General features: G+C 61.0%; 59 protein-coding genes, 2 tRNA genes and 1 other RNA gene (1 of these 62 cut by a window edge). 20 read left to right on the top strand and 42 right to left on the bottom strand.

The features are described 5' to 3' along the window. The 3 genes from D0550_RS29820 to D0550_RS29810 all read right to left on the bottom strand — a co-directional run. On the bottom strand, positions 1-233 hold the start of the coding sequence (locus tag D0550_RS29820) for a TonB-dependent receptor (RefSeq protein WP_161966126.1). 2338 nt of this gene lie to the left of the window's left edge; the window shows 233 of its 2571 coding nt (coding positions 1-233); its start codon is at positions 231-233; its stop codon lies off the left edge, out of view. A gap of 95 nt (positions 234-328) precedes the next feature. After that, a complete protein-coding gene (locus tag D0550_RS29815; protein ID WP_116812839.1) occupies positions 329-1363 on the bottom strand; it encodes a FecR family protein in 1035 nt (344 codons plus the stop codon). Further along, complete coding sequence (locus D0550_RS29810) at positions 1350-1886, bottom strand: RNA polymerase sigma factor (protein WP_116812838.1); 537 nt, start codon at positions 1884-1886, stop codon at positions 1350-1352. The genes D0550_RS29815 and D0550_RS29810 overlap by 14 nt, the downstream gene beginning before the upstream one ends. A 147-nt stretch (positions 1887-2033) precedes the next feature. Between D0550_RS29810 and D0550_RS29805 the strand changes: the two genes are divergently transcribed. Both D0550_RS29805 and D0550_RS29800 read left to right on the top strand, forming a co-directional pair. Continuing rightward, positions 2034-2720, top strand: coding sequence for a DUF3313 family protein (locus tag D0550_RS29805; RefSeq protein ID WP_116812837.1), 687 nt, complete (start codon positions 2034-2036; stop codon positions 2718-2720). 13 nt (positions 2721-2733) lie between these two features. Then, positions 2734-3543 carry a hypothetical protein gene (locus tag D0550_RS29800; RefSeq protein WP_116812836.1) on the top strand — a complete coding sequence of 270 codons (810 nt, stop codon included), beginning with the start codon at positions 2734-2736 and terminating at the stop codon, positions 3541-3543. On the opposite strand, the gene D0550_RS37345 is transcribed toward D0550_RS29800, so the two are convergent. After that, a complete protein-coding gene (locus D0550_RS37345) occupies positions 3488-5113 on the bottom strand; it encodes a phospholipase D-like domain-containing protein (RefSeq protein WP_153067415.1) in 1626 nt (541 codons plus the stop codon). The genes D0550_RS29800 and D0550_RS37345 overlap by 56 nt on opposite strands. Here D0550_RS37345 and D0550_RS29790 point away from each other — a divergent pair. The 4 genes from D0550_RS29790 to D0550_RS29780 all read left to right on the top strand — a co-directional run bounded on the left by D0550_RS29790 (position 5103) and on the right by D0550_RS29780 (position 6961). Continuing rightward, entirely contained in the window at positions 5103-5990 is an 888-nt protein-coding gene (locus tag D0550_RS29790) for a helix-turn-helix domain-containing protein (protein WP_116812834.1), read from the top strand. The two genes, D0550_RS37345 and D0550_RS29790, sit on opposite strands and share 11 nt — an antisense overlap. Positions 5991-5998: 8 nt before the next feature. Next, positions 5999-6133, top strand: a complete 135-nt coding sequence (locus D0550_RS36580; RefSeq protein ID WP_275129301.1) for a hypothetical protein — start codon at positions 5999-6001, stop codon at positions 6131-6133. Between the two features lie 125 nt (positions 6134-6258). Beyond that, complete coding sequence (locus tag D0550_RS29785; RefSeq protein WP_116812833.1) at positions 6259-6555, top strand: type II toxin-antitoxin system MqsR family toxin; 297 nt, start codon at positions 6259-6261, stop codon at positions 6553-6555. Positions 6556-6559: 4 nt separating this feature from the next. Continuing rightward, positions 6560-6961 (top strand): type II toxin-antitoxin system MqsA family antitoxin, encoded by a 402-nt coding sequence (locus D0550_RS29780; RefSeq protein WP_116812832.1) that lies wholly within the window; start codon positions 6560-6562, stop codon positions 6959-6961. Positions 6962-7173: 212 nt separating this feature from the next. Here D0550_RS29780 and D0550_RS29770 read toward each other — a convergent pair. The 21 genes from D0550_RS29770 to ftsH form a co-directional block, all read right to left on the bottom strand. Beyond that, a tRNA-Met gene (locus D0550_RS29770) sits at positions 7174-7250 on the bottom strand. Between the two features lie 144 nt (positions 7251-7394). Continuing rightward, positions 7395-8837 carry an NADH-quinone oxidoreductase subunit NuoN gene (gene nuoN, locus D0550_RS29765; RefSeq protein WP_116812830.1) on the bottom strand — a complete coding sequence of 481 codons (1443 nt, stop codon included), beginning with the start codon at positions 8835-8837 and terminating at the stop codon, positions 7395-7397. A gap of 19 nt (positions 8838-8856) precedes the next feature. Next, a complete protein-coding gene (locus tag D0550_RS29760) occupies positions 8857-10392 on the bottom strand; it encodes an NADH-quinone oxidoreductase subunit M (protein ID WP_116812829.1) in 1536 nt (511 codons plus the stop codon). An 18-nt stretch (positions 10393-10410) separates the two neighbouring features. Beyond that, a complete protein-coding gene (gene nuoL / locus D0550_RS29755; protein WP_116812828.1) occupies positions 10411-12510 on the bottom strand; it encodes an NADH-quinone oxidoreductase subunit L in 2100 nt (699 codons plus the stop codon). Between the two features lie 18 nt (positions 12511-12528). Then, positions 12529-12834, bottom strand: a complete 306-nt coding sequence (gene nuoK / locus D0550_RS29750; protein WP_116812827.1) for an NADH-quinone oxidoreductase subunit NuoK — start codon at positions 12832-12834, stop codon at positions 12529-12531. Further along, positions 12831-13454 carry an NADH-quinone oxidoreductase subunit J gene (locus tag D0550_RS29745; RefSeq protein WP_116812826.1) on the bottom strand — a complete coding sequence of 208 codons (624 nt, stop codon included), beginning with the start codon at positions 13452-13454 and terminating at the stop codon, positions 12831-12833. Before D0550_RS29745 ends, nuoK begins: the two co-directional genes overlap by 4 nt. A 2-nt stretch (positions 13455-13456) precedes the next feature. Next, positions 13457-13948, bottom strand: a complete 492-nt coding sequence (gene nuoI / locus D0550_RS29740; RefSeq protein ID WP_116812825.1) for an NADH-quinone oxidoreductase subunit NuoI — start codon at positions 13946-13948, stop codon at positions 13457-13459. 21 nt (positions 13949-13969) lie between these two features. Beyond that, a complete protein-coding gene (gene nuoH, locus D0550_RS29735; RefSeq protein WP_116812850.1) occupies positions 13970-14989 on the bottom strand; it encodes an NADH-quinone oxidoreductase subunit NuoH in 1020 nt (339 codons plus the stop codon). 38 nt (positions 14990-15027) lie between these two features. Next, positions 15028-17208 (bottom strand): NADH-quinone oxidoreductase subunit NuoG, encoded by a 2181-nt coding sequence (gene nuoG / locus D0550_RS29730; RefSeq protein ID WP_116812824.1) that lies wholly within the window; start codon positions 17206-17208, stop codon positions 15028-15030. A gap of 11 nt (positions 17209-17219) precedes the next feature. Continuing rightward, complete coding sequence (gene nuoF, locus D0550_RS29725) at positions 17220-18554, bottom strand: NADH-quinone oxidoreductase subunit NuoF (RefSeq protein ID WP_116812823.1); 1335 nt, start codon at positions 18552-18554, stop codon at positions 17220-17222. 34 nt (positions 18555-18588) lie between these two features. Beyond that, positions 18589-19176, bottom strand: coding sequence for an NADH-quinone oxidoreductase subunit NuoE (gene nuoE, locus D0550_RS29720; protein WP_116812822.1), 588 nt, complete (start codon positions 19174-19176; stop codon positions 18589-18591). Further along, positions 19173-20426 carry an NADH-quinone oxidoreductase subunit D gene (locus D0550_RS29715; protein ID WP_116812821.1) on the bottom strand — a complete coding sequence of 418 codons (1254 nt, stop codon included), beginning with the start codon at positions 20424-20426 and terminating at the stop codon, positions 19173-19175. Before D0550_RS29715 ends, nuoE begins: the two co-directional genes overlap by 4 nt. A 2-nt stretch (positions 20427-20428) precedes the next feature. After that, positions 20429-21142 carry an NADH-quinone oxidoreductase subunit C gene (locus D0550_RS29710; RefSeq protein WP_116812820.1) on the bottom strand — a complete coding sequence of 238 codons (714 nt, stop codon included), beginning with the start codon at positions 21140-21142 and terminating at the stop codon, positions 20429-20431. Positions 21143-21169: 27 nt separating this feature from the next. Further along, positions 21170-21673 (bottom strand): NuoB/complex I 20 kDa subunit family protein, encoded by a 504-nt coding sequence (locus tag D0550_RS29705; RefSeq protein ID WP_116812819.1) that lies wholly within the window; start codon positions 21671-21673, stop codon positions 21170-21172. Then, positions 21664-22020: an NADH-quinone oxidoreductase subunit A gene (locus D0550_RS29700; protein WP_116812849.1), complete on the bottom strand. Its 357-nt coding sequence runs from the start codon at positions 22018-22020 to the stop codon at positions 21664-21666. The genes D0550_RS29705 and D0550_RS29700 overlap by 10 nt, the downstream gene beginning before the upstream one ends. Positions 22021-22366: 346 nt before the next feature. Continuing rightward, positions 22367-22451, bottom strand: a tRNA-Leu gene (locus D0550_RS29695). Positions 22452-22507: 56 nt separating this feature from the next. Continuing rightward, entirely contained in the window at positions 22508-22909 is a 402-nt protein-coding gene (secG, locus tag D0550_RS29690) for a preprotein translocase subunit SecG (RefSeq protein WP_116812818.1), read from the bottom strand. 34 nt (positions 22910-22943) lie between these two features. Continuing rightward, entirely contained in the window at positions 22944-23702 is a 759-nt protein-coding gene (gene tpiA / locus D0550_RS29685; protein WP_116812817.1) for a triose-phosphate isomerase, read from the bottom strand. A 104-nt stretch (positions 23703-23806) separates the two neighbouring features. Further along, positions 23807-25156 (bottom strand): phosphoglucosamine mutase, encoded by a 1350-nt coding sequence (gene glmM, locus D0550_RS29680; RefSeq protein ID WP_116812816.1) that lies wholly within the window; start codon positions 25154-25156, stop codon positions 23807-23809. An 18-nt stretch (positions 25157-25174) separates the two neighbouring features. Further along, positions 25175-26044: a dihydropteroate synthase gene (folP, locus tag D0550_RS29675; protein ID WP_116812815.1), complete on the bottom strand. Its 870-nt coding sequence runs from the start codon at positions 26042-26044 to the stop codon at positions 25175-25177. A 72-nt stretch (positions 26045-26116) separates the two neighbouring features. Continuing rightward, the gene (gene ftsH, locus D0550_RS29670; RefSeq protein ID WP_116812814.1) at positions 26117-28051 is read right to left on the bottom strand and encodes an ATP-dependent zinc metalloprotease FtsH; all 1935 of its coding nucleotides are present in this window, start codon (positions 28049-28051) and stop codon (positions 26117-26119) included. A gap of 494 nt (positions 28052-28545) precedes the next feature. Between ftsH and yhbY the strand changes: the two genes are divergently transcribed. After that, positions 28546-28857 (top strand): ribosome assembly RNA-binding protein YhbY, encoded by a 312-nt coding sequence (yhbY, locus tag D0550_RS29665; RefSeq protein WP_116812813.1) that lies wholly within the window; start codon positions 28546-28548, stop codon positions 28855-28857. Here yhbY and D0550_RS29660 read toward each other — a convergent pair. The 9 genes from D0550_RS29660 to hrcA all read right to left on the bottom strand — a co-directional run bounded on the left by D0550_RS29660 (position 28854) and on the right by hrcA (position 40367). Next, positions 28854-29303, bottom strand: a complete 450-nt coding sequence (locus D0550_RS29660) for a DUF4149 domain-containing protein (protein ID WP_161966125.1) — start codon at positions 29301-29303, stop codon at positions 28854-28856. The genes yhbY and D0550_RS29660 overlap by 4 nt on opposite strands. Next, positions 29296-29772 (bottom strand): transcription elongation factor GreA, encoded by a 477-nt coding sequence (gene greA, locus D0550_RS29655; RefSeq protein WP_116812811.1) that lies wholly within the window; start codon positions 29770-29772, stop codon positions 29296-29298. Before greA ends, D0550_RS29660 begins: the two co-directional genes overlap by 8 nt. Then, positions 29769-33038 (bottom strand): carbamoyl-phosphate synthase large subunit, encoded by a 3270-nt coding sequence (gene carB / locus D0550_RS29650; RefSeq protein ID WP_116812810.1) that lies wholly within the window; start codon positions 33036-33038, stop codon positions 29769-29771. The genes greA and carB overlap by 4 nt, the downstream gene beginning before the upstream one ends. 13 nt (positions 33039-33051) lie before the next feature. Further along, positions 33052-34257, bottom strand: coding sequence for a glutamine-hydrolyzing carbamoyl-phosphate synthase small subunit (carA, locus tag D0550_RS29645; RefSeq protein ID WP_116812809.1), 1206 nt, complete (start codon positions 34255-34257; stop codon positions 33052-33054). A gap of 218 nt (positions 34258-34475) precedes the next feature. Beyond that, the gene (gene dapB / locus D0550_RS29640; protein ID WP_116812808.1) at positions 34476-35288 is read right to left on the bottom strand and encodes a 4-hydroxy-tetrahydrodipicolinate reductase; all 813 of its coding nucleotides are present in this window, start codon (positions 35286-35288) and stop codon (positions 34476-34478) included. 8 nt (positions 35289-35296) lie between these two features. Continuing rightward, positions 35297-36427, bottom strand: coding sequence for a molecular chaperone DnaJ (gene dnaJ / locus D0550_RS29635; protein WP_116812807.1), 1131 nt, complete (start codon positions 36425-36427; stop codon positions 35297-35299). Between the two features lie 132 nt (positions 36428-36559). Continuing rightward, on the bottom strand, positions 36560-38485 hold the full coding sequence (dnaK, locus tag D0550_RS29630; protein WP_116812806.1) for a molecular chaperone DnaK: 1926 nt from the start codon (positions 38483-38485) through the stop codon (positions 36560-36562). A 146-nt stretch (positions 38486-38631) separates the two neighbouring features. Beyond that, complete coding sequence (gene grpE, locus D0550_RS29625) at positions 38632-39150, bottom strand: nucleotide exchange factor GrpE (RefSeq protein WP_116812805.1); 519 nt, start codon at positions 39148-39150, stop codon at positions 38632-38634. A gap of 158 nt (positions 39151-39308) precedes the next feature. Then, on the bottom strand, positions 39309-40367 hold the full coding sequence (gene hrcA, locus D0550_RS29620; protein ID WP_116812804.1) for a heat-inducible transcriptional repressor HrcA: 1059 nt from the start codon (positions 40365-40367) through the stop codon (positions 39309-39311). A 263-nt stretch (positions 40368-40630) separates the two neighbouring features. Between hrcA and D0550_RS29615 the strand changes: the two genes are divergently transcribed. Continuing rightward, positions 40631-41545, top strand: a complete 915-nt coding sequence (locus tag D0550_RS29615) for an NAD(+) kinase (protein ID WP_153067414.1) — start codon at positions 40631-40633, stop codon at positions 41543-41545. A gap of 16 nt (positions 41546-41561) precedes the next feature. Then, positions 41562-43328, top strand: coding sequence for a DNA repair protein RecN (recN, locus tag D0550_RS29610; protein ID WP_116812802.1), 1767 nt, complete (start codon positions 41562-41564; stop codon positions 43326-43328). Between the two features lie 13 nt (positions 43329-43341). On the opposite strand, the gene fur is transcribed toward recN, so the two are convergent. Next, positions 43342-43779, bottom strand: a complete 438-nt coding sequence (fur, locus tag D0550_RS29605) for a ferric iron uptake transcriptional regulator (protein WP_116812801.1) — start codon at positions 43777-43779, stop codon at positions 43342-43344. A gap of 111 nt (positions 43780-43890) precedes the next feature. Between fur and D0550_RS29600 the strand changes: the two genes are divergently transcribed. Continuing rightward, the gene (locus D0550_RS29600) at positions 43891-44289 is read left to right on the top strand and encodes an outer membrane protein assembly factor BamE (RefSeq protein ID WP_116812800.1); all 399 of its coding nucleotides are present in this window, start codon (positions 43891-43893) and stop codon (positions 44287-44289) included. 1 nt (position 44290) lies between these two features. Here the strand turns inward: D0550_RS29600 and D0550_RS29595 are convergent, their stop codons facing one another. Then, positions 44291-44602, bottom strand: coding sequence for an RnfH family protein (locus tag D0550_RS29595; RefSeq protein WP_116812799.1), 312 nt, complete (start codon positions 44600-44602; stop codon positions 44291-44293). Further along, the gene (locus tag D0550_RS29590) at positions 44589-45026 is read right to left on the bottom strand and encodes a type II toxin-antitoxin system RatA family toxin (protein ID WP_116812798.1); all 438 of its coding nucleotides are present in this window, start codon (positions 45024-45026) and stop codon (positions 44589-44591) included. Before D0550_RS29590 ends, D0550_RS29595 begins: the two co-directional genes overlap by 14 nt. 29 nt (positions 45027-45055) lie before the next feature. On the opposite strand from D0550_RS29590, the gene smpB reads away from it, so the two are divergent. From smpB to D0550_RS29560, 6 genes are all read left to right on the top strand, one after another. Then, positions 45056-45532, top strand: coding sequence for an SsrA-binding protein SmpB (gene smpB, locus D0550_RS29585; protein ID WP_116812797.1), 477 nt, complete (start codon positions 45056-45058; stop codon positions 45530-45532). Positions 45533-45627: 95 nt separating this feature from the next. After that, positions 45628-45979, top strand: a transfer-messenger RNA (tmRNA) gene (gene ssrA / locus D0550_RS29580). 172 nt (positions 45980-46151) lie between these two features. Then, the gene (locus D0550_RS29575; protein ID WP_116812796.1) at positions 46152-47372 is read left to right on the top strand and encodes a tyrosine-type recombinase/integrase; all 1221 of its coding nucleotides are present in this window, start codon (positions 46152-46154) and stop codon (positions 47370-47372) included. Positions 47373-47499: 127 nt separating this feature from the next. Beyond that, on the top strand, positions 47500-47889 hold the full coding sequence (locus tag D0550_RS29570) for a hypothetical protein (RefSeq protein WP_161966124.1): 390 nt from the start codon (positions 47500-47502) through the stop codon (positions 47887-47889). Then, positions 47886-48245 (top strand): type II toxin-antitoxin system ParD family antitoxin, encoded by a 360-nt coding sequence (locus D0550_RS29565; protein ID WP_206606621.1) that lies wholly within the window; start codon positions 47886-47888, stop codon positions 48243-48245. Before D0550_RS29570 ends, D0550_RS29565 begins: the two co-directional genes overlap by 4 nt. Then, complete coding sequence (locus tag D0550_RS29560; protein ID WP_161966123.1) at positions 48238-48537, top strand: type II toxin-antitoxin system RelE/ParE family toxin; 300 nt, start codon at positions 48238-48240, stop codon at positions 48535-48537. The genes D0550_RS29565 and D0550_RS29560 overlap by 8 nt, the downstream gene beginning before the upstream one ends. A 112-nt stretch (positions 48538-48649) precedes the next feature. On the opposite strand, the gene D0550_RS36575 is transcribed toward D0550_RS29560, so the two are convergent. Then, positions 48650-48883 (bottom strand): AbrB/MazE/SpoVT family DNA-binding domain-containing protein, encoded by a 234-nt coding sequence (locus tag D0550_RS36575; protein WP_116812792.1) that lies wholly within the window; start codon positions 48881-48883, stop codon positions 48650-48652. A gap of 73 nt (positions 48884-48956) precedes the next feature. Then, a complete protein-coding gene (locus D0550_RS29550; RefSeq protein WP_116812791.1) occupies positions 48957-50072 on the bottom strand; it encodes a DUF3800 domain-containing protein in 1116 nt (371 codons plus the stop codon). Positions 50073-50455: 383 nt separating this feature from the next. On the opposite strand from D0550_RS29550, the gene D0550_RS29545 reads away from it, so the two are divergent. From D0550_RS29545 to D0550_RS29530, 4 genes are all read left to right on the top strand, one after another. Further along, positions 50456-52084, top strand: coding sequence for an ATP-dependent nuclease (locus D0550_RS29545; RefSeq protein WP_206606620.1), 1629 nt, complete (start codon positions 50456-50458; stop codon positions 52082-52084). Continuing rightward, positions 52077-53141 (top strand): UvrD-helicase domain-containing protein, encoded by a 1065-nt coding sequence (locus D0550_RS29540; protein ID WP_116812790.1) that lies wholly within the window; start codon positions 52077-52079, stop codon positions 53139-53141. Before D0550_RS29545 ends, D0550_RS29540 begins: the two co-directional genes overlap by 8 nt. 101 nt (positions 53142-53242) lie before the next feature. Continuing rightward, positions 53243-53902: a competence protein CoiA gene (locus tag D0550_RS29535; RefSeq protein ID WP_116812789.1), complete on the top strand. Its 660-nt coding sequence runs from the start codon at positions 53243-53245 to the stop codon at positions 53900-53902. 175 nt (positions 53903-54077) lie between these two features. Next, the gene (locus D0550_RS29530; protein ID WP_116812788.1) at positions 54078-54284 is read left to right on the top strand and encodes an AlpA family transcriptional regulator; all 207 of its coding nucleotides are present in this window, start codon (positions 54078-54080) and stop codon (positions 54282-54284) included. On the opposite strand, the gene D0550_RS29525 is transcribed toward D0550_RS29530, so the two are convergent. From D0550_RS29525 to D0550_RS35725, 3 genes are all read right to left on the bottom strand, one after another. Then, on the bottom strand, positions 54281-55180 hold the full coding sequence (locus tag D0550_RS29525) for an integrase domain-containing protein (protein ID WP_116812787.1): 900 nt from the start codon (positions 55178-55180) through the stop codon (positions 54281-54283). The two genes, D0550_RS29530 and D0550_RS29525, sit on opposite strands and share 4 nt — an antisense overlap. Positions 55181-56007: 827 nt before the next feature. Next, on the bottom strand, positions 56008-56238 hold the full coding sequence (locus D0550_RS35730; RefSeq protein WP_206606619.1) for a hypothetical protein: 231 nt from the start codon (positions 56236-56238) through the stop codon (positions 56008-56010). Positions 56239-56349: 111 nt separating this feature from the next. Next, positions 56350-56599: ORF6N domain-containing protein (locus tag D0550_RS35725; RefSeq protein WP_206606618.1), on the bottom strand; the 250-nt coding region annotated here is incomplete at its 5' end.

Raw genomic sequence — 56599 nt, 5'->3', positions numbered from 1 at the left:
TGCTCGGCAGAGTAATTGCCGTTGAGCGGGCCGACCATCGCGTCGCCCTTCACGGCGTCGCTGAAACGAACGATCTGCAATCCGGTCTGTTGCGCAAGATCCTTGAGGGCGACGTCCAGTGTTTGCCGCGGGATATGCAGGTTGTGCCGAAGAATGGCGGCGTTGGATTCAGCCGCGACCGAAACACTCACGATCCCGACACAGGCAAGCATCGATGTCACGCCGAGCCGCATAATCTTTCTCCCCGCCCCTGTTAAGCATGAATATGTGGGCAGGCAGAAGACTGGGTGAGCGCTCGATTCCTCCCCCCGGGGCGCGCTCCAAAACTTCATCGAGCGTTCGAGCCGATGACGATCCTTGCATCGCTCCGGGTGATACTGATGTCGCTGCCGCTCTCACGAATGAAAGCAAGCAGGGTTTCCGAGTCCGTGGCCTCGAAGACACCACTGACCTTGCGAGCGGCAAGCTCCGCATCGGTGATGCTCAGCTGCACTCGGTTGTAGCGATTGAATTCGCGGACCACGTCGGCCAGCGTGTCGTTCTCGAACACGAGCTGACCTTGCGCCCACGCCAGCGCGCGCGTGGTGTCAACGACTCGGACCGGAGCCACGGCACCGGAGTCCTGCACGGTGACTTGTTGTCCGGCGGTCAGGAATATCTCACCCCCCGAGGCCTGCGCTTTAGGCGAGTCGATGACCGCCACTTTGCCTTCGGCAACCGTGACGACGACGCCTCGCGATCCGCTTTCCACACCGAAGGCTGTGCCGACGGCACGCACCGATGTTTGCTCGGCGCTGACCAGGAATGGACGCTGCGGATTCTTGGCAACGCGAAACAGGGCGCGTCCGTGTTCGAGCTCAACCCGGCGCAACTGGTCCTCGAACTTCACGCGCAAGCGCGTCTCCGGCTCGAGTTGCACGACCGTGCCGTCCTCCAGCATCACCTGTCGCCGCTCGGCTTGCTTCGACTCGATCACATCGCCGCGCAGTCCAAGCGCGAACCACGCGACCAGAATTGCAATCAGGCAGCTGCTTGCGGCAATCGCCCAGGTGCCGACTCGCGAGCGAGCTTTGACACTGACGTTCGTCGGCTCGGGGAATTCCATGTCGCGCAGAGGCACGACGTTGTCGGGCTGCTCGGCGCCATCGACCTCCACTTCACCCCACAGCTTGAAGCGTTCGAGCGAATCGTGGACCTGCGCGACGCGGAGAAACTCCGCGACGTGCAGCGGCGACTCCCGCAGCCATTCGGTGAACAGCTCGCGGTCGGACTGAGACACTTCCGTCGGCTTCTGAATGCTCAGCCGATTCCACCACTGGGTTGCCTCGTGTGTGGCGCGGGCGCGCCGGTCATTCGTGTCCATACTGGAGCGCTCTGGTCAATTCGTCATTGAGCTCGCGTCGCAATTTGCCGTAGCTCTTTTCGAAGTCACGCCGCACGATCCGAAAGGAAACATTGAGCCGGGCAGCGATCTGCGCCTGGCTCAGGCCCTCCTCGAAATAAAGTTTCAAAATAGCTCGCTCGCGAGGTGACAGCGTATTGAGGGCGCGCAGGATCTCCCGTTGCGCGGCCTCGGAATCCAACGCCTGCTCCGGACTGTCCTCGGCAGGCAGCGTAGCCAACCAGTGCGGCTCGTGCTGCAACCGATTGCTGGACCGGATGCTCCACTCCGCGGCCACGTTCGACGCCATCTTGAACAGGTACGCCTGTGGATGTTCGACGATCTGGGCGGCGTCATAGCGCAGCAGCCGCAGGAACACTTCCTGTGCCACATCGTCGAAATCGGCGGGACGCACAGCGCTGCGGCTGGCCAGGAATCGGCGCAATGGCGTTCGCCAGCGGCGAAACCACTCCACCAGCCGATTCTGTTGGTCAAGGTTGGACATAACTCGTGCGCACTCGGGGCACAATTCCGGTGCGTTTAAGACTGGGCGATAGTCTAAATCCTCCCCCCTCCGGGCACCGAAAACGGCACTTTTCCCATCCCCTTGCACGGATGGATCGGCCCGAGCCCACGCTTATAACGGAAGTCGATGAAGCGCCTACAGCCAACGTTGAACGTACTGCTCGCAGCAGCCGTCCTGTGCGGGCTGGGCGCGTGCCAGACGACCAAGCAATCTCCCATCGACGAGCTGTCGACTCAGGAAGGACTGGAGCGCGTCGAGGTCAAAGGCGTGGATGCCGTCTATCGACGGCCCGGGGCGAACCTGTCCCCTTACAACAAGCTGCTGGTGCGGCCGGTCTACATCGAGTTCAGCAAGAACTGGAAGCCAGAGCAGGATTCGGCGCTGTATCAGATGAACGAGCCGGACCGCGAGCGGATTCGCCAGGGACTCGCCGACATGTTCGCCGAAGTGATGGTGAACGAGCTGCAGACCAAGGGCGGCTATCAGCTGGTGACCGAATCGGCTGCGGATGTGCTCGAGGTCCGCCCTGCGATCGTCAATCTCTATATCAATGCACCCGACGTGTCGATGCAGACGGCCGGCCGCGTGCGCACTTATACCGCCGATGCCGGCGAGATGACCCTGGTGGTCGAGCTGCGCGACTCGGTGACCGGCACGCTGTTGAGCCGAGCCTTCGATCGACGCAACGCTGACAACATGAGCTGGCAGTGGACCAACTCGGTCACCAACAGCGCCGAAGCCAAGCGCATCATCACCAGCTGGGCGGATACGCTAAGGAACGCATTGGACGCGTCACGCGGCAAGCCCAGCTGATTGCGGAACCGCAATGCGCAGCTGCGTGCTCTTTGGTTGCCTGGTACTCGCGAGCACCGCATACGCACAGCCCGACGATCCTTTCGATCATCGCTTCTCGATCAGCGCCGGGGCGTTCTGGCCTGAGGTCGACACGACCGTGAAAGCCAACGGCACCGGCAGCTTTGGACTCATCGGCACGACGATCGATCTGGAGAGCGACCTCGGGCTAGCGGATAGCGACACTTTGTACACCGGCGGCATGACCTGGAATTTCGGCCGCCGCCACAGCCTCGATCTGCTGTATTTCGAGCTGGGCCGCACCGCCACGAAGACCATCGATCACACCATCAATTTTCGTGGTCAAAGCTATCCGCTTCAGACCTCGATCCATAGCCTGTTCCGAACAGACGTGGCGCGCCTGAGCTACTACTTCGCATTCATCGCCGATGACCGGCAGCGGCTCACAGGTCAGTTCGGCGTGCACTACACGAAGGTCAAGGCCGACCTGGATGCGGCAACCGGCTCGATCCGCGCAGAAGCGGATTCGGATGTTCCCTTGCCCGTCATTGGCCTCGGCTACCAGCGCCGCCTCGGTAACAGCTTTCTGTTCGACGCCAATGTGCAGATATTCCGTCTGGAGTTCGACGACCTCAGCGGCTCGCTCAACAATGGCTCCGCCAATTTCTATTGGGGCCCGACGCAGCACTTCTCGATCTTCGTTGGCTACGACTACTACAGCATGAACGTCGACGCCCGCAAAGAGCACTGGAATGGCTCGTTCGACTTCAGATACAAGGGACCTTGGGCGGGTTTGGTGGTGGGGTTTGGCTCCCGGAGATAAGCACTCTCACAACTGCGCGTCGAGCCGGAACGTGCGCGCGAACCACGCTTGAAAGCGACGCCCAACGGATGCTTCCGGCTCTTTGGTGAGATGTTCCTCGCCATCGCTCCACGACAGCTTGCCGTCCGCCAGCGTGACCTGCCACGCGTGCTCGCCGTCGGTCTGTTTCTGGAAGATCTGCTCCAGCTGCAGGGCCAGCTCGTCGTTCTCGACGAGCACGCCTTGCTCGCAGTTCAACCACGCCGAGCGTGGGTCGAGGTTGTAGCTGCCGACAAAGAGCGAGCGGCCGTCCACCGCCAGTGCTTTCGTGTGCAAGCTCGCGCCGGACGATCCAAAAAAGCTGGAGCCTGGAGCCTGCGGCGCCGCCCGTCAGCGGCTTCAGCTCCCAGATCTGCACTCCCGCCTCGAGCAATGGTTTGCGATAGCGTGAGTAACCGCCGTGCACCGCTGCCACGTCGTTCGCGACGAGCGAATTGGTCAGCACGCGCACGCTCCGTTCATGGTGAGCGGCGCTCGTCAGCACGGCTGTGCCCTGCTCTCCCGGCACGAAGTATGGAGAGATGATCGAGAGCCGCAACTGCGCCGCTTCCGCCATCGGCACAAGCGCTGCAGAGACCTGCGAACGCTTGGGGTCCCGTTCCTGCACTTTGCCCGGGTCATCCGCCACGAACTGGTACTTGCGCGACCAGTGCATCGGCCAATCGCCTTCGAGCATGCGTTTGATCGCGTCGTTGCTGCGCAGCGCCTGAACATACGAGCTGTTTTCCGCCTGTGCCGCCTGCGCAGCCAGTCGAGGCCGCAATTTGTTCAGCGCCTCAGTGCTGACTTTGTCCGGATCGAGCGTCTCCATCGGGTACGCCGATGCCGAGTTCCAATACTCATCGAATGACTTCGACGCCTCGCGCACGACCGGACCGACCATCGCAAAATCCAGATCGAGGAAGTTCACCTCTTCGCTGGCGCTGAAGTATTCGTCACCGACGTTTCGGCCGCCTACGATGGCGATGCGGTTGTCGGCGATCCAGCTCTTGTTGTGCATGCGGCGGTTGACGCGCGAGAAGCTGCGCAGGCCCTCGGCAACCAGGCTCAGTGTTCCACGTCTTGATGCGAACGGATTGAACGTTCGAATCTCGATGTTGGGATGAGCAGAGAGCGCTGCTATCGCGTCGTTGTTCCTGCGCGCATCGACGTCATCGAGCAGTACTCTCACTTTCACGCCACGGTCCGCGGCGAGCAGCAATTCATTGGCGAAATACATGCCCGTGAGATCGGCATGCCAGATGTAGCTCTGCACATCGATACTGCGCTTCGCCATGCGCGCGGTTTGCACACGAACCACAAACGCTTCGGTCCCCTCGACGACCAGCCGAAACGCCGACTCGCCCGGACGGCTCGCCTCGACCGCCCCGGCCGCCCGATCCAACGGCGTGTCATCGGCAACCGCCAGAGCGGCCTCTTCGGGGAGTTGTGGACGAGGCTCGAGCTGTGCGCACGACGCGGAGTACGCCAACACCAATACCGCGCCAATCGCTGCGAGGGAGCGTGGGATCGAGGGTGATATGCGACTCATCGCTCGGTTGCAGTGGGATGTGGAGCCCGAGGGCACAGACATCGGCGATCTCTATAAGTTCTCGGCCAAGTGCATGATGGTACTGCCTGTGGGAGGTTCTGAGCAGGTCGCCGTCGCACACGCCGTTGCAGAGTGCTCCGGTATCCCATTTTGGGATTTGCGGAATTGCAGTTCGATAGTGCGCCCTGGTCATGGTTGCCAGCAGAGCGCTGCGGCTTTGAAGAACTACACCCCTGACGCCGGTCGGATGCGCGCCATCCTGATCGAAGCGCGGGAGAAAATGGGGCTGGCTCAGGTCGAGCTGTCACGCATGCTCGGCATGTATGACAATTTCGTATGGAAATACGAGAACGGCGAGCGCGCGATCAAAGGCCCGGAGCTGGTGCGCATCGCGCGAGTGCTCAATATCGATCTGGCTGTTGCCGTGCGGGAAATCTCTGGCTCCTACCATCCCGAGCAGAACGAGCCCGCCCGCAGCCGACCTGCCGGAACGCCCCTGGCGCAAAAGCTTGGGATTCTGCCCAACATGCGCCTGTTCACTATCAACGCGCCGGGGCACTACCAGGAACTGCTCGAATCCGTACCGAAAGGCGCCAGACTCGTCGCGCGCCTCACCAAGTCGACACGATTCATCCACATCTTCGTCACGCGCCGTAGACAGCTCGATACTCTTCTGAAAAAGCACGCCGGTAAGCTGCGTGACGATGCCTGTATCTGGATCAGCTGGCCGAAGCGATCGTCGCAGGAATACACCGATGTCACTGCGGATGTGATTCTCGACGCAGCGCTGCCGCTCGGCCTCATCGAGGTCGACATGTGCATGGTCGATGGCACCTGGTCCGCAATGAAGCTGGTGCCCGGGAAGAAGTCGGACTAGAGATCGCAATGCCGGCCGCCAACGCCGATGCACACAAGCAGTTACTTACGCTGTTTCAGCAGCAGTTGACGCCCATCGAGTCGTGGATCGTCGAGCAGACGACCAAAGTAAGAAAAGCCGCCTTAACTGAAGCAACTACCTAGCTGGCGACTCATAGACTCGCCTTCGATTCCCCGCTGCAGCCACTGGCGAGAGATCAACGCGCCGGGAATATAACCCAGGCGACTAACCAAGTTGCCAAAAATTAACCCATTAGGTTAGTATTCGCATGGAAAAGCGAACACCTCATTACAGGCTGTCTGCGGTGAAGACCCTGGTCGAAGCTGGCCATGTCAGAGCCACCTTCACGGCGCTGGCCGGGGGTGCGGCGCTGGGTTTGGATTTCGAGGGCATGGTCAGCATTGTCGAAGCACTGACTCCCCAAGATTTCTACAAGAGCATGACGACGCACTCCGACCACCGCATCTGGCAGGACGTGTACCGTCCCATGACGATCGTTGGCGAGGTCTATCTGAAACTGACGGTCCTCGATGACGTGCTGATCGTGTCCTTCAAGGAGCTGTGATCACATGAAGTGCCCCAAGTGCGGAACGGCCGAGCTGGTGCCTGACACCCGCGACCAGCCGTACATCTACAAGGGCGAGACGACCACCATCTCGGACGTGGTCGGCGACTACTGCCCTGCCTGCGGCGAGAGCGTGCTCAGCACCTCTGAATGGGCGCGTGTAAGTACGGTGATGTTGGCGTTCAATCGTCAGGTCAACGCAAGCATCGTCGATCCTGATTTCATTACCAGAGTGCGTAAGAAACTATCGCTGGACCAGCGCGAAGCTGCCGAAATCTTCGGCGGCGGAATCAATGCGTTTTCGCGTTACGAGAATGGCAAGACCAAACCGCCGCTGGCATTGATCAAGCTATTGAAGGTGCTGGATCGTCACCCTGAGCTGCTCGAGGAAATCAGAGCGGCGTAATTTCGCCGGGCCCAATGCTCTTCTCTGACATCTGCAATGTGAGATCGACACAACCGCAGAAAGAATAAACCGCGCGAGCGCCGAAACGCCTGACGTTGGTCAGTACGTGCACGGTAAACATGAAGACGCGACTGACGGAGGAGTTCGTCAGAGCCGCCGTACCCAGAGGTGAATCGGAGCCTGGGTACATGAGGCAACCCGGAAAACCGAGTTGGTAGCGGGGGTAGGATTTGAACCTACGACCTTCGGGTTATGAGCCCGACGAGCTGCCAGACTGCTCCACCCCGCAACAGGAGGGCGCGCATTGTAAGCGCCCTGTGTCGAACATTACAAGCTAAATAATCGGTCTAAGAACTACAGAAAAATCAGCGCGGAATATCCGCCGTCGACGCTGTAAATGCAGTCGACGGCGGTATTTTTCAAGATGCCCGCGTTACGGCAGGACCCGCGCGCACAGGTCCAGCAACACCGACGGGAAAAGTCCGAGGGCCAGCACGGCCACGCCGTTGGCGCTCAGCACGGCGCGCAGCGTGCCGCCAGCTTCGATGGTGTAGGTATCGGACGGCTCATCGAAGTACATGAGCTTGATGACGCGCAGGTAGTAAAACGCAGCCACCACGGACAGCAGCACGGACACCGCGGCCAACCAGCTCAGGCCCACGTTCACCACTGCACCGAGCACGGCGATCTTGGCCCAGAAGCCGACGAACGGCGGCACGCCGGCGGTGCTGAACATCAGCATCATCATGACCGCGGCGAACCAGGGGCTCTTGCGAGCCAGACCCTTGAAGTCCTCGAGCTGGTCGGCTTCGAAGCCCTTGCGCGACAGCAGCAGGATCATGCCGAACGAGCCGACCGACATGATTACGTAGGTCAGTGTGTAGAACATCGACGCGCGGTAGCCGTCGGTCGTGCCGGCGAGAATGCCCAGCAGGATGAAGCCGACGTGCGAGATGGTCGAGTACGCCAGCATGCGCTTCAGATTGGTCTGCGCGATCGCAACCACGTTGCCGATGAGCATCGACGCCACGGCGATCGCGATCAGCATGCCCTGCCAGCTCGCGACCATCGCATCGAGACCTTCAGCCAGCACGCGGATCGCGAGCACAAAGGACGCGATCTTCGGTGCGGAGCCGATGAACAACGTCACCGGCGTCGGAGCACCGTGATAAACGTCGGGCACCCACATGTGGAACGGCACGGCGCCGAACTTGAACGCGATACCGACGATGACGAACGTCAGGCCGAAGATCAGGCCCAGGTTGCCCGCCCCTACTTCGCGCACCGACACCGCCAGCTCATCGAGCTGCAACGTGCCCGCGACGCCGTAGAGGATCGAGAAGCCGTATAGCAGCGCACCGGAAGCAATCGCGCCGAGCACGAAATACTTCATCGCCGACTCGGCTGCGACGCCCGACTCACGATCGAACGCCACCATCGCGTACAGCGACAGCGACAACAACTCGACGCCGAGATACACGGTCAGCAAGCTGCCGGCCGAGGTCATCACCATCACGCCGAGCAGTGCGACCAGCGTCAGGATGAAGAACTCGCCGCGGAACAGGCCGTTCCGCTCCAGGTATTCGCGTGAATACAGCAGCGACACAGCGACCGTTCCGTAAGAGAACAGCTTGAGCACGTCGCCCATCGGATCGGCGATGAACATGCCGTCGAAGGCAACCACGCGACCGTCGACCGCATAGTTCACCGTGACGAACGCGCAGCCCGCCAGCGTGAGCATGGTGAGTGCATAAGTGACCCAGCGCTTGGTGTCGTCCAGGAACACGTCGACCAGCAAGATCACGCAGATCGCCGCCAGCAGGAAAATCTCTGCCGCCGCAGCCTGCATACCAAAGTTTGTTACTACTGCTTCCATCTACTTAGGCTCGATAGGTTCAGAGCTTGGAGACGGTGATCTGCTGCACCAGGTTTTCCACCGTGGGGCGCATCACGTCCAGCAAGGGTGCGGGCCACAGGCCAAGCCCGAGCACCGCCAGCGCCAGCACGCCGAGGACCAGGAACTCGCGGCCATTCACGTCCGTCAGCTCGGCAACGTGATGGTTGGCCACCGGGCCGAACACCACGCGCTTCACCAGCCACAAGGTGTAAGCGGCACCGAGGATCAGCGTCAGGCCGGCCAGGAACGCGTACCAGAAATCGGCACGGAAGCTGGCGAGAATGACCAAAAACTCGCCGACGAAACCGGACGTCGCAGGCAGGCCCGAGTTCGCCATGCCGAACAACACCATGAACGCGGCGAAGATCGGCATGGTGTTCACCACGCCGCCGTACGCGCTGATCTCTCGACTGTGCACACGGTCGTACAGCACGCCGACGCAGAAGAACATCGCGCCCGAGATCAGGCCGTGCGAAATCATCTGCACCATCGCGCCGTCGATGCCCATCGCAGCACCGGTCGTGTCACCGCTGTTCACGCGCATCAACTCGAACGTCAGGAACGAGCCGAGCGTAACGAAGCCCATGTGCGCGATCGACGAGTACGCGATCAGCTTCTTCATGTCCTGCTGCACCAGGGCGACGAAGCCGATGTACACCACGCCGATCAGCGATAGCGAGATCACCAGCCAGTCGAGCGTGTCGCTCGCATCCGGCGTGATCGGCAGCGAGAAGCGCAGGAAGCCGTAGCCGCCCATCTTCAGCATGATCGCCGCCAGAATCACCGAGCCGCCGGTGGGCGCTTCGACGTGCGCATCCGGCAACCAGGTGTGCACCGGCCACATCGGCACCTTCACCGCAAACGCGGCCAGGAACGCACAGAAAATGAACAGCTGCTCGTTCAGGCCCAGCGGCAGGCGCTGGAATTCGGCGATCGCGTAGCTGCACTGACCGGCATCGCAGGTCTGCAGATACATGTAGATCAGCGAGACCAGCATGAACACCGAGCCGAGGAACGTGTACAGGAAGAACTTGATCGTCGCGTACACACGGCGCGGTCCGCCCCAGATACCGATGATGATGAACATCGGGATCAGCATCGCTTCCCACAGCACGTAGAACAGCAACGCATCGAGTGCCGCGAACACACCGATCATCAAGCCTTCGAGGATCAGGAACGCCGCGTAGTACTGCGCCGGGCGCTTGTCGATCACGCTCCAGCCGGCGATCACCACCAGCGGCGTGATGAACGCCGTCAGCACGATCAGCGGCATGGCGAAGCCGTCCACGCCGAGCGCGTAGAACGAGTTGAACACCGGGATCCAGGTGCGCTCCTCGACGAACTGCATCGCCGCGGTCGTGGTATCGAAGTTCGTCCACAGCAGCGTCGAGATGCCGAACGTGACGGCAGTCGTGACGAGCGCGATCCAGCGACCGAGCGCAATGCCCTTGTCGCCGAGCAGGATCATGGCCACACCACCGGCGATGGGCAGCCACATCAAAACACTGAGAATGGGCCAGGTAATCGTCGACATATCTGGTTCTACTTTGAATTACCGCAGCACATACCACGCGAGGAGCACCGACAGGCCGATGATCATCGCGAACGCGTAGTGATACAGATAGCCGGACTGCAGACGGCGCATGACGCCGGACAGCCAGCCAACCAAGCGCGCCGAGCCATTGACCGCCGCGCCATCGATGATCGCCACGTCACCCACCCGCCACAGCGCGGTACCCAGACCGACGCTGCCCTTCGCAAAGACCGCCTGATTGATCTCGTCGAAGTAGAACTTCTTGGCGAACAGCTGATACAGCGCCGAGAACTTGTCGGCGATGACCGCCGGCAGGTCCGGACGCTTGATGTACAGGAACCAGGCCAGCGCCCAGCCCGCGAACGCCAGGTACACCGGCGGCTGCATCATCGCGTGGACGATGAACTGGAACGGGCCATGCCACTCCTCACCGATGTGGCCGAGCACGTTGTGCTCTTCGCTCACGAACAGCACGCCGTTGAAGTAGTCGCCGAACAGCATCGGGCCGATCGTGACCGCGCCGATGAACAGCGACGGAATCGCCAGCAGGATCAGCGGCAACGTCACGACCCATGGGCTCTCGTGCGGCTCGACCGGGCCGTGATGACCGTGATCGTCGTGGGCCGTGCCATGAGCACCCGCGGCTGCGTGGCCATGATCGTCATGAGTATCAGGCTCGTGACCTGCGTCCGCGTCGCTCGTCAGATGCGTGCTGTTGCTCTCGCCGTGAGATTCATGCGACACCTCGCGGAAACGCTCCGGACCGTGGAAGGTCATGAACAACAGACGGAAGCTGTAGAACGCGGTGACGAACACGCCGAGGAACACGCACCAGTACGCGTAGGTCGCGCCCGGAATGTTCGATGCATGCACCGCTTCGATCAGCGCGTCCTTCGAGAAGAAGCCCGACGTGCCCGGGAAGCCGATCAGCGCGAGCGTGCCGATCGCTGACGTCCAGTACGTGATAGGCATGTACTTCTTCAGGCCGCCCATCTTCCGCATGTCCTGCTCGTGATGCATGCCGATGATTACGGAGCCCGCAGCCAAGAACAGCAGCGCCTTGAAGAATGCGTGAGTCATCAGGTGGAACAGCGCGCCGGCGTAAGCGGACACACCCAGCGCCACCGTCATGTAGCCCAACTGTGAGAGCGTCGAGTACGCGACGACGCGCTTGATGTCGTTGTTCACCAGGCCCAGCAGGCCCATGAAGAACGCCGTGGTCGCACCGATGACCAGCACCGTCGACAGCGCCGTCTCGGACAGCTCGAACAGCGGCGACATACGCGCCACCATGAAGATGCCCGCGGTCACCATCGTTGCCGCGTGGATCAGTGCCGAGATCGGCGTCGGGCCTTCCATCGAGTCCGGCAGCCACACGTGCAGCGGCACCTGCGCCGACTTACCCATCGCGCCGATGAACAAGCAGATGCAAACGACCGTGATCGCCTGCCACTCCACGCCCGGGAAGATCGTCATCGTGTTCGCGACGATGGAGTCGCGCGCGTCGAACACCGTCGCGTAGTCGAGCGAGCCGGTGTAATAAGCGACGCCCGCGATGCCGAGCACGAAGCCGAAGTCGCCGACGCGGTTCACCAGGAAGGCCTTCATGTTGGCGAAGATCGCCGACGGCCGCGTGTACCAGAAGCCGATCAGCAGGTACGACACCACGCCCACCGCTTCCCAGCCGAAGAACAGCTGCATGAAGTTGTTCGACATCACCAGCATGAGCATGGAGAACGTGAACAACGAGATATAAGCGAAGAAACGCTGATAGCCCGGATCGTCCTTCATGTAACCGATGGTGTAGACGTGCACGCACAGCGACACGAAGGTCACCACGGTCATCATCATGGCGCTGAGCTTGTCGACCAGGAAGCCGACTTCCATGCGGATGCCGTCGCTCACCAGCCAGGTGTAGACGGTCTGGTTGACGATGGGTGCGTTATCGACCAGCAGCAGCTTCAGCACGTAGGCCGACAGGCCGAACGCGATGGCGACACCGGCAATGGTGACGGTATGAGCGCCGGCGCGGCCGATGACCTTGCCGGCGATGCCAGCGAGGATGGCCGCCAGCAACGGCGCGAGAACGATGGTCAGGAGTACGGATTGCGAGATCATTTCTTGTTAATCCGGGGACTAGCCCTTCATCGTGTCGAGCTGCTCGACGTTGATGCTCTTACGCTCGCGGAACAGCACCACCAGGATGGCGAGACCGATGGCGGACTCGGCGGCCGCGACCGTAAGGATGAAGAACACGAACACCTGCCCGCTGAGATCACCCAGCTGGCGCGCGAACGCGATGAAATTGAAGTTCACCGCGAGCAGCATCAGCTCGATGCACATCAGCAGCAGAATGACGTTCTTCCGGTTCAGGAAGATGCCGGCGACGCTGAGCGCGAACAGAATGCCCGCCAGCATCAGGACGAAGTTCAGGGAAATCATGACTGCTTCTCCCCTCCTTCGATCACGGGAGGCATCTTCACCACGCGGATACGATCCTGCGCGCGCACCGACACCTGAGCGGCAATGTCCTGCTGCTTGAGGCCGGCGCGACGGCGCATGGTCAACACGATTGCCGCCACGATGGCGAGCAACAGGATCACCGCCGCGAGCTCGAACGGATACAGAAACTTCGTGTAGAGCAGCTCACCGAGCGCGGCGGTGTTGCTGTAGCCCTCCGCCACCGCGACCTGAGTGACTGGCGTCACTTCGGTGCCGAGGCTCTTCACCCACACGACGCTACCGATTTCGGCGACCACGATCAGCGCGATGAGAATGCCTAGCGGTGCATAGCGAGTGAAGCCCGCCCTCACCTCCGCGACGTTGACGTCGAGCATCATCACGACGAACAGGAACAACACCATCACGGCGCCGACGTAGACCAGCACCAGCACGATGGCGAGGAACTCCGCCTCCAGCAGCATCCACAGCACGGCGCTGTTGAAGAACGAGAACACGAGGAACAACGCCGCGTGCACCGGGTTGCGCGCAGTAATGACGCCGACGGCTGAAACGAGCAGCACGCCGGAGAACGCGTAGAAAAGAATTTCAGTGATGGACATAACTAGCGGTACTTCGCGTCGGCAGCTTTGTCGGCCGCGATCATGGCTTCGTAGCGATCGCCGATGGCCAGCAGCTTGTCCTTGGTCATGATGTTCTCGCCGGCATTCTCGAAGTGATACTCGTGAATGCGGGTCTCGACGATCGCGTCCACCGGGCAGGCCTCTTCGCAGAAGCCGCAGAAGATGCACTTGAACAGATCGATGTCATAGCGCGTGGTGCGGCGGGTGCCGTCGGCCGCGACATCGGACTCGATGGTGATCGCCAGCGCCGGGCACACCGCTTCGCACAGCTTGCAGGCGATGCAGCGTTCCTGGCCGTTCGCATAACGGCGCTGCGCATGCAGGCCGCGATAGCGAGGCGATTGCGGAGTCTTCTCTTCCGGGTACTGGACCGTGATGTTCGGACGCGCCACGAACTGGCGCATCGTCACGTACAGACCGACCAGCAGCTCGGTCAAAAAGAACGTCTTGAAAAAACTGGCAGGCGTTTTCATGGCTAACTCTTGCTTACCGCCTTACTTCGACCAGGGCCCGATGTCGTACACGAAGAACAAGCCCAGCACGACCAGCCACACCAGCGTGACCGGAATGAACACCTTCCAGCCCAGACGCATGATCTGGTCGTAGCGATAGCGCGGGAACGTCGCACGGAACCACAGGTAACAGAACAGGAAGAACGACAGCTTCAGGAACAGCCAGTGGAAGCCCGGCGCGGTCAGGAAGCCCGGCAGCGGATAACCCTCGAACGGCGACAGCCAGCCGCCGAAGAAGAAGATCGCGGTCAGTGCCGAGATCAGGATCATGTTCACGTACTCGGCGACGAAGAACACGGCGAACGCCATGCCCGAGTACTCGACGTGGAAGCCGGCGACGATTTCCGATTCGCCTTCCACCACGTCGAACGGCGCGCGGTTGGTCTCGGCGACGCCCGAAATGAAATAGACCACGAACAGCGGAATCATCCACCAGAAGAAGTAGCTGAAATAGCCGCCCGACTGCTTGTCGATGATCTCACCGAGATTCAGCGAGCCGGCCGCCATCACGACACCGACCAGCGCGAAGCCCATGGCGATTTCGTAAGCGACCATCTGTGCCGCGGCGCGCATGGCGCCAAGGAACGCGTACTTCGAGTTGGTTGCCCAACCGGCGAGGATCACACCGTACACACCCGCCGAGCTGAGCGCGAGCAGGTACAACAGACCCGCATTGATGTCGGCGACCGCGAAGCCCGGCCACAAAGGCACGACGGCCCACGCAGCGAGCGCAGGAATCACAGCCAGCAACGGCGCGATGATGAACAGGAACTTGTTGGAAGCCGACGGGATGACGATTTCCTTCAGCATCAGCTTGAGCACGTCGGCGAACGGCTGCAGCAAGCCGCCGGGACCGACTCGGTTCGGACCGATACGTGCCTGGATCGAACCGATGACTCGACGCTCGGCCAGCGTCAGGAACGCCATCGTCAGAATCACGCTGACGAACAGAATCAACGCGACCACGCCGTAGAAAACCACGGCGCGGATCCATTCCGGCAGGAACGGCAGTAGCGTGTTTACAAACTCAGGAACACCGTTCACGCGTTCTGTCCTCGCACGGTTTCGCGACCTTCACGCGTGTTCTGCAACGCCGACGAACGACGCACCATGGCATCCACTTGGTAGATGGGAACATCACGCACGGCCGGTGCACCGGCCGACTTCGCCTGCAGCGTGCGCGTAGCAGCCTTCGCAGTGAACGCACCCGCTTCGTCGACCACCTTACGAATGTCGGCGGTGATCTGATCGGCCGCGGTGTATTCGAAGCCCGGCAGATCCAGCAGGTTTGCCAGCACGCGCAACACCTTCCAGCCCGGACGCGACTCACCCACCGGCGACGCTGCACCCGGCACGCTCTGCCAGCGGCCTTCGAGATTCACATACGTGCCGGCCGTTTCGGCGAACGTGCCGATCGGCAACACGACGTCGGCATACTGAGCCGCCGTCGAATACGGCGACAGCGCGACGACGAACTCCGCACCTTCAAACGCAGCACTCGCCACTTCAGCGGCGATGTCGAGCTGCGGCTCAATGGCGCCAAACACGATGTACGCCTTGAGCTTGGCAGCCAGCATGTCGGCGATGTTGAGCCCGGGCGCTGAAACGGTCTGACCGGCAACTGTGCGACCCGGCAAGAAACCAACGATGTGCGCGCCGACGGCGTTGCCGCCTTCCGGCAGGTAACCGAGCGTCGCGCCCGTCAGTTCGGCCAGCGCGCTCGCAACCAGACGCAGATCGGCAAAGGCCGGATCGCGCTGAGCAATCGCACCCAACAGAATCAAACGGCGCTCGCCTTCGCTCAGCTGCTGAGCAATGGCTTTGTGAGTGTCGTTCGGCTGAGCCTGACCCACCAGCGACGCAATCGACGCCGGCGCAGTCTTGCCGCTCGCCTGGATCGCCGCAGCGGCCACAGCGACCAGATGATCGAGCGAGCCGATGCCGTTCGAAGCGAGATAACCCGCAACCGGGAACAGGTAGTCGTAGTGCTGCGCGTTGATGAAGGACACCTTGCCACCCTTCAACGCAGCCTTACGGATGCGATGCGCGAGCAGCGGCACTTCCTTACGCAGATTCGAGCCGATCACCAGCACGCTGTTCTGCGTTTCGAGGTCCTTGATGGAAACACCGAGCGACGGGAACAACGGCTCGCTCGCGTCGTCGCGGAAGTCACTGCGACGCAGACGATGATCGAGGTTCGCGCTGCCCAAACCACGCGCGATGCGCGACAGCAGGAACAGCTCTTCCAACGTCGAATTCGGCGAAGCGATCGCGCCGATCTGTCCGCCGCCCTGTTGCTTGGCGATGCGGCCCAGCTTCTCGGCGACCTTCTGCAGCGCCGTTTCCCAATCGGTTTCCTGAAGCACGCCGTTCTCACGGATGGACGGCTTCATGAGGCGATCTTCGCTGTAGATGCCCTGGTAGCTGAAACGATCACGGTCGGCGATCCAGGTCTCGTTCACGTCCTCGTTGGCTCGCGGCACGATGCGCATCACGCGACCGCGCAGCACGTGCGCGTAGATGTTGGTGCCCACGGCGTCGTGCGGAGAGATCAGCGGATGCTGAGTCATTTCCCAGGCACGCGCGCGATAACGGTACGGCTTGTTGTTCAACGCGCCGACCGGGCACAAATCGATGATATTGGCCGACAGCTCGTGATCGACGCTCTTCTCGATGAACGTGCCGATCTCGGTCATTTCGCCGCGGCCGACAGTGCCCAGCTCCTGGAAGCCCTGCACGTCCTGCGTGAAGCGCACGCAGCGGGTGCAGTGAATGCAGCGGGTCATGTCGGTGGACACAAGCGGACCGAGGTTCTTGTCTTTGACGACGCGCTTGCGCTCGCTGTAGCGAGAGATGTCGCGACCGAACCCCATCGCCAGATCCTGCAGCTCACATTCGCCGCCCTGATCGCAGATCGGGCAGTCGAGCGGATGATTGATCAGCAGGAACTCCATCACGGCGCGCTGCGCGGCGATGGCTTTCGGCGACTTGGTGAAAACCTTCATGCCTTCGGCCACCGGAGTCGCGCACGCCGGCATCGGCTTCGGCGCCTTCTCCACTTCCACCAGGCACATGCGGCAGTTGGCGGCGATCGGCAGTTTCTCGTGGTAACAGAAACGCGGGACGTACACGTCGTTCGCGTCCGTCACCTGGATCACCATCTGACCCTTGCGCGCCTTCATCGGCACGCCATTGACTTCAATATTGACCTCGTCACTCATAGCTCGGTCTCTTAAGCAGCGGCCTGACGACGATCGCGTTCCACGATGCTGTGGCCGTGCTCGATCATGTATTCGAACTCATGGCGGAAGTGCTTCATGAAGCTCTGCACCGGCCAGGCGGCAGCATCGCCGAAGGCGCAAATGGTGTGACCTTCGATCTTGTTGGCGACGTCCACCAGCATGTCGAGGTCCGACTTCTTGCCCTGCCCGGCCAGCATTCGCTTCAGCATGCGGTTCATCCAGCCCGTACCTTCACGGCACGGCGTGCACTGACCGCACGACTCGGCGTAATAAAAACGTGAGATGCGCTCGAGCGCCTTCACCATGCAGGTGGTCTCGTCCATCACGATCATCGAGCCGGTACCGAGGCTCGAACCCACTTTGCGCACGCCGTCGTAATCCATCGTGGCCGTCATCATCGCGTCACCGGGCACGACCGGAACCGACACACCGCCAGGGATCACAGCTTTCAATTTGCGACCGCCGCGAATGCCGCCGCAGATCTCGATCAGATCCTTGAACGGAATGCCGAGCGGCAGCTCGATGTTCTGCGGCTTGTTCACGTGGCCCGAGATCGAAAAGATCATCGTGCCGCCGGCGTTCGGCACGCCCAGATCGGTGAACCACTTCGGGCCCTTGCGCAGGATCGTCGGCACCGACGCGTAGCTCTGCGTGTTGTTGATCGTGGTGGGCTTGCCGTACAGACCGAAGTTGGCCGGGAACGGCGGCTTGAAACGCGGCCGGCCCTGCTTGCCTTCCAACGATTCCAGCAACGCGGTTTCTTCGCCGCAGATATAGGCACCTGCGCCGACGAACGCATACAGATCGAAGTCGGCGCCCGAGCCCAGCAGATTCTTGCCGAGCAGGCCCGCGGCATAAGCCTCTTTCAACGCCTCTTCGAAGCGCGGCACCGGCTCATCGAGGAACTCGCCGCGGATGTAGTTGTAACCGACGGTGGCACCCATGGCGTATCCGCCGATGGCCATGCCTTCGATCAGCGCGTGCGGGTTGTAACGCAGGATGTCGCGGTCGTGGCAGGTGCCAGGCTCGCTCTCGTCCGAATTGCAGACGACGTATTTCTGGCCCGGCGCGTTGCGCGGCATGAAGCTCCACTTCATGCCCGTCGGGAAGCCGGCGCCGCCGCGGCCACGCAGGCCGGAGGCTTTCACCTGCTCGATGATCTCTTCCTTCGGCGTCTTCTCGCGCAGGATCTTCTCCCACACTTCGTAGCCGCCGGTTTTGCGGTAGCTCTCGATCGACGACGGACGCTCCATACCGAGCGTCGCGAAGCAGACGAAGTTGCTCGCGTATTTGCCTAACAGCAGATTGTTTGATTCGTCAGTCATGGTTGGCGATGGCTATGTGTATCGCGACCGTTCGTTACTTGTGCCGATCCAGAATCTCGTCGACTTTTTCAGGCGTGAGATTCTCGTAGTACACGTGGTCGACCATCATCATCGGCGCGTTGTTACACGCAGCCAGACATTCCTCTTCACGCTTCAGGAAGAAGCGACCGTCAGGCGTGCTCTCGCCCACCTTGATGCCGAGCCGCTTCTCGACGTGCGACAGCATTTCCTCGCCGCCGCACAACATGCAGGAGATGTTGGTGCACACGGAGATGCTGTGACGGCCGACCGGCTTGGTCTCGAACATCGAATAGAACGTCGCGACTTCGTAGACCTGGATCGGCGGCAGGCCGATGTACTCGGCGACCGCGTCCATCGATTCCTTGGTGAGATAGCCGCCGATGTCGTGCTGCACGGCGCGCAGCGCGGCGATGACGGCCGAGCGCTTGCGATCCGGCGGAAACTTGGTCAGCCAGTGATCGATCTCATGACGAGCATGCTCGGAGAGCACGCCTTTGTAGCCATGAGGCGCGTCGTGAGCGACGTTGCCGGTATCGATTTCGTCCAGCTCCGGCGCGCTCTTGCCGCCGTCGTTGGAACCTGGATCTTGCGTGCCGCTCATCGGTCCACTTCCCCGAATACGATGTCCTGCGTGCCGATCACCGCCACCACGTCCGCCAGCAAGTGGCCCTGCACCATCTCTTCCAGCGAAGCGAGATGTGCGAAGCCCGGCGCGCGGCATTTCACGCGATACGGTTTGTTGGCGCCGTCGGACACCAGATAAATACCGAACTCGCCCTTCGGCGCTTCCACCGCGGCGTAAGTCTCACCGGCCGGCACGCAGTAGCCTTCGGTGAACAACTTGAAGTGATGAATCAGCGATTCCATGTCGCCCTTCATCTCCTCGCGCTTGGGCGCCGAGACCTTGTGATCCTCGAGCATCACCGGGCCGGGATTGGCGCGCAGCCAGTCGACGCACTGCTTGACGATGCGATTCGACTGACGCATCTCCTCGATGCGTACCAGATAACGGTCGTAGCAATCGCCGTTCACGCCGACCGGAATGTCGAAATCCATGCGGTCGTACACTTCGTACGGCTGCTTCTTGCGCAGGTCCCACTCGATACCGGAACCGCGGAGCATCGCGCCCGTGAAGCCGAGCTGCAGCGCCCGCTCCGGCGACACCACGCCGATATTCACCGTGCGCTGTTTCCAGATGCGGTTGTCGGTGAGCAATGTTTCATATTCATCGACGTTCGCTGGGAAGCGCGCCACGAAGTCATCGATGAAGTCGAGCATGCTGCCGCGACGACGCTCGTTGAGACGATCCACGTCGGCCTGCGAGCGCCACTTCGACGGCTGATACTTCGGCATGCTGTCCGGCAGATCGCGATACACGCCGCCCGGACGATAGTAAGTCGCGTGCATGCGCGTGCCCGACACTGCTTCGTAGCAGTCCATCAGGTCTTCGCGCTCACGGAACGCATACAGGAAGACGGTCATCGCGCCGATGTCGAGACCGTGCGCACCGAGCCACATCAAGTGATTCAGGATGCGGGTGATCTCATCGAACATCACGCGAATGTATTGAGCGCGCTCCGGCACCTTGATGCCGAGCAGTTTCTCGATCGCCATCACGTAGGCGTGCTCGTTGCACATCATCGACACGTAGTCGAGACGATCCATGTAGCCGATCGACTGATTGAACGGCTTGGACTCGGCGAGCTTTTCGGTGCCCCGGTGCAACAGACCGATGTGCGGATCGGCTTTCTGGATGACCTCGCCATCCATCTCCAGCACCAGGCGCAAGACGCCGTGTGCGGCAGGATGCTGCGGGCCGAAGTTCAGCGTGAAATTGTGGATATCGGCCATGGCTACTTCTGAATCTCGGCGCCGACGGGGACTTCCTTCAGCACCTGGTCGTAACGGTTGTCCTCGCGAATGACTCGCGGCACGAGCGTACGCGGCTCGATGCTCACCGGCTGGTAGACGACTCGGCCCTTGGCGGGGTCGTACTTCACTTCGACGTTGCCGATCAGCGGGAAGTCCTTGCGGAACGGATGGCCGATGAAGCCGTAGTCGGTGAGGATGCGGCGCAGGTCCGGATGATTGCGGAACATGATGCCGTACAGATCGAACGCTTCGCGCTCGAACCAGTTGGCGCTGTTCCAGACCTCGAACACGGAGTCGATCACCGGCGGCTCGCCTTCGCTCGGGAAGCTGCGCAGGCGCAGGCGCCAGTTGTTGGAGATCGACAGCAGTTGATAAGTCACCGCGAAGCGCGCCTTCTTGGGCTCGCTGACGGTTTCCTTGATGCGATTGACGCCACGGCTGAAGCCGGTGGCGGTGGACGCGAGCGTATTCCACTCCTCGCGGCCGTAATCCAGATAGTCCACGCCAGCCAGATCGATCAGCTGCTCGAAGCCGAACTCGGCGTCGTCGCGCAATGTTTTGCAGACGGCGAGCAGGTTCGCTGCATCGACTTCGAATGCAACTTCGTTAGGCAGCGCCGGCAACGCACGCAGCTCTTGAGCNTGAGCAAAGCGCGCCGTCAGTCGCGAGGCCAATGTCTCGGTACGTGAACTCATCCCGTTCTCGCTAAACCTATGCTCGCGTCAGCGAGCGATCGTGCTGGTGCGGCGGATCTTGTTCTGCAACTGCAGGATGCCGTACAGCAATGCTTCGGCACTCGGCGGGCAGCCCGGCACGTACACATCGACCGGAACGATCCGGTCGCAGCCGCGCACTACCGCGTACGAGTAGTGGTAGTAACCGCCGCCGTTGGCGCAGGAACCCATCGAGATCACCCAGCGCGGCTCGGGCATCTGGTCATAGACCTTACGCAGCGCCGGCGCCATTTTGTTCACCAGGGTGCCGGCCACGATCATCACGTCCGACTGACGCGGACTCGGACGGAACACCACACCGAAGCGGTCGAGGTCATAGCGAGCGGCGCCCGCATGCATCATCTCGACGGCACAACAAGCGAGACCGAAAGTCATCGGCCACATCGAGCCGGTGCGCGCCCAGTTCATGAGCGAATCGACCGTAGTGGTCATGAAGCCGCGTTGAGCTACCGCGGCGTCCGGCGTTTCCGCCGTGGGAGCCGTCAATCCCATTCCAACGCCCCCTTCTTCCACTCGTACACGAAGCCCACCACCAGAATCAGCAGGAATACACCCATGGCAGCGAGCCCGACCATGCCGACCGCGTCGAGCGCGACCGCCCACGGAAACAGGAAGGCGATTTCCAGATCGAACACGATGAACAGGATCGCCACCAGGTAATAGCGCACGTCGAATTTCATGCGCGTATCGGAATAAGCCTCGAAGCCGCACTCATAGGGAGAGAGTTTTTCGGCGTCGGGTTTGCGCGGGCCGAGCAGGAAGCCCAGGCCGATGAGCACGGAGCCGAGCACGGCGGCCACGCCCAGAAAGATCAGGATGGGAACGTAGTTCTGCAACATCGCGTAAGCTGCTGACGCGCCGGGTCCGGCGGCGGCGCGCATTGTATCAGTCCGGTCCAAAAAGGGTTCTATAAGAATTGCACGAAGGCAGCCTTCTCCGGCGAAGAACCCTCAAAAAAGCCGAAAAACAGTAGCGTTTGGGCGCAGTTGAACCCACCTGGGTCAACCTGCCCGCCGCTTGAAGGCGGGCGCAGGATACGCTGAATCAGGCAGTTGGCAAGCACCTGAGATCTGCAGCGCAAATGCCCGTCGCAGAGAGAGTTCTTTGTTGTCCGCCGGAAGCTGGCGAGGAACGATCAACGGCGATGACGCGGTAATCGCGATCGATCGCCGATGTGAGAATGAATGGTGCGGCTGAGAGGACTCGAACCTCCACGGATTGCTCCACTACCACCTCAAAGTAGCGTGTCTACCAGTTCCACCACAGCCGCACTGAAATCGACTGGCGAGTTTCTTCGACTCGCTTGAAAACCTGTTCTGCGTAATTCTACTGTTTCGGCGGCTCGTTCGGTGCCGGTTGAGGTGCCGGCTCCACGGGCTGCTCGACTGCCTGATCCGCAGGCGGCACGGGCGGTGTGCTTGTCGCCGGCAGCTCCGGTGCCTTGTCCTGCAGATTCACACGATCAATCACGCTCTTCGGCGCCGTCGGGGCGCGACCGCCCAGATACGCCAGCGTCAAGCTGGTCGCGATGAACAGCGCGGCGAGCGTTGCTGTCGTACGCGACATAAACGACGCCGAGCCGCGAGCACCAAACACGGTGCCCGACGCGCCCGCGCCGAAGCCGGCGCCTGCGTCAGCGCCCTTGCCGCGCTGGAGTAACACCAGCGCCACAATGGCCGCGGCGATCAACAGGTGAGCAATCACCACCGCCGAATGTAACCAGTTCATACGATTCGATTCCGCTTCAATGCGCCTACTATGCTCAGTGCGCCTGAGCCGCGGCGCAGATCTTCAGGAACTCATCCGCCTTCAGCGCCGCGCCCCCGATCAGTCCACCGTCGACATCCGGCATGGCGAAGATCTCCTTCGCATTGCCGGCCTTCACGCTGCCGCCGTACAGCACCTGCAAACGGGCCGCGATATTAGCATCACGGGCCGCCACCTCGGCGCGAATATGTGCGTGAACTTCCTGCGCCTGCTCCGGCGTCGCATTCTTACCCGTGCCGATCGCCCAGACCGGCTCGTACGCGACCACCGCCTGCTGTAGCGCCCCCGGGGCCGCCACATCCAATACAGCCTTCAGCTGCCGGGAGATCACTTGCATGGTCTGCCCTTTCTCCCGCTCCTCCAGCGTTTCGCCGACGCAGAGGATCGGGATCAGACTCTGCGACTGCGCCGCCAGAAACTTACGCGCCACCAGCGCGTCGTCCTCGCGGTAGATCGTGCGCCGCTCGGAGTGGCCCACGATCACATAAGTGCAGCCAACGTCCTTCAGCATGGCCGCCGAGGTCTCGCCGGTAAACGCACCGATCGACTCGGCGCACACCGTTTGCGCGCCCAGCTTCACGATCGAATCCTTCAGCAACCGTCCCACTTCCCAGAGGTACACATCGGGCGGACACACGGCGATATCGACAGGCACCTGCCCCGGCAAGCCGAGCAACAGGCCCTCGATCAACTCGGCGTTCTGTGCGCGCGAGCCGTGCATCTTCCAATTCCCGGCAATGAATGGCCGGCGCATCGGCAGTACCTCTACAGTTAGTGTTCGGGCCGCCCCCTGCGAAGGGCGCGGAAGCTTAGCGGCGAGTCAGGTGGAAATCAAACAGAAATCATGAGTTAGGCGACTCAGCCCACGGCAACCTTCTGTTCCGCAGCCGCCGCCACCGTATTCGCCAATTCCCGGCAGATCTCCCTGACCAGCTTTTCGTCCCTGCCTTCGACCATGACGCGGATCACGGGTTCAGTGCCCGAGGGACGCAACACGATGCGGCCGGTGTCAGCCAGCCTGGTCTCGGCCCGCGTCACGGCCTCGGCAATCTGCGGCGAGCTGAACGGGTCGATCTTCTTGGCGACGCGCACGTTCTCCATCACCTGCGGATACTTCGGCATCGGCGCGGCCAGCTCGGCCAGGCTGCTGCCGGTCTCCTTCATGATGGCCAGCACCTGCAACGCGCTGATGAGGGCGTCGCCGGTGGTGGTGTGATCGAGGCACAGCAGATGACCGGAGGTCTCGCCGCCCAGCGTGCCGCCAGTCTCCTTGAGCAGCTCCATCACGTAACGATCGCCGACCTTGGCGCGACGGAATTCGATGCCCTCTTTCTGCAACGAGTGCTCCAGACCGAGATTGCTCATCACGGTGCCGACCACCGGACCTTTCAACAGTCCCTTCTGTTTGCGAGCACGCGCGATGATGTACAGCAGCTGATCGCCATCGACGGTGCGCCCGAGGTTGTCGACCATCACCAGACGATCGCCGTCGCCGTCGAGCGCGATGCCCGCCTGCGCCTGCACGCCCGGCACGGTGAGCTGCAACAGGCCCGGCGAAGTCGAGCCGCAATTCAGATTGATGTTACGGCCGTTCGGCGAAGAGCCGATCGGCACGATCTCGGCGCCGAGATCCGCGAGCACGCGCGGCCCCACTTTGTAGCCCGCGCCGTTGGCGCAATCGATCACCAGCTTGAAGTCCGATAAATCCAGGCCCGGCACGGTGCTCATCGCGAATTCCTGATAGCGCACGCGCGATTTGTCGACACGCGTTGCGCGACCGAGCTCGCTGGAGCTGCGCGTCACCGGCGGATCGTCCAGATACTGTTCGATCTGCGCCTCGACATCATCGGTCAACTTGCCGCCGTTGCGATCGAAGAATTTGATGCCGTTGTCTTCGTACGGATTGTGAGAAGCGCTGATGACCACGCCGAAGTCACATTCGAAACGTTTGGTGAGATACGCGATGCCGGGCGTTGGCAACGGGCCGATCAGCATCACGTTCACGCCCGAAGCGACGAAGCCCGCTTCCAGCGCGGACTCGAACATGTAACCCGAGATGCGCGTGTCCTTGCCGACCAGCACCGTGCCGCCCTTCGGGGCGAGCACACGCGCTGCCGAGCTCGCCAGCTTCAGTGCGAATTCCACGGTGAGCGGATGATCCCCAACGCGGCCACGCACGCCATCGGTGCCAAAGTACTTGCGGCTCAAAGCGGCTCCCTCGAATGCTTAGTTTTCAATTGGCGCGCGTGCGTTATAACCGGCAGCGCGTAAGGCCTGGGCGACTTTCACGGCGTCGACCGTCTCGGCCACGTCATGGACTCGAAGAATAGCAGCCCCGGCGAGCACAGCGGCCGTGGCCACGGCCAATCCGCCCGCCAGGCGCTGTTCTACCGGCCGGCCCAGCAGTGCCTGGAACATGGACTTGCGGGACACGCCGACCAGCAGCGGCAGCCCGGCATTCGGTCCCGGGCGGCTCAGCTGAGGCAGGTGCGCCAGCAGGTCGAGATTATGCTCAAGGCGCTTGCCAAAACCGATACCGGGGTCGAGAACCAGACGGTCGCGGGTGATGCCAGCGGCCAGACAGGCCTCGACTCGCTGCTCCAGGAATGCGGTCACTTCCCCTACGACGTCATCGTAGCGCGGCTCGTGCTGCATGGTCCGTGGCTGCCCTTGCATGTGCATGAGACACACCGCCGCGTCCGTGCGAGCGGCCGCATCGAGAGCGCCGGGCTCCCGAAGAGCACGAACGTCGTTGATCAAACTTGCGCCAGCAGCGACTGCAGCGCTCATGACGGCGGCTTTGCTGGTATCGATGGAAATGGGAACGGAGGTACGTGCGGCGAGCGCTTCGATCACAGGGACCACGCGACGGATCTCCTCTGCCTCGCTCACATCGGCGGCCCCGGGTCGTGTGGACTCACCGCCCACATCGATCATTGCAGCGCCCTGCTCGATCATGAGCAGCGCGTGCTCGACCGCTCGAGACACATCGATGAACTGGCCGCCGTCGGAAAAGGAATCCGGCGTGACATTGAGAATGCCCATCACCCGCGGTGAGGACAGATCGAGTTGCTGAGAGCCGCAGCGCAGCTGCATGAATTTTCTTTCCGGCTGAAACGGAAAGAGGCGCGTTGCCGCGCCTCTCTCCAACGTCCATACCGCCAGCAGTTAGTGCTGGCTGGCCGGCTTGCCGATCGGGGCCTCGCCGCCCTTCTCGCGCTCGCGGCCCTTGCCGCTGCCACTGCCACCGAACGGCGCGCCGCTGTCGTCCCAGCCCGCGGGCGGCTTCGGATCGCGGCCTTCCATGATGTCCTTGATCTGAGTCTCGTCGATGGTCTCGTACTTGATCAGGGCCTCGGACATCTTGTGCAGCTTCTCCAGATTGGTCTCGAGAATGTGCTTGGCGCGCTTGTAGTTGGTGTCGATCAGCAAGCGCACTTCCTCGTCGATGGCGTGAGCCGTGACATCGGAGACCTGCTTGTGCTGCGTCACCTGGCGACCCAGGAACACCTCACCCTGATCTTCGCTGTAAGTCAGCGGACCGAGGCGATCCGACAGACCCCACTTCGTGACCATGTTGCGGGCGATTTCGGTCGCACGCTCGATGTCGTTGGACGCGCCGGTCGTGATCGAATCGGGTCCGAAGATGATTTCCTCGGCAATACGGCCGCCGAACAGCGTGCTGATGCGGCTTTCCAGACGACGCTTGCTGGTGCTGTAGCGATCGGCTTCCGGCAGGAACATCGTCACGCCCAGCGCGCGACCGCGCGGGATGATGGTGACCTTATAGACCGGATCGTGCTCGGGCACCGTCAAGCCGATGATGGCGTGACCAGCCTCGTGGTACGCGGTGAGCTTCTTCTCCTGCTCGTCCATGACCATGGAGCGGCGCTCGGCGCCCATCATGATCTTGTCCTTGGCGCGCTCGAACTCGTCCATGGTCACCGTGCGACGGTTGGCGCGAGCGGCGAACAACGCAGCTTCGTTGACCAGGTTGGCGAGGTCGGCACCGGAGAAGCCCGGCGTACCACGCGCAATTACCTGCGGCTTCACGTCTTCAGCCAGCGGCAGCTTGCGCATGTGAACTTTCAGGATCTGCTCGCGACCGCGCACATCCGGCAGCGGCACCACGACCTGACGGTCGAAGCGGCCCGGACGCAGCAGCGCCGGATCCAGCACGTCGGGACGGTTGGTGGCGGCGATGACGATCACGCCCTCGGTGCCTTCGAAGCCATCCATTTCGACCAGCAGCTGGTTCAACGTCTGTTCGCGCTCGTCGTGACCGCCGCCCAGGCCGGCGCCACGATGGCGACCGACGGCGTCGATTTCGTCGATGAAGATGATGCACGGTGCATGCTTCTTGGCCTGGTCGAACATGTCACGCACGCGGCTCGCACCCACGCCGACGAACATTTCGACGAAGTCGGAGCCGGAGATAGTGAAGAACGGCACTTTGGCTTCGCCGGCGATGGCGCGGGCCAGCAGCGTCTTACCCGTACCCGGCGAGCCGACCATCAGCACGCCACGCGGAATCTTGCCGCCCAGGCGCTGGAACTTGCCCGGGTCTTTGAGGAACTCGACGATCTCGACCACTTCTTCCTTGGCTTCGTCCACGCCTGCGACATCGGCGAACGTGACCTGTACCTGGTCCTCGCCGAGCAGTCGTGCGCGACTCTTGCCAAAGGACATGGCCCCCCTGCCGCCGGCGCCGCCTTGCATCTGCCGCATGAAGTACACCCACACCGCGATCAAGAGCAGGATGGGGAAGGAAGAAATGAACAGTTGCATCAGGAACGACTGACGCTCGGGTGCGGCCCCGGAGAACTTCACGTTGTGCTCGATCAGTGTGCCGATCAGCTCGGAGTTCTCGGTCTCGGGATTGTTGACGCTGAACTGCTCGCCATTGGTGCGAACGCCGCGAATGACATCCGTCGTCTTGTTGAGGGTGACTTCGGCGACGCCGCCGTCCTTCACTTGCTGCAGGAAGGTGGAGTACGGCATCTCCTGGATGCCACCGGATCGCGCACTGAAGTTGCTGACCACCGTGGCAACGACCACGGCGATGACGATCCAGAGTACGATGTTCTTGGCTAGGTCGTTCAAAGTCCCATCCTCGTGTGCCCCGTCCCCTCGATCCTGGATCGTGGCAGCAGCCTGGAAGTAAATAAGTAGGCGCCGATTGACACTACACCACCGGACCGGGACGCGCCATAACCGACTTCCTGATCCTGTTCAACCCTAAAAGTAAGTCCGGCCAGCTTATGCCTTAAAGTCTCGGCCCAGCAGGTAAAGTTCCGGATTTCGCTGCGCGCAGGCATCCGGTTTACGTACTTTGACGCCCGCCAACTGCCGCCCCCGGAATACCGAGACCGGGAATCGCCTCCCGACCACAGCCGCTGACGGGCAAATTCCACGACAGTTCAACCAGATGCATCGAGCGGTCGTAGTCCACATCGGCGTTGCCGGTGGTATTGGGGACCATATCCGGTATTACAAGCGGTGGGCGCGCTCCTGGAGCAGCCTGGGGCGCCTGTTTTACGTACGGGCCGCTGTCATGTTCGGCAAGCCATTCCCGGCTCGATTTAGTACGCTTAGCCATGACCCAAGTTCAGCAGCTTTCCGAAAAGCAGAAAAAGTACCTGCGCGGCCTCGCCCACGGTAAAGACCCCATCATTCTCATTGGCTCATCCGGGCTGTCCCCGGGCGTTGCCAAGGAGTTCGACCTCGCGCTGGGCGCGCACGAGCTGGTGAAAGTGAAAGCCCGCGTCGGTGACCGTGAAGAGCGGGACACCATTCTCGCCGAACTGGCCAAGCAAAGCGGCAGCTCTTTGGTCCAACGCATCGGCAACGTGGGTGTGTTCTACCGCCCGCACAAGGACAAGCCGAAGATCATCCTGCCCGCGGATTAGAGGCTCTGCTGGCGCGTCTTCCAAACCAGCGCCAGCGCACTCAAGCAAGCGATGAGGAACAGCGCGGCAGACATGCCGTGCAGCATGCCGAAGCGGGTCATGTCGCCTGCTTCGCGGGCGGTGTTCATCATCGGACCGAGAATGAGCTCGCTCGCCAGCGGCGCGGCGGCCGTCAGCAGGATCAGCCAGAGAATCGCTTTGCTGGTAGCGAACGCTTTGCGTGCGGCAAAGATTGCGAGGAGCGCGATCGCGACCACGACGCCCAGCCACGTCTCGATGTGAAACAGCCGCGCCGCCATCTGCCCTGCGAGCTGGCGCTCCGGCAGCGTCGCGAACAATTGCGGCGCGACGATGCCGCACACCGTCCACAGCGAGCCGGCCCAGAGCGTCACCAGGAACGTCGAGCAGAAACTGAGGAAAGAGGACCCGGAGGTCCTCTCAGACATAGCGGACGCTGACGATCTCGTAGCTCTTCGTGCCGTTCGGCGCGACCACATCCACGACGTCGCCCTTCGACTTGCCCACCAGCGCACGCGCGATCGGCGACGAGACGGAAATCAGGCCGTGTTTGATATCGGCCTCGGCGTCGCCGACGATCTGGTAGAGCACTTTGTTGCCGGTGTCCTCGTCTTCCAGATCGAGCGTCGCACCGAACACCACTTTGTCGGTAGCCGGCATCGAGGCCACGTCGATGATTTCCGAGTTCGACAGGTGCGACTCGATGTCCTTGATGCGGCCTTCGATGAAGCTCTGCTGCTCGCGCGCAGCGTGATACTCCGCGTTCTCGCTCAAATCGCCATGCGCACGCGCCTCGGCAATTGCCTGGATCACGCGCGGACGATCCTCGCTCTTCAAACGCTTCAGCTCGACGCGCAGTTTTTCGGCGCCCTTCAAAGTCAACGGCAGACGTTTCACGATGCGATCTCCAATCGCTGGCCGGTCGTGACGGTCCCGCTGCTACGCGAGATCTCCTCATGCAGATCCTGCAATCGGTTCACGTCGACCTCATTCATGTGGGCAATGGCATCACAGGTCGCCAGTCCCGCCGCCACTGTCGTGTAGTAGGTGACGCGCTTGTGGACTGCTTCGCGCCGGATGGAACGCGACTCGAAGATCGCCTGCTTGCCTTCGGTGGTATTGACGATCAGCGAAATCTCGTCGTTTTTTATCATGTCCACGATGTGAGGGCGACCCTCTCGCACCTTGTTCGCCGTGCGGCACGCAATTCCCGCATTGCTGATGGCTTCCGCAGTGCCAGAGGTTGCTACGATTTCGAATCCCTGCGCGACCAGGCGCCGCGCGAGCTGCACTGCCGCGGGCTTGTCGCGCTCGCGCACGCTGATCAAGCAAACGCCGCGCGTCGGCAGAATGACGCCCGATGCGAGCTGCGCCTTGGCGTAAGCCTCGCCAAACGAACGGCCAGTGCCCATCACCTCGCCGGTGGATTTCATTTCCGGACCGAGAATCGGATCGGCCTCGGGGAACTTCGAGAACGGGAACACCGATTCCTTCACCGCGAAGAACTTCGGCACACGCTCCTCGGTCAGGCCGAGATCCTTCAACTTCGCTCCGGCCATGACCCGCGCCGCCATCTTCGCCAGCGGCACGCCGGTCGCTTTGGAGACAAACGGCACGGTGCGCGAGGCACGCGGATTCACTTCGAGGATGTAGACGACGCCGTTCTGGATCGCGAACTGGATGTTCATCAGGCCGACGACGTTCAGGCCCCTGGCGAGCTTGCGGGTCTGTTCCTTCAACTCGGTCTGCGTCTCGGCGGACAGGCTGTTCGGCGGCAGTGAGCAACCAGAGTCGCCCGAATGCACGCCCGCCTGCTCGACGTGTTCCATGATGCCGCCGATGTAGACATCTTCGCCGTCGCAGATCGCGTCCACGTCGACTTCGATGGCCTGATCGAGGAAGCGATCGAGCAGCACCGGGCTGTCGTTCGACACTTTCACCGCGTCGGTCATGTAGGTGCGCAAGTCGTCCTCGTTGAAGACCACTTCCATCGCGCGACCGCCCAGCACGTACGACGGGCGCACGACCAGCGGGAAGCCGACCGTCTTCGACATGCTGATGGCCTGCTCTTCGGTGCGGGCCGTGCAATTCGGCGGCTGCTTCAGATTCAGCTGCTGCACGAGCTGCTGGAAGCGCTCGCGGTCTTCGGCAACGTCGATCGCATCCGGTGTCGTGCCGATGATCGGCGCGCCCGCGGCTTCGAGCGCGCGGCACAGCTTCAGCGGCGTCTGGCCGCCGTACTGCACGATCACGCCGACTGGCTTCTCCTTGTCGATGATCTCCATAACGTCTTCGAGCGTCAGCGGCTCGAAGTACAGACGATCCGACGTGTCGTAGTCGGTGGAGACCGTCTCGGGATTGCAGTTCACCATGATGGTTTCGAAGCCCGCTGCGCGCAGCGCGAGCGCCGCGTGCACGCAGCAGTAATCGAACTCGATGCCCTGCCCGATGCGATTCGGACCGCCGCCAAGAATCATGATCTTCTTGCGATCGGTCGGATTCGCCTCGCACTCCTCGTCGTAGGTCGAGTACATGTAAGCCGTCGAAGTCGAGAACTCGGCGGCGCAGGTGTCGACGCGCTTGAACACCGGGCGAATGCCCATGGTGATGCGCTTACGGCGCACGCTCGCTTCGTCTATACCGAGCAGCGTCGCGAGACGACGATCGGAGAAACCTTTGCGCTTGAGCTGCCACACGCGATCGCGCGTGAACGCTTCGAGGCCCTGCTCGTGCACCTTCTGCTCTTCGAGCACGATGTCGTGGATCTGCGCGAGGAACCAGGGGTCGATGCGCGACAGGGACTGCACTTCATTGAAAGACAGGCCGGCGCGCAACGCGTCGCCGACGAAGCGCAGGCGATGCGGACCCGGCATGCGCAGCTCTTCACGCAGCTTGTGCATCTGTTCTTCGGTGAGCGGCAGCGTGAGCAACGGATCGAGGCCGTCGGTGCCCACTTCCATGCTGCGCAGCGCCTTCTGCAGCGACTCCTGGAACGTGCGGCCCATGGCCATCGCCTCGCCCACCGACTTCATCTGGGTGGTGAGGCGATCGTTGGCGCCGGGGAACTTCTCGAACGTGAAGCGCGGAATCTTCGTGACCACGTAATCGATCGTGGGCTCGAACGAGGCCGGCGTCGCGCCGCCCGTGATTTCATTGCGCAGCTCATCGAGCGTGTAGCCGACCGCGAGCTTCGCGGCGACCTTCGCGATCGGAAAGCCCGTCGCCTTCGACGCGAGCGCCGAAGAGCGCGACACACGCGGATTCATTTCGATGATGAGCAGACGACCGTCGGCGGGATTGAGCGCGAACTGCACGTTCGAGCCGCCGCACTCCACGCCGATCTTGCGCAACACCGCGATCGAGGCGTTGCGCATCATCTGATATTCCTTATCGGTGAGCGTCTGCGCCGGCGCGACCGTGATCGAGTCGCCGGTGTGCACGCCCATAGGATCGAGGTTCTCGATGGAGCAGATGATGATGCAGTTGTCGGCGCGATCGCGGACCACCTCCATCTCATATTCCTTCCAGCCGATCACCGACTCTTCGAGCAGCACTTCGGATGTCGGCGAGGCGTCGAGACCGCGCTCGACGATGGTGACGAACTCTTCGCGGTTATACGCGATGCCGCCGCCCGAACCGCCCATGGTGAACGACGGACGAATGATCGTGGGATAGCCGATCTCGGCCTGCACAGCCAGCGCTTCGTCCATGCTGTGCGCGATCTTCGAACGCGGCGACTCCAGGCCGATCTCACGCATGGCGTTGCGAAACTTCTCGCGGTCTTCGGCCATGTCGATGGCTTCGCGAGACGCGGCGATCAACTCGACGCCGTATTTTTCCAGCACGCCCTCGCGCACCAGGTCGAGCGCGCAGTTGAGCGCCGTCTGTCCGCCCATCGTGGGCAGCAACGCGCTGGGACGTTCCTTCGCGATGATGCTCTCCACCGTGCGCCAATGGATGGGCTCGATGTAGATGGCATCGGCGGACTCCGGATCGGTCATGATCGTGGCCGGATTGGAGTTCACCAGGATGACGCGATAGCCCTCTTCCTTGAGCGCCTTGCAGGCCTGCGCGCCGGAATAATCGAACTCGCACGCCTGGCCGATGACGATCGGGCCAGCGCCGATGATCAGGATGCTTTTGAGGTCAGTACGTTTGGGCATGGAGTGATCTTCGTCAACCTTCGGCGGCGCGGCGGCCGTCTTTCGCTGCGGCCGGGGATTGAGCGGACTGCTGGCTGGCCAGCCGCTGGTGGATCATGGCGGTGAATTTGCTGAACAACTGGCCCACGTCCTGCGGGCCCGGGCTCGCCTCGGGATGGCCCTGGAAGCTGAAGGCCGGGCAGTCGGTGCGCTCGATGCCTTGCAGCGAACCGTCGAACAGCGACTTGTGAGTCACCTTCACGTTCGCGCCGAGCGTGCTCTCATCGACCGCGAAGCCGTGGTTCTGGCTGGAGATCAGCACGCGGCCGGACGCGATGTCCTGCACCGGGTGATTGGCGCCGTGATGACCGAACTTCATCTTCACGGTCTTGGCATCGCTTGCCAGGCCCAGCAGCTGATGGCCGAGACAGATGCCGAACACCGGAATATCGGTCTCGAGGAATTTCTTGATCGCTTCGATCGCGTACGTACACGGCTCCGGATCGCCGGGGCCGTTGGACAGGAAGATGCCGTCCGGATTCATCGCGAGCACTTTTTCCGCCGGAGTCTGCGCGGGCACGACCGTCACGCGACAGCCCTGGTCCGCCAGACAGCGCAGGATGTTGCGCTTGATGCCGTAGTCATACGCGACCACGTGCACGCGCTGTCCCGGACGTGACTTCGGTCCGAGGTGCTCGCCCCAGTTGGTGCCTTCGTTCCATTGATACACGCGCTTGGTGGACACGACCTTCGCCAGGTCCATGCCTTTCAAGCCGGGGAATTTGCGCGCGGCATGTACCGCCGCCGTTGCATCGACCTTCTCGCCGGTCATGATGCAGCCCGCGAGCGCGCCCTTCTCTCTGAGAATGCGCGTCAGCTTGCGAGTGTCGATGTCCGCGATGGCGACGATCTTGCCGCGTTGAAGAAAGCTCTCCAGCGATTCAGAGGCCCGCCAGTTGGAATGCAGGGCCGGCAAGTCGCGAATGATCAGACCTGCCGCATACACCGAGGCCGCTTCCAGGTCTTCCGGATTGGTGCCGGTGTTGCCGATGTGCGGATAGGTGAGAGTAACAATCTGTCTGCAATAGGACGGGTCAGTGAGAATCTCCTGATAGCCCGTCATGGCGGTGTTGAACACCACCTCGCCCGTCGTGTTGCCTTTGGCTCCAATGGATCGGCCGTGAAAAACGGTGCCGTCCTCCAGAGCCAGTACAGCGGCCACGTGTTGGCTGTGGTTCATGTAGCTCCCGATGTCAGCTGTTTCAGACACGCATGCGGAAGACGAGATGGGCGCCTAAGGCCCGATCCCGCCACAAGTGTTTTCACCGCGTGCTGAAGACGGCAGTCTACGCGAGTCGCCCAAGTGATGAAAGGGAAATGCGCGTGTCAGTCACCTGCCGCTTCGGCGGCAACTGAGGGTTGGGTGGGCTCGCCTGTTTTAAAGGCCGACGCGCGAAGTTAAAGACCGAGCACGTCCTGCATCGAGTACAGACCCGGCGACTTGCCGACCAGCCATTGCGCCGCTTTTACCGCGCCTCGCGCAAAGGCCAGGCGATCGCTGGCACGATGGGTCAGCTCGATTCGCTCGCCGATGCCGGCAAACGTGACGGTGTGGTCGCCGACCACATCGCCACCTCGGAAAACCGAGAACCCGATCGAGCCGCGCTCACGAGCGCCGGTATTGCCCTGACGGGAATATTCAGCCACGTCGGCCAATTTAACATCGCGCCCGTCCGCCGCCGCGGCGCCGAGCGCCAGTGCAGTCCCGGAAGGCGCATCTTTCTTATTGCGGTGGTGCGCTTCGAACACTTCGATGTCGTAGTCGGCATCGAGCTTGCTGGCCGCCAGCTCAACGAGCTTGAGCAGCAGGTTCACGCCCAGACTCATGTTCGGTGCCATTACGATGGGAATGACTTGGGCCGCGGCCGCGATCTGGGCTCGCACCGCTTCGCTGTGTCCCGTCGTGCCGATGACGATCGGACACTTGGCTGCGACACAGGCGGCGAGATTCGCCGCGGTCGCTTCGGGCAATGTGAAATCGATGGCTACCTGCGCATTGCGCAACGCGGCAGCCGGATCGGCTGCGACCGTCACGTCGCGCCGGGTGCTGCCAGTGGCATCGCCTGCATCTTTACCGAGCCAACGGCTGTTCGCCGAGGCCGTCGCGCCAGAAAGCTCAACGCTAGGCGCCGCGTCGATGGCCGTCACCAACGCGCGGCCCATCCGGCCGCTGACGCCGAGCACGGCGATCTGCAATGAGTGTTCCGCCATCGGTCTGATCAGCTTCTGATGGTGTCGAAGAAACGTTTCACGCCGTCCAGCCAGGTGCTCTCGCGCGGGCTGTGATTGCGCTTGCTGTCGTGCATGGAGGCATCGAAAGCACGCAGCAACTCTTTCTGCTCTTCGGTGAGATTGATCGGCGTCTCAACCACGACACGACAGAACAAATCTCCCGTCGCTCCGCCGCGCACCGGTTTGACACCCTTCTCGCGCAGACGGAACACACGGCCGGACTGAGTTTCTCCCGGCACTTTCAATTCGACGTTGCCGCCGAGCGTGGGCACTTCGACCGTGCCGCCGAGCGTGGCCGTCGAGAAGCTCACCGGCACTTCGCAGGACAGATGACTGCCGTCGCGCTCGAAAATCGCATGCTCTTTGACCCGGATCTCGACATACAGATCGCCCGGCGGTCCGCCGTTGCGCCCGGCCTCGCCCTCGCCGGTCAGGCGAATGCGATCGCCATTGTCGACACCCTGCGGGACTTTGATGTTGAGGGTTTTCTTTTTGCGCAGCCGGCCCTGCCCCAGGCAGGAATCGCACGGCTGACTGATGATCTGGCCGCGGCCTTTGCAACGCGGACAGGTCTGCTGAACCGCGAAGAAGCCCTGCTGCATGCGAACCTGACCGACGCCATTACAGGTGTCGCAGGTGACCGGCTTCGAGCCGGGCGCAGCGCCCGAGCCCTGGCAAGGCTCGCACTCGGCCAGCGTCGTGAATTCGATATCTGAGGAATGGCCGAACACGGCCTGCTCGAGATCCAGCTCGAGGTCGTAGCGCAGATCGGCGCCACGAAACACCTGCTGACGGCCACCGCGCCGGCCGCCGCCGAAAATGTCACCAAACACATCGCCGAAGATGTCGCTGAACGCATCGGATGCGCTGAACCCAGCGCCGCCGCCACGGGCCGCGAGACCGTCGTGGCCGTGCTGATCGTAAATGGCGCGCCGCTGCGCGTCGGTCAGCACTTCATAAGCTTCCTTGCACTCCTTGAATTTCTCCTCGGCATCCGCGTCGTTGGGATTGCGGTCGGGATGAAGTTTCATCGCCAGACGGCGATAAGCCTTCTTGATTTCGGCCTCCGTGGCCGTGCGGGCTACATCGAGCACCTTGTAGTAGTCGCGCTTGGACATTCGCGTCAAACAACCCCAACCAGATAAGGCCGCATGATGCCTGCCTGCGCCGGCATCACGCCACTAAAAACCCACCAACAAAAAGGCCAGCGGGCCCAGGCGACCTAACAGTCGCCTGGGCCCGGTGTGCATTTACTTCTTCTTGTCTTTGACTTCTTCGAACTCGGCGTCGAGCACGTCCTCGTTGCCGCCGGCCGCGCCACCGCCGCCAGCTGCGCCCTGCGGGCCCGGTCCCGGACCGGCGCCGGCTTCAGCCGACTGCGTCAGAGCGGCCGCCAGACGGCTCACTTCGGCAGCCTTCTTCTCGATGATGTCCTTGTCGTCCTCGCTCAACGCGCGCTTCAGATCGGACACGGCATTTTCGATGTTGGCGCGATCGGCGGGCGGAACCTTCTCGCCCAGATCCTTCAGCGCCTTCTCTGTGCCGTGCACCAGCGCGTCGGCCTTGTTACGAACCTCGACCAGCTCGCGGAACTTGCGATCTTCCTCGGCGTGCGCCTCGGCGTCCTTCACCATGCGCTTGATCTCGTCCTCGTTCAGGCCCGAAGAGGCCTTGATGACGATCTTCTGTTCCTTGCCGGTGGCCTTGTCCTTCGCCGACACGTTCAGGATGCCGTTGGCATCGATGTCGAACGTGACTTCGATCTGCGGCATGCCACGCGGCGCCGGCGGAATGCCTTCCAGGTTGAACTGGCCGAGCGACTTGTTGTCGTGCGCGCGCTGACGCTCACCCTGCAGCACGTGAATGGTCACGGCGCCCTGGTTGTCGTCGGCGGTCGAGAAGGTCTGATTCGCCTTGGTGGGAATCGTGGTGTTCTTCTCGATCAGCTTGGTCATCACGCCACCGAGCGTCTCGATACCGAGCGACAGCGGCGTCACGTCGAGCAGCAGCACGTCCTTCACTTCGCCGGACAGCACGCCGCCCTGAATCGCGGCACCCACGGCCACGGCTTCGTCGGGGTTCACGTCCTTGCGCGGCTCCTGGCCGAAGAAATCTTTGACCGCCTTCTGCACCAACGGCATGCGGGTCTGACCGCCGACCAGGATCACCTCGGACACATCCTTGATGGACAGGCCCGCATCCTTCAGCGCGATCCGGCACGGCTCGATGGTCTTGTTCACCAGGTCCTCGACCAGCGACTCCAGCTTGGCGCGAGTCAGCTTGATGTTGAGGTGCTTCGGACCGGACGCATCGGCAGTGATGTACGGCAGGTTGATTTCGGTCTGCTGGCTCGACGACAGCTCGATCTTGGCCTTTTCCGCAGCTTCCTTCAGACGCTGCATGGCGAGCGGATCACGACGCACGTCGACGCCGCTTTCCTTCTTGAACTCTTCGCCGAGGTAATCGATGACGCGCTTGTCGAAGTCCTCGCCGCCGAGGAACGTGTCGCCGTTGGTCGCGAGCACTTCGAACTGACGCTCGCCGTCGACATCGGCCACTTCGATGATGGACACGTCGAACGTGCCGCCACCCAGGTCATACACCGCAATCTTGCGATCGCCGCCCTGCTTGTCGAGGCCATAGGCCAGCGCGGCCGCGGTCGGCTCGTTGATGATGCGCTTGACGTTCAGACCGGCGATGCGGCCGGCGTCTTTGGTCGCCTGGCGCTGCGAGTCGTTGAAGTAAGCAGGCACAGTGATGACCGCTTCGGTCACCGTGGTGCCCAGGAAATCCTCGGCAGTCTTCTTCATCTTCTGCAGGATGCGCGCGGAGATTTCCTGCGGCGCCATCTTCTTGCCCTGCACTTCCACCCAGGCGTCGCCGTTGTCGGCCTTGGCGATCTTGTACGGCACCATGTCGACGTCCTTCTGGACGACGGCGTCGTCGAAGCGACGGCCGATCAGACGCTTGATCGCGAACAGGGTGTTCTGCGGATTGGTCACCGCCTGACGCTTCGCCGACTGACCGACGAGCACTTCATTGTCCTTGGTGAACGCCACGATCGACGGCGTGGTGCGATCGCCTTCGCTGTTTTCGATCACGCGCGGCTTGCCGCCTTCCATGATCGCGACGCACGAATTCGTCGTGCCCAGGTCGATGCCGATGACTTTGCTCATGGCCCAATGTCTCCTGCAAATACTTTGTTAATAGTTAGGTTTGAAATCGGTACTGTCTGTAAATCTGGCCAGCTGTGGCGGGAGTTCGTCCCCGCCAGGGCCGTCTTGTCGCGATATCTGCGGATCGTGCCGAGGTTTACAAGCCCTTACGGAGCTTTTGCGACAATGACGCGGGCCGGGCGCAGCAGCCGTCCGTTCAGCGCATAGCCCTTCTGAATGACCTGCGTCACGCTGTCCGGCACATGCTCGGCCGACGGCTGCATGGCCATGGCTTCGTGCTGCTCCGGGTTGAACTGCTGCCCCAGCGGGTCGATCTCGGTCAGACCGTTCTTCTCGAACGCCTTGGCCAGCAATTTCAGGGTGGCCTCGGTGCCGGCACGCAGGGTCTGCGGGTCGCCGGCCGCCAGCAGGCCGAGCTCCAGGCTGTCCTTCACGCCGATCAGATCGTTGGCAAAGCGGTCGACGGCGTACTTATGCGCCTGCTCTACATCCCGGGACGCACGCTTGCGGATATTTTCCATCTCGGCGAGCGCGCGCATGTACAGGTCGCGGCTTTCCAGCGCCCGCGCTTCGGCTGCCTGCAGGGCGGCCTGGACATCGGCACCTTCCTCTGCCGGGGCGCCGTTGGCGCCAGGCGGGCGATCCTGCTCGTTGGGCGTGCTCATGAATCTGGTTCTCCTCATCGCAAAAAGGACTCGTCCCCGGCCCGGCGACGCCGGGACGGGACGCGGTTTCTTAAAGGGGCGGCATTCTGCCTGATCGGGCGGCCGACCTCATGCCTGACCTCTCCTGGGGACAGGTCGGGCGCGACCGGAATGGCGACTCAGGCGCGCGAATTCAAGGCGGAGCCGAGCAGCTTTGCGGTGATATCGACGATGGGGATGATGCGTTCGTAGGCCATTCGCGTTGGCCCGATGACCCCGAGCACCCCGACCACTTCCTGGTCCAGGGTGTAGGGAGCCGTAACCACGCTGCAATCGTCCAGGATGGTGTAGCCGGATTCCTGGCCGATGAAGATCTGCACGCCGTCGGCTTTCAGGCTCAGATCGAGCAGGTGCAGAATGTCGCGCTGCTGCGTGAACGCCTCGAACAGGCGCCGCAGCTTCTCGACGTTGGACAGCTCGGCGAAGCTCATCAGGTTGGTTTCGCCGGCGATGACATATTCCATGCGGCCGGTGGCCGGCGACGGCATGACCACGTGCTGCGCCAGATGAATGGCATCGAGCATCACCTGGTTCAGCGATTCGCGCGTTTCCTTCAGCTGATTGAGCAAGTGCTCGCGCACCGCGCTCAATTCCTTGCCGCCGAATTCCTGATTCAAATAGTTGGACGCGCGCCGCAGCTCATCGGCGCTGTAATTGCGATCCAGCTGCACGATCCGGTTCTGCACTTCACGGCCGTTCACGACCATGATGGCCAGCACCCGGTTATCCGACAGCGGCACGAATTCGATCTGACTGAGCGCCGAGTGACTCTGCCGCGGCAACGTGACGACGCCCGCCAGGCGCGTCACGCTCGACAGCATCTGCGAAGCCGCGGCCACCAATGCTTTATGGTCGGCGGTGTGCTCGCCGAAGCGCGACTGAATGGCGGCGATCTTTTCATCGTCGAGCGGCTGATACTTCAGCAGCGTGTCGACGAAGAAACGATAGCCCTTGTCGGTGGGCACGCGGCCCGCCGAGGTGTGCGGCGAGGTGACGAAACCGAGCTCTTCCAGATCCGCCATGACATTGCGGATGGTGGCCGCGCTCAGATTCAGTCCCAAATCACGGGACAGAGTACGGGACCCGATGGGTTGCCCGTCGCGGATGTAATGCTCCACCAGCAGTTTCAACAACTGCTGGGAGCGTTCGTTCAGCGGTTCATCGTTCTGGGTCGGCATCGTTTGCTTCTGGCGGCTTGGATCGGGCGCTATGCCCCGGCCGCATCTAAGACTCAAGCCCATGTGACAGAAGGCATTTTGCACCAGCCCGCGCTGCGGTGCCGACTGTCTGAGTGAAGCTAAGCACCGCGCCGGGCGCTGTCAAGCAGACCGCCCCTTAAGGCACGGCGGGCGTTCGATAAGGGCTATCTTAGGGCGGTCGGTCGGTTCACAACCGGATTCGCATGGCTGGCTGACATGGGTCCGTGCTACAAACCGCATCCATGCCCGCCGCCCCCGAAGCCTTTCGAATTATCGCCATCATCGGCAACACGCGTGACTCGCGGGTCGTCGAGTCGTTGCAAGTTCTTGCGGCTCATTTGCACAGCCGCGGACGGCGAGTCCTGGTCGATGCGGCCACGAGCGTCGACTACCGCGACGTCACGGTCGAGCGGTTACCTGAATCGGACCTGTGTGTCACGGCAGACCTGCTGATTGCGGTCGGCGGCGACGGCTCCATGCTGCACGCGGCCCGCCTCGCAGCGCCGCGCGGGATTCCGGTCCTCGGCATCAACCGCGGACGGCTCGGCTTTCTCGCCGATATCAGTCCGGCCGAGCTCACGACTCGGGTCGATGAGATTCTCGCCGGTCGCTATGTGAGCGACCAACGCGCGATGCTCCAGGCGACGCTGAGCTCGCCCGGCCAGCCGGATCGTCACTGTAACGGCCTGAACGACGTCGTTCTGCAGAAGTGGCAGACCGGCCGCATCCTGGATTTCGAGACCTACATCGACGGTCGCTATGTGAATACCCACGGCGGCGACGGCGTGGTGATCGCGACGGCTACAGGCTCGACCGCGTATGCGCTGTCGTGCGGCGGCCCCATTCTCTATCCGGGGTTGGATGCGGTGGTGCTCGCGCCGATCTGTCCGCACACGTTGTCGGATCGACCCATCGTGGTCCGCAGCAATGCAGTCATCGAGATTCGATTGCTCGACCGTCCCGACAGCAACGGACAAGTCACCTGCGATGGTGTGTCGCTCGGCGCGCTGTCCCAGGGTGATCGTTTGATCGTCCGGCCCGCCCCCGGCAACGTGACTCTCCTGCATCCCGCCGATCACGATTACTATCGCACGCTGCGCTCGAAGCTGCGCTGGGGCCGCGGTGACCGTACCGCGCCCTACCCAACCTCGGAATAGTTTTTCCAACGCGAAGATGCTCACTCATATTCAGATCCGCGACTTTGCCATCATCGACGCGGTCGAGCTGGAGCTTGGCCCGGGCTTGACCGTGCTCACGGGCGAGACCGGCGCGGGCAAGTCGATCCTGGTCGACGCACTGCTGCTCGCCGCCGGTGGACGCGCGGGCGCCGAAGTCGTTCGTCATGGCGCTGAACGCGCCGAAGTCTCCGCGACCTTTGCAATCGAGAAGAACGCCGCGGCACACGCCTGGCTCAACGAGCAATCCATCGAGCACGAAGGTGAATGCGTGCTGCGTCGAGTGATCTCGGCGGATGGTCGCTCGCGCGCGTACGTCAATGGACAGACGATGTCCGTGCAATCGCTGCGTCAGCTCGGCGAAACGCTCGTCGACGTGCATGGCCAGATGGAATATCAGTCGCTGGTGCGCCGTTCGGCGCAGCGCGAGTTGCTCGACCAGAGCGGCGAGCATCGCGAGCTGGTGGGCGCTGTGACCGAGACATGGCGCACCTTGTCGCAAATCAAAGAGGAACGCGACCGCGCGGCCGCCTCGGCACAGGATCGCGAAGCTCGCCTCGAGCTGCTGCGTTATCACTTGAGCGAGCTGCAAGCGCTCGATCTCAAAGCCGGTGAAGGTGATGAGCTCAGCGCCGAGCGGACGCGTCTATCACAGCGCGGACGACTCGCCTCAGGTGCGCGAGAAATCATTCAGTTACTGCGCGAAGCCGAAGACGTGAGCGCCGAGCACGCGATCTCGCGCGCGCTCAGCACCGCGCGCCACGTTGGCGAACTCGATCCGAAGTTCGCCTCCATGGCGCAGCTGATCGAGGAAAGCTTGATCGCACTTCGCGAAGGCGTGGATGCGGTCGAACGCTACGAGTCCGATCTGGAGGCCGATCCGCAGCGCCAAGAGTGGGTCGAGGAGCGGCTCGCGACGATGGAATCGATCGCGCGCAAGCATCGCGTCGAAGTCAGCACCCTGCTCGACCTGCAAGCGGATCTGCAGCAGGAGTTCCAGCGGCTCGATTCGCTGGAAGCGTCGATGGCGCAGATCGAAAAGCAACTGGAGCAGGCTCAACAGAAATTCGCCGCCGCGTGCGCCAAATTGACGGCAGCTCGCAAAGCCGCAGCGAAGTCGCTGGGCACGAGCATCAGCACATTGATGCAAACCCTCGGCATGCCCGGAGGCAAGTTTCAGATCGACGTGCGCGCCGCCGAAGCCGCGGGCGCGAACGGTGCGGACGAGATCGAGTTTCTGGTCAGCGCCAACCCCGGCCAGCCGCCTCGCCCGCTGGCGAAAGTCGCGTCGGGCGGTGAGTTGTCACGCATCAGTCTCGCCATTCAGGTGGCTGCTGTGCAGACGGACGCCATGGCGGGCTCTCTGGCCTGTCTGGTGTTCGATGAAGTGGATGCCGGCGTGGGCGGCGGCGTAGCGGAGATCGTCGGCCGTCAGCTGCGCACCTTGGGCGAACGGGCGCAGGCGCTTTGCGTCACGCACCTACCTCAGGTCGCGAGCCAGGCGCACGCGCATGTTCGCGTGACGAAGCTGACCGACGGCAAGACCACCCGTACGGCCCTGCACACGCTGACTGCCGACGAGCGCGTGGAAGAGATCGCCCGCATGTTGGGCGGCATCAACGTGACGGATAAAGCGCGTGAGCATGCCGCCGAGATGCTGCGGCCGGCGCCTGCCAAGAATTCGGCCAAGGCCGCAGCTGGTGCTGCGAAGGCTCCGGCTAAAGCCGCAGCCCCCGCCCCGAAGAAGAAGCCCGCGCGGCGCTAGGCCTGTGCCCAGCTCAATTCCGGTTCTTCTGCTTTTGCGCCGGGCAATCCGGGCGGCTGCAATAGCCGTACAGGATCATGGAGTGATCCTTCAGCTCGTACTTCAGACGCGCCGCCACCTGGCGCTGACGCTCCTCGATGCCCGCGTCCATGAACTCTTCCACCCGGCCGCAGCCTAAGCAGACGATGTGGTCATGGTGCTGGCCCTCGTTGAGCTCGAACACCGCCGTGGTGCCCTCGAAGTGATGACGAGTCACCAACCCCGCGGCCTCGAACTGCGTCAATACCCTGTATACCGTGGCGAGACCGATATCCTCGTGGGATTCGAGCAGATGCTTATAAATGTCTTCCGCGCTCATGTGTCGCGGCGTGGCCGTGCCGAGAATCTCGAGAATCTTGATACGCGGCAGCGTGACTTTGAGCCCGGCCTTGCGCAAATCGCTGGTTTCCACGTGTTTGGTCCTCACATCGAAGGTCGGCGTCGGCCCCGCTGCGTGACCGACCGCTTTTGAGTATCATCTCGCCGCATTATCTCGCAGCCCAGCCGCTGGCTCCACCCCGAAATGACACGAATCACGTACACCTGGTCCTGTCTTCGAGTGCGCATTCTCGCCTCACTGCTCGCCACTGCGCTGTTGGCCGGCGGCCTGTCAGGATGCGTCCACCGCGTCGACATTCAACAAGGCAATTTTCTGAAGCCCGAGGACATCGACCGCGTCGCGATCGGCATGACACGCGTCCAGGTGCGATCGCTGCTCGGTACGCCCATGGTGGCCGACCCGTTCGTGAGCACGCGCTGGGACTACGTTTACTACTTCAAGCGCGGCCGCTGGAGCGAGCCGCAGCAGCGGCACTTCATCGTGTTCTTCGACTCCACCGACAAAGTGGAGCGCATCGATAAACCGACCGACACGGTGCCGATGCCAGTGAAGACTGCCGCGACCAACGCGGCGGCGAACTGATCTATTTGCGACGTTGAGCTTCGGCGCGGCTGCGCTCGGCGGCCTCGCGCCGGCTCTGCTTGGGATCGATCAGCAGCGGCCTCAGGATCTCGATCCGATCGCCATCGCGCAGCTCGTACGTCAGCGGCACCGCCCGGCCGAAGATGGCGCAAGCCAGGGGACGCGCCGCAACTTCCGGGAATTTCTGCAGCAGCCCGGAGCGATTCACTGCTTCGGTCAGCGATGTGCCCGGCGGCACCTGCAGATCGACACTCGGCTGTCGATCCGGCAGCGCGTACACCACGCGGATCTGCAGTAACTCACTTTTTTCCATAAATCGCGCGAGCCCGATCGACGAACGCGTCGATCATCTCGCTGCAGTTCTTCTCGAAAGAGCGCGACAACAGCATGCCGAGCATGGCGTTGGCGAACTCGAAGCGCACCGTGAGCCCGACCTTCACGCCCTTGTCCCCCAGCGGTGAGAACGTCCAGCGCCCCTCGAAGGTCTTGAAAGGCCCATCCACCAGCGTCATTAACATCTCGCTGGGACGTTTCAGGAGATTGCGCGTCGTGAACGTCTCGCGCACGCCCGCTTTGTGCATTTCCAGCTTGCCGGTAACCTGCTCCGGTGTGCTCTCCAGCTTCGTGGCCGCGGAAATCCACGGCACGAACTGCGGATACTGCTCAATGTCCTCGACCAGCGCGAACATTTGTTCAGCCGTATAAGGGACCAGAGCGCTTCGAGTTACTTCACGCATGCGCCGGCACGGTACAATCCGCGCCCTCTATGAGCAAGCAGAAAGCCGACAACAACCCGACCATCGCCGAGAACCGCCAGGCCCGCCACGAGTACTTCATCGAAGAGACGTACGAGGCCGGTATGGCGTTGCAAGGCTGGGAGGTCAAGAGCCTGCGCGCGGGCCGCGTGCAGCTGAAGGAAGCGTACGTGTTCTTGAAGAACGCCGAGGCTTTCGTCTTCGGCGCGCACATCTCCGCCCTGCCCACCGCGTCGACGCACGTCATCCCGGACCCGATCCGCACGCGCAAGCTGTTGCTGAACCGCGCGGAGCTGAGCCGCCTGGTCGGTGCCGTCGAGCGCAAGGGCTACACGCTGGTGCCGCTGGAGATGTATTGGAAAGCCGGCCGCGCCAAATTGCGCATCGGCCTCGCCAAGGGCAAGAAGGAGCACGACAAGCGCGCCACCTCGAAGGATCGCGACTGGCAGCGCGAAAAATCGCGCTTGATGAAACACTCCAAGCGCTGAACACGGCCCGACAGCGCATCTCATGGCATTCAGCCCTTGAGATCCGCCACTTTGGCCTTACACTAACGACGTTGCCACGAGTGGCGACACCTTACGGGGGCGACCGGCTTCGACGTGGGTGGCGAAACTCCAGGTGCATGCGGAGTTGTAGGTAACTCCTTAAACTGCTTACAAACTTATAGTTGCAAACGACGACAACTACGCTCTGGCGGCTTAATCCCGCCTAACCTCCGCCTGGTATGTGCTTGTGCATCCAGATTGGGGGACGCGCTCACAAGCTCGCGAGTCGGTGTGCTCCAGGCCGCCTCGTTAAAACGCTCTGCAGCTGGTCGGACGTCTTCCCTGCTCCTCGGGTAGCGCACGACAAGATACAAAGAGTGAGCTAAGCATGTAGGTCCTGTAGCGTAGTGCTTGCGGACGCGGGTTCGATTCCCGCCGCCTCCACCATCACCTGTTCCGAGGATGTCTAAGAACATCCATAAGTCCTCGGAATCTAACGAAAACCCCGAAAAACACTGCTACTGACGACTGCTGTCGTTCGTTGACATCTTAGACCTGTCGGGGGTATTCACAAGGGGTATCTGGAACGATTTGTTTCTAATCGGCGTCGATACCCCCAATGCCGCTGACGAATATTCAGGTCGAAAAGGCGAAGGCCCGCGAGAAGAACTGGAAGCTCTTTGATGAGAAAGGGCTGTATTTGCTGGTCAGCAAGGATGGCCACAAATGGTGGCGGCTGAAGTACCGGTTCGGCGCTCGCTCGGACGGGAAGCCTGGGAAGGCGGAAAAGGTGCTCGCGCTCGGCGTCTTCCCCGAGGTCTCTCTGAAGCGCGCCCGCGAGAAGCGCGACGAGGCCCGGCGACTGCTCGCCGACCACATCGATCCTGGCACTCAGAAGAAGCAGGAAGAACACCAGAGACGAGTCGCGCAGCTCCAGACCTTCGAGGCCATCGCACGCGAATGGCTCACGAAGCAAAGCTGGGGCGAGAGTCACGGCGCGCGCAACGCGCGGAGACTTGAGCAGCACGTCTTTCCGTGGGTGGGCTCACTCGGCGTCAGCGGCATCAAGCGCGCGCAGATCAAAGAGGTTTTGCAGCGAATAGAGAAGACCGGCCATGTCGAGACTGCCTATCGCGTGCTTCAACTCATTCGCTCGATCTTCGACTTCGCGATCGCGGAGGAAATCTGCGAACACTCGCCTTGCTTGGGCTTGTCGAAGACCTTATCGGCTCGCCCTACTCGGCACCACGCGACCATCACTGATCCGAAGCAAGTCGGCGAGCTGCTGAGAGCCATCGATGGCTATGGGGGTACATTCCCGGTCGCGTGCGCTCTTCGGCTCGCTCCGCTTCTGTTTGTTCGCCCTGGCGAACTCCGGAAAGCGGACTGGTCGGAATTCGATCTCGACGGCGCTCATCCTCAATGGCGCATCCCCGCGGCGAGGATGAAGATGCGCGAACAGCACATCGTGCCGCTCGCAAGACAAGCCGTCGCTATCCTTCGCGAGCTACAGCCACTCACCGGCCCCACTGGCCTCGTCTTTCCCGGACTGAGAAGCCTTGCTCGGCCGATGAGCGAGAACACCTTGAACGCCGCCCTGCGCCGCATCGGCTACGACAAAGAGACAATGACGGCGCATGGGTTCAGATCGCTGGCTAGCTCGATCTTAAATGAGCAGCACTGGCACAAAGACGCGATCGAGAGGCAGCTGGCACATGGCGAAAGGGACAAGATCCGGGCGGCGTACAACCATGCGGACTACCTGCCGGAGCGGAGAAAGATGATGCAGGCGTGGGCGGACTATCTCGACGGCCTGCGCGGCGGCGGCCCAATAAAGTAGGAGCCTCCCCATGCCAACATCACAATCATCCAACGCGGCCTTTAGCTCAATCACCGGCCACATCGTGCCGGATATCTTGGGATTCTATTGAGACGGCCAGCCAGACTACGAGCGCGTAGCCGACTTGGTGAAACTCACGAAGGAAGATCTCAGCAAGATCTCGAAGGTCGCCGAATCCTCGGTGCGCTTCGATGACGCAATTCCGGCGGCGGCAGCGATACGACTGCGCGAGATCGCCAACATCGCAAATCTCGTTGCCGAACTCTTCGGCGGCGACATTCATAAGGTTGCGCTTTGGTTTGAGCTGCCGAATCCACATCTCGGGAACGTGTCGCCCAAAACAATGATTCGCGGCGACCGCTACAAGCGCCTTCTAAACTTCGTGCTGGAATCGCGGGAAGCGGAATTGGCTGCCAGGCACAGCGATTTACTGCGAGAGACCGAGCAACGATATGACGCCGGGCAAGAACAACCCGTCGCTTGGGCCTCAGCCAAGCGGGAGCTAATAGCGTCATGAACAACCCTTTGTCCCGAAAGCAATTTTCTCAATCCGACGACTCAACGCTACGGGTCGCACCTCCTCCGGAGGTATGGCACAATTTAGGGAATTCCTGCCATACCGAGCACAGGTCTTCAGCCATGGCCACCCTGAACATTTCCATCCCGGACAGCATGCGTGAGTGGATCGACGCGCAAGTTGAGGCTGGCGGCTACGCGAACGCAAGCGACTACATCAGGGACTTGGTCCGCCACAATCAGCGGGAGCGGGAATCAATAAATCTCGCGCTGATCGAGGGCGAGCGCAGTGGCGTGAGCGAACGCTCTGTCACCGAAATTGCGCGACAGGCACGGCGGCGATTGCAACGTGGCTAAGTATGAGCTCGCGCGCGCGGCGGACCGCGACCTCGACGACATCTACGCATACACCTTCCGCCAGTTCGGCCCACTGCAGGCTGATGTCTACTTTGAATCGCTGGAAGAATGCCTCAACAAGCTCGCCGAGAACCCGCTGCTCGGAATAGACGCCAGTAACGTTCGAACCGGCTATCGCCGGTTCGTCCACCAACGCCATACGCTCTACTACAAGAAAATTAAGGCAGGCGTCAGAATCGTGCGCGTCCTGGGACCTGGAATGTCTGTCGAACGGTCCCTGGGCAGACCCTAGCAGATCAACCGCAGTTCGCCCGCATGCAGATCGGGCAGCGTGTAAGCCCCCCCGAAAGCCAGTGATGCCAGTGGCATCACTGGCGACAGGAGGCCTTGTACTGAAAAACGATTCAGCGTCTCTGATTTGCTTCCAAACGGTCGAACTTGAAATCCTTCGGAAGACGACCGCGAAACCGGCGCAGCCGAGCGACAAGATGCTTGGTGTCGCAGGTCCTATGGATCTCAAATGCCCGCCCGCCCACGACTTGCAGCGTCACGTCATCACCCTCTCGGAGACCAAGAGCCTCCACGACATCTGCAGGGAGCCGGACAGCCAAGCTGTTACCCCATCTTGAGACTTGCATGTTTACGCTCCCGGATAGAGGCCTATAGCAGAACCACACTGACGACAGGCCTGTCAAGACGCCCTTGCCTAGTTCAAATGCTCAGCCACGCCGATGTATCAACACCAGGGATATCATCTTGCTTAAGCTGAAGATCTAGTGAATCGATAATCCTGTCCGCCATCTCATCCTTGTGGCCTCGTTCGCCTTTGTGGTTCAGCCGACGGTTCACAGCACCGGCTATAACATCGGCGAGCTGCACCATTTGGCTCTTGTGAGAAGAGACCGCAGACACTTCGTCTATGGTTAGGTCATCACCGTAGGTTGATTTGAATACATCCGCCACGCGAGACTTGATATCTGCGCAAGCAATGATATCGAGCGACTGCTCCGCATCAACCGTCAGTCGAACCTCGTGTGGAAGCTTCAGTCGGCTACTTCTGATCTCATGGGCTGCACCTCGGATCACCATATACTCATGGAGGCGCTGGACAATCTCCTCGACCGGGCGCCTCGACTTTGCACGTTCGATAGCGATGACCTTGAAGCTCAGAAACTCTCGATGCTGCTTCACCAACGCCAGATACTCATCGAGGCCGAGTTGATGATGCTTCTTGAATTCGGTGAAATGGATCTCACGATTTGACCATGGCGAGGTTTCCTGCCACGCACTGATCGCCTGGCTTGCTCTGAACAGGGTTCGCCCCGTCAACACCCATACGGCAGCCACACATACAAACTCAGCGGTTTTCCCAGTCTCATCGGCAAATACAAAGACCAAGTTTCGCTCCGGCTTGTCTTCGATCACGGCATCTCTCATGTCCTCTTCCCGAGAGCGACGATGGCGCTTGACATCAGCGTCGGCGGAGAAAAGGTTGTACTCGTTCTGTATCTTTGCTCTTACACGTACGATGTACGACTCTCGCTCCAGCTTGAATAGGTCCGTTGGGGCCATTGCGCGCGGATTGAATATCTCTGGCTGAAACATTTCCCAGTACTTGATAGTCAGCGCGACGTCGCTGTTTCGCGTATGTGGAAACAGGTTCAAGATCCAGGCTACTCGCGTCTTCAGATCCGAGATAATTCCGTTATCCAGGGAGGACTTTAGCTCCCGCGCCTCTTTCTCAAGCCGCAACGTCCGGGCAATTGGATCCTCCGACTTGCGCCGAGATGGCTCCGCCTCGCCGGTTTTCCCTTCTTGAGCAGACATTCCTAAATCCGTTGTTTCCGAGCGATATAGAGATTCTTGAACTCGATGGAACACCGGTGCCCTTTGCCCGGCACCTGTTCCGAAGAGGCATGGCCACCGCGCGACTCCCTTAATCCTCCGGGAAGCACTGACCCTCTAGTGGCGTAGCTACCCGGAACGGGCCTGCGCGGAAGCGTATGTAGCCGACCAAGCAAACGGAGCGAAACCGGTCACATTTATTGGCAATTGCGGCCGCCGGACCGCCGGGGTAGCCTGCACGCCCAAACAGACTGCGACCGGCGGCGGGGATCAAATGGCGCCGACAACCGGTCGTCTTCTAAAGTTGTGTAAACAACTTCGACGCAAACACCCGCTCTGTCAAGCCCCCCGCTTGCAGAGCTGTGATGCCTATGCAGACTCAGCGAGACTCCGGCGCAGTGATAAAGAAGATTGTTATTCAAAATTATCGCCTGTTCAGAAGCTTCGGACTGTCATTTTCGCCGGGCATTAATACACTGGTTGGGGCCAACGATAGCGGCAAGTCCACTCTAATTGAGGCGGTGAGCCTCGCTCTAACAGGGAGATTGAATGGAAGACCGCTCGCACAAGAGCTGTCCCCCTACCTCATTAACATGGATGCGACAGCTGAGTACATCGCTGGCATTCGCGAGGGTCGCCGTCCAGTTCCGCCGTCAATAATTATCGATCTGTTCTTAGAAGATGAACACGAACTCGAGACGCTCCGGGGGACCAATAACCTATCCAGCGAGAATGCGTGCGGCATACGTATCCAAGCAAAGCTTTCAGCAGACTATGCAGAAGAGTATGAAGGCTTCATCTCCGATCCCAACGCAATCCGCGTCGTACCCACAGAGTACTATCGAGTAGAGTGGCTCGGCTTTTCCGGAAACGCGATTACAGTCAGATCGGTCCCTACTGCAGCATCAGTGATCGATTCGACTGCCATACGACTCCCGAATGGAGTCGACTACCACCTTCAGCAAGTCCTTCGGACGCATCTGGACACCAAGGAGCGAGTTGAACTTTCGCGCCAGTATCGGAGTCTGCGAGAATCATTCGCCCAGAAAGAACCTGTCAAACAGATCAACAACCGATTGAAGGAAGAGAATGACCTATTGACTGATCGAGAGCTGAGCCTGGCGATAGATATCTCACACGGGCAATCATGGGAGAACACGCTTACTGCTCACATCGATGACCTTCCATTTCAATTGGTGGGCCGAGGCCAACAGAATGCTCTTAAAATGCTCCTAGCCATCGGACGTCGATCGACCGATGCCCAGATCATCCTGATTGAAGAACCTGAAACACACCTGTCTTTCGCCTCACTTCGAAAACTAATCTCACGTATCGAAGAACGGTGCGCTTCAAAGCAACTGATCATTGCAACTCATAGCGGCTACGTCATCAACAAGCTAGGCATAGATAGCCTGATCTTGATTAGCAATGGGTTAGCATGCCGAATTACTGACTTACCCCCGGATACAATTCAGTACTTCAAGAAACTGCCAGGATTCGACACGCTGAGGCTAGTACTGGCCGATGCAGCCATACTTGTTGAGGGACCATCAGACGAGCTAATCGTGCAACGAGCATACTTAGATGCGCGAGGGAAACTTCCAATCGCAGACGGGATCGATGTCATCAGCGTAGGCCTGTCTCATAAGCGCTTTCTCGATATTTCTACGCGACTGAAGCGTCGCGTGTGGATTGTAACGGACAACGACGGAAAACCAGCTGATCAGGTCAGAGCAAGGTTTTCCGATTATCTATCCTTCGAAACGGTATCTCTCCATGTTCCTAGCAATTCATCACTGAAGACTCTGGAACCAAGCATCGTTGATGCTAACCACCTGAATATCCTCAACGCTGTGCTAGGAACCGCCTTCGATACCAAGGAGCAGGTATTGGAGCGAATGCTGGACGACAAAACAGCTGCTGCGCTGGCGATTTTCGAATCAAAGACCAAGATCGTTATGCCCGATTACATTCGCGAGGTTGTGAGTGACTGAGAACCGCGCAGTTATTGCTGCGGCCGGATCACGGAAGACTGCGCAGATCATAGAAGATGCGATCTCGGTTCGCTCCGGTCGTGTACTCATCACGACCTACACGAACGAGAACCAACAGCAACTTGTCCGTCGCATTGAAGAGAAGTTGGGATCAGTACCCGCCAACATCACCATCATGGGCTGGTTTTCCTTCCTAATTGGCCAATGCGCAAAGCCGTTCCAGAGAGCGATCACAGGCGCTCCTCTGATGATATCGGGCTTGAATTTCGTCGGAAAAAGACACAAGTTTGCGAGAAAGGACACGATCGGCTACTTCCTAGATCGATCCGGCGCCATGTACCGAGATGGCGTAGCAAACTTCGCTGTTGATATCAATCTAAAGACTGGCGGAGCCGTAATAGATAGACTCGAAAGGATCTATTCCCACATTTACATTGACGAAGTTCAGGACCTCGTGGGATATGATTTAGATATTCTTGATCTTCTTCTGCGATCAAGGATCAAGCTAACGGTTGTGGGTGATCCTAGGCAGCATACCTTGCTCACGAATATCTGCACGAGAAACAAGAAGTACAGAGGAGATAAGATTCTCGATTGGCTCAAGGAGAGACAATCGATCTGTGATTTGGAAACGCGAGCCAATAGCTATAGATGCAATCAAGACGTATGCGATTTCGCGGATGCGCTTTACCCGCACATGACTCCGACCAGATCTATAGATGTGCCGGTAACAGGGCACGACGGAATCTTTATGATAACCTCGGCCGACTCTCGCAAGTACTGCGAGAAGTACAATCCTGTTACCGTTCTTCGTCACGACAAGAATACTGACACGCTGGGCCTATCGGCAATGAATATTGGTGTATCGAAGGGCAGCACATTTGACCGCGTTTTGATATTTCCAACACAGCCAATGCTCAACTACTTGAAGAATAGAGATGTGACAAAGCTAAAGGCTCCGGAGAAACTGTATGTCGCGGTGACGCGAGCCAGGCACAGCGTGGCCTTCGCTATCCCCACGGACAAAGCGGAGTCGTTGTCTCTTCTTTCGTTTTAGAGGACCGGCCTTTCCATTCTGGCCCACCGTGCGCTCGAAATGCCAGCCGTACTTGAAGGGAACAACATGGAACTGATGGCGCACTGCCGGACACTAAGACAATGAAATATGCACTTGTCTCTGGAAGCCGCGCGGAACCGCAGCCCAAAGCTCGTGGCTTTTGCCCAGGATGTCACGCTGACACTATCGCGAAATGCGGGAAGCACGTCATCTGGCATTGGGCACATAAGTCCCTTACACATTGCGACCATTGGTGGGAAGCGGAAACAGAATGGCACAGGAAGTGGAAAGATAGATTTCCCGCGGAATGGCAGGAAGTTGTGCTGTCGAGCCAGACTGGTGAACGCCACATTGCCGACGTCCGAACGATTCACGGTTTGGTTATTGAGTTTCAACGATCCTCGATCGATCCTGAGGAAGTACAAGCCCGCCAAGCATTCTACCAATCAATGATCTGGGTGGTTGACGGGTGCCGAAACGACACAGACCGCTATTACTTTTCACTCGCTCGAAGCCGTCCCAACGAAGATGGAATCGTAGGCTTCCGATCTATCGGCCGAACCAAACTATTCGCCCGATGGCATACCACCAAGCCGGTTTTTGTCGACTTCGGAGACGAACACGGCTTCTGGCGAATCCTTCGCTATGATCCGGAAACAAAAGAGGGATTAGCAGGCCTCGTAAATGTTGCAGCATTCGTCGAACTTGCGAGTTCCGGCACAACTGACTTCAGCAAGAATGGTGGGCCAGCGCGCGGATGAACGGAGTGGCTACATCCTCGACGCTGCTTAGGACATCCGAAACCTAAAGCCCAGGCGGCATCGAGCGACGGATCAGAAATACTGGTCTGTGCGCATTTCCAATTTAATCTCGCCGATCCGCGGTGACAAAAAGCAGACTCCTTCCCGCGTGGCATGTCGCCACAGAGGTTCCCGAATGTCTGCTGAAAGCCCTGAAGCAAATCGTCGCATTCTGCGCCGGCCCGAAGTCGAAACCCGGTGCGGGTTCAAGCACGCTCATCTCTACAAACTGATCGACGAGGGAAAGTTTCCTCGCCCGGTGCGGATCGGAGTCCGAGCAGTTGGTTGGGATTCTGTCGAGGTAGATCAATGGATCGCCGACCAGCTGCAGCGGCGAACCTAACCGTTGCGGACATAGACGCTCGCGACGTAGCGCCCGCGACCATCGCCATGGCCAAGATCCAGGGAGGTCGCGATGCGCGCCTCCCGCTGGCTCAAGCCTTCATTGCGATACGCCTGCATACGCTCCTGCGCGAACGCATAGCGGGCAGCGTGACTTTGGACCCCGGCCCGGCTGCAGAATTTGCTATACACGCGCACCGCTTGTTCTAGCCCGGTGGTTTCAACGCCCTTGGCGCAAGCCAAGAGATAGCGTCGTCCACTGGCTTCCAGTATCTCTAGCGCTCGCTGCACAGCTGCCAGCGCGCGCCCCACATCCGCAGGATGTACATCGCGCACGCGTCCGCCTTTGGTGCCCTCCATGATGCGCGCACAGCCTCGTTCGGTAAGTTCGCGGTGCAAGCGGAGAAGCGTATCGCTCCGGCCGGCACGGATGGCTTCGACTTCGCGGAGCCCAAGTGCTCGCTGCATCTCCAAAATTGCGCCAATGTCCGGCCTGCCCAATCGCCCTGCGCGTTGCTGGAACGCGCGAATCTGTGCGTCCGACAACGGCTCTTTGGTGCCCTTGCGGCTGCCCTGGGCAATCCCGAGTGATCGATTGCTGTACGCGGGATTGTCCGCCAGCCCCTGTTTTCCGATGTGCCTCAATACCCCACGAAGATGGCCCATCTCTTTTGCTAGCGTGCGCCTTCCGATGCCGTTCTCGCTTCGGTAGCGGATGTACGCCAGCACATGTTTGCCGCCGATCTGCGCCGCGCAGTGAATTCCATAGTTCAGCACCCGCATCGCTTCGGCAAAGTTTTTAAATGTCCCGCTCCGCGACTCCTGCGTGAGATGCGCACGCGCCAATAGATAGTTGATCCTCTGAAGATCCGCCTGCAACTCAGATTTTTTACTCATCACTCTCCTACCTCGTTACTTCGATCCGCACATCCGGGCAATCCCGGCAGGAAACATTTCCTGCCTTCTTCCATCGCGAACGGCCGGATGTGCTAGTCCGGCCTGTTGAGTTTCGTGGCCTCACCACAGCACGTGCCGGTGGCATGTGCTGTAGCTCGCGCATGAGCGCGAGATCGAGGCTGCCCTTGGCGGGCCGCTCGCGGTGGCTGACATCGACGGAAGGAGCTTCATTGCGAAGCTATGGTTGATTGCGTCCGTTGCAGACGCGGTGCCACTTTCCCGCATTGTTGAAATGCGTTGCGGTGACAGTGAGTTGCGGCAGTGGGCCTTGTGCGTCACTCTCCCGGCTTCGCCGTAGACAGTGACGCACGCGTGGAGGAATGCTGCTGTTGGCGCAGCTCTGTGTAGTTACGTTGTTAGAAGATTAGTTGCCGCAGGAAACGACCGCTGGACAGCGGATTGGAGAAGAATGGCGTCAGCGCCTGAGTGATGAGTCATGACCACAGCCTGATTGGCTGCGCAGCTCTGCCTGGTCTAAAGCTGCTTGGGGGTTGCCTGCAAACGCAGGCGGGGTTACGACGATGCCCTCGTCGTCAGGGAATAATCGTCGAGGTCGAGAATGCGCCAGCGGCTAGCGATCTGCAAACTATCGTCGTGAGTCCGCGCGCTCTGTGCCTGCTAAGTTCCGCCGAAGGCCGCGCGGCAGCGATTGACGATTCCGGTCGCTGAACTTTGCGCAGGTGCGGCGCTCGACCCCGTGGACCACTTAGCGACTCTCTCCCTGGAAAACCTCTCCGGCTGCGGCAAAGCCCAGATCGATACTCGCGTCAAAAGTCGGCAGTGAAGCCGATGCCGCGGCGACGCGGTGCCGGCGGGTTCATCAGCTCGTGGATGGCCTTCAGTATTCCCGTGATCGCTTGATCGTGCGTCGCTAGCTTGCGCTCCAGCTCGGCAAACTTCTGCGCCAGTTCCTTGTTGGAAGCCAGCAGATCGCGCAATTTCACGAAGGCCCGCACGACGTGGATGCCCATTGTCACGGCACGCGGTGAGTTCAGCACATTGGCTGCCTGAATCGCTCCGTGCTCGGTGAAGGCGTACGGCAGGAATTTTACGTGGGAGCCTCGGCCGGTCTTTAAGATCGCAATTTGCGATCTTAAAGATTCGACCTCCTACCGGGTGAGCTGGAACATGAAATCCCCCGGAAATCGATCCACGTTACGCTTGACGGCCTCGTTGAGCCGGCCGGTCTTCACGCCGTAGATCGCTGCCAGGTCGCGATCCAGAATGACCCGACAACCTCGCAATAGAAGGATCGATGAGCTGATTTTCTCCATCGGCACGAGCGCTGTATCTTCGTTCTTGGTCATTCTTTGCTCCTGGAGCTTCTGGAAACTGTCTCTTATACACATCTGACGCTGC

This window comes from Steroidobacter cummioxidans, assembly GCF_003104955.1.
This window is presented reverse-complemented; position numbering and strand designations above follow the sequence as displayed.

Bases quoted from the DNA above. Each gene is read 5' to 3' on its own strand.
- nuoN (WP_116812830.1), bottom strand. From the start codon at position 8,837: ATGGAAGCAGTAGTAACAAACTTTGGTATGCAGGCTGCGGCGGCAGAG.
- recN (WP_116812802.1), top strand. From the start codon at position 41,562: ATGCTCACTCATATTCAGATCCGCGACTTTGCCATCATCGACGCGGTC.
- tpiA (WP_116812817.1), bottom strand. From the start codon at position 23,702: ATGCGCCGGCCATTCATTGCCGGGAATTGGAAGATGCACGGCTCGCGC.
- D0550_RS29565 (WP_206606621.1), top strand. From the start codon at position 47,886: ATGAACAACCCTTTGTCCCGAAAGCAATTTTCTCAATCCGACGACTCA.
- D0550_RS29800 (WP_116812836.1), top strand. From the start codon at position 2,734: ATGCGCAGCTGCGTGCTCTTTGGTTGCCTGGTACTCGCGAGCACCGCA.
- D0550_RS29780 (WP_116812832.1), top strand. From the start codon at position 6,560: ATGAAGTGCCCCAAGTGCGGAACGGCCGAGCTGGTGCCTGACACCCGC.
- D0550_RS29590 (WP_116812798.1), bottom strand. From the start codon at position 45,026: ATGCGTGAAGTAACTCGAAGCGCTCTGGTCCCTTATACGGCTGAACAA.
- grpE (WP_116812805.1), bottom strand. From the start codon at position 39,150: ATGAGCACGCCCAACGAGCAGGATCGCCCGCCTGGCGCCAACGGCGCC.
- nuoE (WP_116812822.1), bottom strand. From the start codon at position 19,176: ATGAGCGGCACGCAAGATCCAGGTTCCAACGACGGCGGCAAGAGCGCG.
- D0550_RS29535 (WP_116812789.1), top strand. From the start codon at position 53,243: ATGAAATATGCACTTGTCTCTGGAAGCCGCGCGGAACCGCAGCCCAAA.
- nuoL (WP_116812828.1), bottom strand. From the start codon at position 12,510: ATGATCTCGCAATCCGTACTCCTGACCATCGTTCTCGCGCCGTTGCTG.
- D0550_RS29600 (WP_116812800.1), top strand. From the start codon at position 43,891: ATGACACGAATCACGTACACCTGGTCCTGTCTTCGAGTGCGCATTCTC.
- nuoI (WP_116812825.1), bottom strand. From the start codon at position 13,948: ATGAAAACGCCTGCCAGTTTTTTCAAGACGTTCTTTTTGACCGAGCTG.
- D0550_RS29745 (WP_116812826.1), bottom strand. From the start codon at position 13,454: ATGTCCATCACTGAAATTCTTTTCTACGCGTTCTCCGGCGTGCTGCTC.
- hrcA (WP_116812804.1), bottom strand. From the start codon at position 40,367: ATGCCGACCCAGAACGATGAACCGCTGAACGAACGCTCCCAGCAGTTG.
- D0550_RS29790 (WP_116812834.1), top strand. From the start codon at position 5,103: ATGCGACTCATCGCTCGGTTGCAGTGGGATGTGGAGCCCGAGGGCACA.
- dnaK (WP_116812806.1), bottom strand. From the start codon at position 38,485: ATGAGCAAAGTCATCGGCATCGACCTGGGCACGACGAATTCGTGCGTC.
- D0550_RS29715 (WP_116812821.1), bottom strand. From the start codon at position 20,426: ATGGCCGATATCCACAATTTCACGCTGAACTTCGGCCCGCAGCATCCT.
- D0550_RS29615 (WP_153067414.1), top strand. From the start codon at position 40,631: ATGCCCGCCGCCCCCGAAGCCTTTCGAATTATCGCCATCATCGGCAAC.
- D0550_RS29575 (WP_116812796.1), top strand. From the start codon at position 46,152: ATGCCGCTGACGAATATTCAGGTCGAAAAGGCGAAGGCCCGCGAGAAG.
- dnaJ (WP_116812807.1), bottom strand. From the start codon at position 36,427: ATGTCCAAGCGCGACTACTACAAGGTGCTCGATGTAGCCCGCACGGCC.
- nuoG (WP_116812824.1), bottom strand. From the start codon at position 17,208: ATGAGTGACGAGGTCAATATTGAAGTCAATGGCGTGCCGATGAAGGCG.
- carA (WP_116812809.1), bottom strand. From the start codon at position 34,257: ATGAACCACAGCCAACACGTGGCCGCTGTACTGGCTCTGGAGGACGGC.
- D0550_RS36575 (WP_116812792.1), bottom strand. From the start codon at position 48,883: ATGCAAGTCTCAAGATGGGGTAACAGCTTGGCTGTCCGGCTCCCTGCA.
- D0550_RS29550 (WP_116812791.1), bottom strand. From the start codon at position 50,072: ATGTCTGCTCAAGAAGGGAAAACCGGCGAGGCGGAGCCATCTCGGCGC.
- nuoF (WP_116812823.1), bottom strand. From the start codon at position 18,554: ATGACTGACGAATCAAACAATCTGCTGTTAGGCAAATACGCGAGCAAC.
- D0550_RS36580 (WP_275129301.1), top strand. From the start codon at position 5,999: ATGCCGGCCGCCAACGCCGATGCACACAAGCAGTTACTTACGCTGTTT.
- D0550_RS29530 (WP_116812788.1), top strand. From the start codon at position 54,078: ATGTCTGCTGAAAGCCCTGAAGCAAATCGTCGCATTCTGCGCCGGCCC.
- D0550_RS29815 (WP_116812839.1), bottom strand. From the start codon at position 1,363: ATGGACACGAATGACCGGCGCGCCCGCGCCACACACGAGGCAACCCAG.
- nuoK (WP_116812827.1), bottom strand. From the start codon at position 12,834: ATGATTTCCCTGAACTTCGTCCTGATGCTGGCGGGCATTCTGTTCGCG.
- D0550_RS29595 (WP_116812799.1), bottom strand. From the start codon at position 44,602: ATGGAAAAAAGTGAGTTACTGCAGATCCGCGTGGTGTACGCGCTGCCG.
- D0550_RS29805 (WP_116812837.1), top strand. From the start codon at position 2,034: ATGAAGCGCCTACAGCCAACGTTGAACGTACTGCTCGCAGCAGCCGTC.
- folP (WP_116812815.1), bottom strand. From the start codon at position 26,044: ATGCAGCTGCGCTGCGGCTCTCAGCAACTCGATCTGTCCTCACCGCGG.
- D0550_RS29785 (WP_116812833.1), top strand. From the start codon at position 6,259: ATGGAAAAGCGAACACCTCATTACAGGCTGTCTGCGGTGAAGACCCTG.
- D0550_RS29545 (WP_206606620.1), top strand. From the start codon at position 50,456: ATGCCTATGCAGACTCAGCGAGACTCCGGCGCAGTGATAAAGAAGATT.
- D0550_RS29760 (WP_116812829.1), bottom strand. From the start codon at position 10,392: ATGTCGACGATTACCTGGCCCATTCTCAGTGTTTTGATGTGGCTGCCC.
- carB (WP_116812810.1), bottom strand. From the start codon at position 33,038: ATGCCCAAACGTACTGACCTCAAAAGCATCCTGATCATCGGCGCTGGC.
- yhbY (WP_116812813.1), top strand. From the start codon at position 28,546: ATGACCCAAGTTCAGCAGCTTTCCGAAAAGCAGAAAAAGTACCTGCGC.
- dapB (WP_116812808.1), bottom strand. From the start codon at position 35,288: ATGGCGGAACACTCATTGCAGATCGCCGTGCTCGGCGTCAGCGGCCGG.
- D0550_RS37345 (WP_153067415.1), bottom strand. From the start codon at position 5,113: ATGAGTCGCATATCACCCTCGATCCCACGCTCCCTCGCAGCGATTGGC.
- D0550_RS29705 (WP_116812819.1), bottom strand. From the start codon at position 21,673: ATGGGATTGACGGCTCCCACGGCGGAAACGCCGGACGCCGCGGTAGCT.
- D0550_RS29700 (WP_116812849.1), bottom strand. From the start codon at position 22,020: ATGTTGCAGAACTACGTTCCCATCCTGATCTTTCTGGGCGTGGCCGCC.
- smpB (WP_116812797.1), top strand. From the start codon at position 45,056: ATGAGCAAGCAGAAAGCCGACAACAACCCGACCATCGCCGAGAACCGC.
- secG (WP_116812818.1), bottom strand. From the start codon at position 22,909: ATGAACTGGTTACATTCGGCGGTGGTGATTGCTCACCTGTTGATCGCC.
- D0550_RS29810 (WP_116812838.1), bottom strand. From the start codon at position 1,886: ATGTCCAACCTTGACCAACAGAATCGGCTGGTGGAGTGGTTTCGCCGC.
- D0550_RS29525 (WP_116812787.1), bottom strand. From the start codon at position 55,180: ATGAGTAAAAAATCTGAGTTGCAGGCGGATCTTCAGAGGATCAACTAT.
- D0550_RS29660 (WP_161966125.1), bottom strand. From the start codon at position 29,303: ATGTCTGAGAGGACCTCCGGGTCCTCTTTCCTCAGTTTCTGCTCGACG.